We start from the raw sequence: 55,633 nt of genomic DNA, 5'->3' as shown, positions 1-55,633 counted from the left end.
CGCCATGCAGACCGATTCGCCATTTGTCAGACATAAGTTATAGCTTTACAGAACCAAATTTGTAACGGCCGTCACCATTTTGACGGTTCCTCCGAAGGGTTCTTGAACACTCATGTCCGACCAGACAACAACGGGGCAGCACACTGCCTCCAGCAGGGACGCCGAGCCCCACCTGTCACGCTCGCTCAGCAACCGCCACATCCAGCTCCTGGCCATCGGCGGTGCGATCGGCACCGGGCTGTTCATGGGCTCCGGCAAGACCATCTCCGTCGCCGGCCCCTCCGTGATCTTCGTTTACATGATCATCGGCTTCATGCTCTTTTTCGTCATGCGGGCCATGGGACAGCTCCTGTTGTCCAACTTGAATTACAAGTCCTTCAGCGACTTTGCCGGCGATCTCTTGGGGCCATGGGCTGGATTCTTCACCGGTTGGACCTACTGGTTCTGCTGGGTTGTTACGGGCGTTGCAGACGTCATCGCGATTGCCGGTTACGCGAACGAGCTCTGGCCCGGCATCCCCCTGATGATCCCCGGGTTCGCGACCATTGCCATCCTCCTGTTGCTGAACCTTCCCACCGTGAAGGCGTTCGGTGAGACCGAGTTCTGGTTCGCCCTGATCAAGATCGTGGCCATCGTGGCACTGATCGTGGTGGGCCTGGTGCTGATCTTCACCGGCTTCCAGTCCAACGCAGGCACGGCAAGCTTCACCAACCTGTGGAGCCACGGCGGCTTCTTCCCCAAGGAATTCATGGGCTTCGTTGCCGGCTTCCAGATTGCCGTCTTCGCGTTCGTGGGCATTGAACTGGTGGGCACAGCCGCAGCCGAGACCAAGAACCCCGAACACAACCTGCCCCGCGCCATCAACGCCATCCCGCTGCGCGTCATGCTCTTCTACGTCGGCGCACTCATCATCCTCATGTCCGTTACCCCCTGGACGGAGTTCAAGGCCGGGCACAGCCCGTTCATCGCCATGTTCTCCCTGGCGGGGCTCGGCATGGCTGCCACAGTGGTGAACCTGGTGGTTCTCACCTCCGCAATGTCCTCGGCCAACTCCGGCATCTACTCCACGTCCCGCATGGTCTTCGGCCTCGCGAACGACGGCGACGCCCCCAAGGTCTTCGGCCGGCTCTCCAGCCGCAAGGTACCCCAGAACGCGCTGTTCCTCTCCTGCGTCCTGCTGCTCTCCGGCGTAGCGCTCCTGTACTTGGGCAAGGACGTGGGAGCAGCCTTCGACATGGTTACTACTGTCTCGGCCGTGTGCTTCATGTTCGTGTGGTCCATCATCCTGGCCAGCTACCTCGTTTACCGCAAGCGCCGGCCGGAGCAGCATGCGGCCTCGCCGTTCAAGATGCCTGGCGGCGTGGTGATGGTCTGGGTGGTCTTCGCCTTCTTCGCTTTCCTGGTCTGGGCGCTGACCACCCAGCCGGACACGCTGACCGCCCTGCTGGTGACCCCCGTCTGGTTCGCGATCCTGGGTATTGCCTACGCCGCAGTCCGCCGCTCGCCCCTCCACCAAGCCCGCGTGGCCGAGTGGAAGGCAATGTCGCAGCGCGAAACCGCGGCAGCGCGCTAAGCCCACCACGCAGAAAAGCCCGACGCCGGCACTCATGTTGAGTGCCGGCGTCGGGCTTTCCTGAGGTTCGGTGAGAGAGGATCCCCCGGAACGGGAGGTTCGGTGAGAGAGCGTCCCGAAAAACGGGAGGTTCGGTGAGAGAGCGTCAGAGCTCGGCTTGGCGGTCCTCCACCAGTTTCTGGACTGCCGGGAACAGCGGGTGCGACGGCGTCAGTTCCGTCACCCGTTCGACGACGGCGGCCGCGTCCAGTTCCGCAAGGAGCTTGGCGAGCTCCACGGCCTCGTCATCGGACCCGTCGTCGAAACGGAGGGCCGCGGACATGGCCTCAAGCAGTGCCGAAGGAGTCACGCCCCGCTCGGCGAGCTCCGCAGCGGGACCGATGAAGCGCTCGTGCCGGCCCAGCTTCCGCAAAGGAGCACGGCCCACGCGAACCACCGTGTCCGGCAGGTGCGGGTTGGTGAAGCGGGACAGGATCTTCTGCACGTACGCTTCCTGCTCGGCCTCGACGAAGCCGTGCTTCGCCACCAGCAGTTCCTTGGTTTCTTGCAGGACAGCCCGGACCTTCGCGGCGACGGACGGATCAGCCATGGCATCGGAGATCTTCTCCAGCCCTGCCTGGTAGCCGAAGTACGCCGCGGAGGCGTGGCCCGTGTTAACCGTGAAGAGCTTGCGCTCGATGTACGGTCCCAGCTCATCAACGAACGTCGCGCCGGGGATAACGGGCGGGTTCGCGCCGAAGGGCGTCCGGTCGATGACCCATTCGTAGAAGGTCTCCACAGTGACGTCCAGGCCCTGGCCCGGAGCCTGGTTGGGAACGATCCTGTCCACTGCAGTGTTGGCGAAAACAGCCACGGAGTCCAAGTCCCCCGCGGAGTCGTCCCAGGCCGCCCGGACCTCCACGTGCAGGAGGTCCGTGGCATTGATGGCGTTCTCGCACGCCATGACCTGGAGGGGCGGCAGGTCCGCGGGCCGGGCGGCCAGCCCGCGGGCGATCACGGGGGCCACGAACTTCAGAATGTGCGGCCCCACCGCCGTGGTGACCACATCCGCCGTCGAGATTTCCTCCACAACGGCGGCTTCCTCGGTCCCGGAGTTGAGCGCACGGAAGCCGTCCACGGTCTTCACCGCGGCGTTCTCGCCAACCTCGTGTACCTCGTAACTGTCCGCCGAGGCCAGCTGGCTGATCAGCGCGTCCGCAACGTCCGCGAACACCACCTCGTATCCGGCCTCGTGCAGCAGAAGCCCCACAAATCCTCGTCCAATATTGCCCGCCCCAAAATGGACTGCCTTCACTATGCGTTGACCTTTCCGAACAGCTCCAGGACTTCCTCAACCGTGGTGGCCTCCTCCAACTGGGCAACCTGGGCCTTGTTGGTGAAGATCTTCGCGATGGAGGACAGGATGTGGAGGTGCTCATTGTTGAGGCCGGCAACACCGACCACGAACTTCACTTGCTTGCCGCCCCAGTCGATGCCTTCCGAGTAACGGACGATCGAAACGGCCGAGTGCTTGATGTGGTCCTTGGCATCGTTGGTGCCGTGCGGGATCGCCAGGAAGCTGCCCATGTACGTGGACACGGATTCCTCGCGTTCGTGCATGGCGTGGACGTAGCTGACATCCACGGCGCCACGGTCCAGCAGGAGCTGGCCGGCCTCGTCGATCGCGGAATCGCGGTCACGGGCAGTGCCGTTCAGGGTGACGCTTTCGGCCAACAGCACGCCCTTGCCTCCGACGGCGGCACCTGGCTCCGCGGCATGGGCACCGTGGCTCGGGGCTGCTTCCGTCTCAGCAGCACTGCTTGGGTGTGCGGCTGCGGGACCCTCGGTGTTGCTGGTCTTCACGAGCTCCACGATTTCGTCGTACTTGGGGCTGTTCATGAAGTTGTCCACGGAGTAGTGCACTGCGCTGGAGGTCTTCGGCTGGGCACGTTCGGTGAGGTCCTGGTGCGTGACCACAACGTCGTAGGTATCGCTCAGGTTGGCGATGGCCGAGTTGGTGACCTTGACGTCCGGGAAGCCCGCTGCCTTCATCTTGTTGCGCAGTACCGAGGCTCCCATGGCGCTGGAACCCATGCCGGCGTCGCAAGCGAACACGATGTTCTGGACCGGACGGGTGAGGACCGCTACGTCACTGCGGCCGCCGCTTTCGCCCACCAAAGCGGAGGAAACGGAGCTCTTCTTGCCCTTCATGGCTTCCATGCGGGACGTTGCGGCGGAGAGGTCGTCCTCGCCCTTGTTCTTGGAGGTACGCAGGATCAGCGAGGCGATCAGGAAGGACACTGTGGTGGCCAGCACCACCGCCAGGATCACGCCGAAGTAGCTGTCGCGGGCGGTCTGGGCAATGACGGCGATGATGGAACCCGGAGCGGCCGGAGCCACCAGGCCGGAGTTGGTCAGGGCCAGGGTTGCGATGCCGGTCATGCCGCCACCGATAGCGGCGAGGATGAGGATCGGCTTCATCAGGACGTACGGGAAGTAGATCTCGTGGATGCCGCCGAGGAAGTGGATGATCGCAGCACCCGGAGCCGAAGCACGGGCGGCACCGCGGCCGAAGAACATGTAGGCCAGCAGGATGCCCAAGCCAGGACCGGGGTTGGCTTCGAGCAGGAACAGGATGGACTTGCCCTGCTCCAGGGACTGCTGGACACCCAGCGGAGTCAGTACGCCGTGGTTGATGGCGTTGTTGAGGAACAGGACCTTGGCGGGCTCAATGAAGATGCTGGTCAGGGGCAGGAGGCCGTTGTCCACCAGGAACTGGACCACGTTGCCGGCGCCCTTGCTGAATCCGGAGACCAACGGGGAGATGCCATAGAACCCGAGCAGGGCCAGGGCCGCTCCCCAGATACCGGCGGAGAAGTTGTTGACCAGCATCTCGAAGCCCGGGCGGATCTTGCCGTCCCAGAGGCGGTCGAGTTGCTTGATGGTCCAGCCGCCCAGCGGCCCCATGATCATGGCGCCGATGAACATCGGGATGCCGGCACCGACGATCACACCCATGGTTCCTATGGCACCCACTACGCCACCACGGACGTCGTAGACCATCTTGCCGCCGGTGTAGGCGATCAGCAGCGGCAACAGGTAGGTGATCATCGGGCCAACCAGGCCCACATTGGCAACACCCTCGGCGTTGGTGCCGAAGCCACCGAGCTGGGGCACGGGGATGTAGCCCTTCTCAATGAACAGGGCCGTGATGAGGCCCCAGGCGATGAAGGCCCCAATGTTGGGCATGATCATGCCGGACAGGAAGGTTCCGAACTTTTGGACGCCAACGCGCAGGCTGGTGCGGGGCTTCGCAACGGTCTCTGTTGCCATGTGAATTCCTAACGTGTGTCCCGCGGCGGCGCGGGGTCAGTCGATATAGATCGAGAGAGGACAGCTTTAGGAGCTGCTGGAAATGCGGTGAAGCCACTCAAGGAAGAGCTTCAGTTCAGAGCTGGACAGTTGGTCTGAATGCGAGGCCTGCAGTGCCGCGTTCAGGGCGATTGCCGCAACAACCACGGAGGACTTACCGGAGTCCTCCGCTGCGGCGCCACGGGCTGTGTCCGTGGAGACGGCGAAAATCATGGAATCCCGGGTCATGGTTGAGAGCTCCAGGTTCCGGTCTTCCACCGGTTCGGCGATAAGCATGAGCGTGACGCCCACGTTGGCCGCGAGGATACTGCGTGCCGCCTCGCGGGGCGGCACATTGATCTGACCTGAGATGGCGGCCTTGTTCAGCATTTCCTCCAGGAGGGCCTCAGCATCGGCCACGATGGCTGGGCGGCTCTCCGGGCGGATGTTGCCGAACATCACCAGGTACAGGTGGGGCTGGGTGAGGCCGAACTGGACGTGGTTGTCCCACATCCTCCGCACGTCCTCCAAGGGTTCCCCGGACGGTGCAAAATCGCGCTCCCCTGCCACGTACTCTTCAAAGCCGGCCGAAACGACGGCGTCGAACAGACCTTCCTTGTCTCCGAAGTGGTGGTAGAGCGTGGGCGCCGTAACCCCCGCAAGCTTGGTGATCTGGCGCGTTGAGACCGCTGACCCCTCCGAATTCGCCAGCAATTCGGCAGCTGCGCGAAGCAACCGAATTTTCGGCGGAAGCTGGTCATCGAAACTCATAACCGCTACCCTAGCACCTATAGCGTTGCTATATGAAGTGGCTCACAGCAGAATTTTGTAGGCTATTTCCACAGGCCCAGGGTGCCGTTGCCGGTGGGTCCGATCCAACAAGCAGGGAACAGAGGATTCAGTGCAGAATTTCCAAGGAGTAGGGGTAAGCCCTGGACGCATCATCGGTTCCGTCCGTCAAATGCCCAAGCCGGTGAGCGAACCGCCGTCGGGCGAACGTCTCGCCGCGGACACCAGCCCGGAAGACGCCGTCGCGGGTTTGAAAGCCGCCGCGCAGTCCGTCCATGACGAGCTGAAGGGCCGCGCGGACATCGCCACCGGCGACGGCAAGGCAGTCCTCGAAGCCACAGCCCTCATGGCCAAGGACACTATGCTGCTGAAGTCGGCCACCAAGCTGATCAACGCCGGCTCGTCCGCCGAGCGTGCGATCTGGGAAGCCGGTGCGTCCGTCTCCGAGATGCTGCACAACCTGGGCGGCTACATGGCCGAGCGGGCCACCGACGTCCTGGACGTCCGCGCCCGCATCGTCGCTGAACTCCGCGGCGTGCCCGCCCCCGGCATCCCCTCCTCCGAAACTCCCTTCATCCTGGTGGCCGAGGACCTCGCCCCCGCCGATACCGCCACCCTGGACCCCGCCAAGGTGCTGGCCCTGGTCACCTCCGGCGGTGGCCCCCAGTCGCACACCGCGATCATCGCCCGCTCACTGGGCTTGCCTGCCGTGGTTGCCGCACACGGCGTCGACTCCGTGGCCGATGGCTCCGAAGTCTTCGTGGACGGCGCCGCCGGCTTCGTGGCAGTTGAACCATCCGAGGAGCAGCGCGCTGCCGCGACGGCATGGGCCGAAACGTCCGCAACGCTCGCCTCCTTCGACGGAAACGGCACGACGGCGGACGGTCACCTGGTGCCGCTCCTCGCCAACGTCGGAGGTGCCAAGGACGCAGTGGCCGCTGCCGGCCTGGGCGCCCAGGGCGTGGGCCTGTTCCGCACCGAATTCTGCTTCCTGGAACGCGATACCGAACCTTCCGTGGACGAGCAAGCCGCGGCTTACAAGGCCGTGTTCGATGCCTTCCCGGGCAAGAAAGTGGTCCTGCGCACCCTCGACGCCGGCGCCGACAAGCCCCTGCCCTTCCTCACGGATGCCACCGAGCCCAACCCTGCACTGGGCGTCCGCGGCTACCGCACCGACTTCACCACCCCGGGCGTGCTGGAACGCCAGCTCGAAGCGATCGCCCGCGCCGCCGCCGAATCCGAAGCCGACGTGTGGGTCATGGCACCCATGATCTCCACTGCAGCCGAAGCCGGCCGCTTCGCCTCACTCTGCGCGGCCGCCGGGCTCAAGACCCCCGGCGTCATGGTGGAAGTTCCCTCCGCCGCGTTGACCGCCGCCACGGTGCTTCGGGAAGTGGGCTTCGCCTCGCTCGGCACCAATGACCTCACCCAGTACGCCATGGCCGCCGACCGCCAGCTAGGACCCCTCGCCGAACTGAACACCCCTTGGCAGCCGGCCGTCCTGCGGCTCGTGCAACTGACCGTGGAAGGCTCCGTCCTTGAGGCGTCCGGCCGGGAGGGCGCCGGCAAACCCGTGGGCGTCTGTGGCGAGGCAGCCGCCGACCCGGCCCTCGCCGTCGTGCTTGCGGGCCTGGGCGTCACCACACTGTCCATGACCGCGCGGTCCCTGGCCGCCGTCGGAACCGTACTCAAGACGGTCACGCTGGAACAGGCGCAGGAACTCGCCCGACTGGCCCTCTCCGCACCCAGCGCAACCGAGGCCCGCGACTGGGTCCGTGCCAAGCTCCCCGTGCTCGAAGAGCTCGGCCTGTAAGTTCCGGAAGTTCCAACCGCAAGGAGAAACCCATGCCCGAACGCACTGCCACCATTGCCAGCAAGTCCGGACTGCACGCCCGCCCCGCGGCGCTTTTCGCCGAGGCCGCCGGAGAACAGTCGGTGGATGTCACCATCGCCATGCAGGGCGAACCGGCGGATGAAGCGCTCGACGCCGCCAGCATCCTCTCGCTCATGACGCTCGGCGCCGCGAAGGGCGACGTTGTTGTGCTGCGGGCCGAGGGCGAAGGTGCGGATGAGGCGCTGGACGCACTGGTAAAGCTGCTGGAGACGGACCTGGACGCGGTGTAGCTGTTCGGGCGTCGCCGAACCCTCCGATTCGATGGCTCGCTGCGCAGGGTGCCGTGCGCAGCGCATGCTGCGCAGCGAAGCCCCGTTTTGAATGGTCCCCCGGCACCGCTCCGCCCACGCTAGGCTTCTGCCATGGCATTGATAGCTCCCCGCGTCACGGCAGGCCTGCCCGCCGACGACGCCCGGAACCTGGCACGATCGCTCCAGGACAGCAACGACATCACGGTGTTCGTCGACGGCACGGTCCACCGCCTGCCCGACCAGGCGAGGGACGCCGTCGTAGACCTTCTGGCCCGGCTGGGCCGTGGCGAAGCGGTGACCGTCAGCAGCGTGGAAGAAATGCTGACCACGTCGCAGGCCGCCGAACTCGCGGGCATTTCGCACACCTATCTCCGCAACATGACCGACCGCGGCGAAATCCCTGTGGAATACCGGGGAACCCACCGCCGGATCCGCCAGGCGTCGATCATCGCGTGGCTGGAGACCCAGAAGCGGAAACAGGAAGAATCCGCGGCTGGAGACGGTACGGGGGCCGAGGCCGACGCCGGCTGAAATGCGTCCGGCAGATGTCGGAGTGATAAGGATCAAGCAACGATCCAAGCCAACGGGCCAGCACCCGCAAACACCGGGGTTACGCTTGTTTGGTGGGCAATTTCAAAGGGTGGCATATCGTGGCCGGGATGGCCGCAATGGCACTTGCCGCACCCTTGGGTTCCGCAATGGGATTGAACTTCGTAGCCACCTTCATGTTTGCTTGCGTTGTATTCGTGGCGGTTGCCATGTGGACCGAATCGCGGATTGCCCGACGCCGGGAGGCAGCGAACGCCGGCAGCGCACCTGACGCTTCGCGCCCCGCGGCAGACCCCGCCGAATCGGACGACGCCACGCGCGACTGACCCGCAGCGGCCAAGGCAAGGCGTCCAAACAGGGGAAAAAGCCTGCGCTTGCTGTTTGAATAGCCATATGGCTTCGAGGTCCCGCTCTGTGGTTTGGCCGGTGGTGCATGAGGAACGACGCGCCCTGATCAGGGACCTGGAGCCACTGCACGGTCCGCCCTGGAACGCTGAATCCTTATGTCCAGGCTGGAGCGTCCATGATGTGCTCGCCCACTTGATCGACTCCGCCAAGACCACTCGCCTGGGGTTCGTCCGGCGGATGATGGCCGTCCGCTTCGACTTCGACCAGGACAACGCCGTGGGAGTAGAGCGGGAACGGTCGTCCGATCCACGCCATACCCTGAAGTCCTTCCATGCCGTTGCCGGCAGGACCTCCGGACCGCCTGCTTCGCTGGCCACCCGGTTGGTGGAAGCGTTCGTGCATGGCGAGGACATCCGCCGCCCGCTGTCGATCAGCCACAGCTATCCTCCTGAGCACGTGGCCACGGCATTGGACTACCAACTGAAGACCACCACCAGGATGGGCGGCGGCAAGGAGATAGCAGCAGGATGGCGCCTCGTTGCCACGGATACCCGCTACGCGCGCGGCGAAGGTCCGGAAGTGCAGGGTCCGGCCATCTCACTGCTCCTCGCCGTCTCCGGGCGCGCCATTGCGGGCAATGAACTGACAGGCCCGGGCGCGGATGTCTTCCTGCAGCGGGCGCGGGGAACGGTCTGCTGACCGTTGCGCCGAGCTGCCCTTGTTGGACGCCAGGCCTGGGGCTAGGCTGGCAGAGCAGTGCAAATAATAAGGTTACTGAGGAAGAGGTTGGGCCATGACGAGCTATGACCCCGAAGACGACCCCCAGACGTTCGGCGTTTCCGGCGCCGCAGAACCGGACAGTATCCACGAGGATCCGGATATGCGGAAGGACGAAGACCAAGACCCCGCAGCATCGTCGAATCCGGATCCGGCCGACGGCAACGTCACCGGACTGGAGCCGGGCGGCGGAGTACCTCCGGGAGAAACCCCTCCCGGCGAAGGCAGCATGAGCGGCGACCAAGGCCATCAAGAGTAACTGCTCCACATCAGCCGACAAGCCGCTGTTCCCTTGTTGGCAACGACGGGACAGCGGCTTGGCGACGATTGGGCGCTATTTCAGCCGGAGGATCTCGCCCAGGTCATAGTCGGCTGGTTCCTCCAGCTGCGAGTAGGTGCAGCTGTCAGGAGTCCTGTCCGGCCGCCACCTACGGAACTGGGTGGTGTGCCTGAAGCGATCGCCCTCCATGTAGTCGTACGCCACCTCGATCACGAGCTCCGGGCGCAGCGGCACAAAGGAAAAGTCCTTACCGGCACTCCACCGGCTCTGGCCACCGGGCATCCTGGATCCCCCGGCGGACTCTTGGTTGGCCCGTTCACCCCACGGATGCTCGGCGAACTCCACCTGGTACGGCTCCAACTCGGCCACCAGGGCTTCCCGCTTGGCCATGGGGAACGACGCCACCACGCCCACGTGATGCAGACGGCCGGAATCGTCATGGAGCCCCAGCAACATGGACCCCACAACCTTCGCCGTTTTGTGCCAGCGGAATCCGGCCACCACGCAGTCTGCCGTCCGTTCATGCTTCGTCTTGAACATCACCCGCTTGTTCGGCTGGTAGGTGCCGTCGAGCGGTTTGGACAGCACGCCGTCGAGCCCTGCTCCTTCCAGCTGCACGAACCATTCCTTGGCGCGATCAAGGTCGGTGACCGCAGGCGTGACATAAACAGGCGGTTCGGCGTCGGCGAGCGCCTCTTCCAGGGCGGCCCTGCGCTCGGCGAAGGGCTGCGCTGTCAGGTCCTCATCCCCCAGGGCGAGCAGGTCGAACGCCACCAACGAGGACGGCGTCTTCTCCGCGAGCATCCGGACGCGGCTGTCCGCGGGGTGGATGCGCTGCTGCAGGCCCTCGAAGTCCAGACGGTTGCCGGAAATGAGGATAATCTCACCATCGATCACGCACTTCTCCGGAAGGTTCTTCTGGAGCGCGTCCACGAGTTCGGGGAAGTAGCGGGTCATGGGCTTCTCGTTGCGGCTGCCGAGGACGATCTCGTCCCCATCCTTGAAAACGATGGTCCGGAAGCCGTCCCACTTGGGTTCGTAGTGCCCCACATCGGGGATGGTGGGCACGGACTTGGCGAGCATGGGCGAAACGGGCGGCATCACAGGCAGGTCCATAGGATCATGTCTACCGGCCAGTACACGCCCAAAGCTAGTGTTGATCCATGGATTTGTTGGCCGTGTTGGCTGCCGTGCTCTGCGGACCCGCCCTCGTGGCGCTCCTTTGGATCTGGACCCGGCACCGGAGCAGTAAGCGCCCGGTGAAACGCGCAGCCTTGGCAGGCGTGCTCGGCATCGTGGACGAGATCTACCGCCCTGAAACCCACCAGGCGCACCAGGTACAAAAGGTCCAGCATGAATTGCCGTCTCCGGCTCCAGCGCCGAAGGGTAGGCGATAAGGTCACCTCGAATCCTCGGACGTTCCGTCCGTTACATTAATGTGACTTTACTTCCCTGCTCCTGTACGGTCGAAGGGCGACCCTGATCTCCGCTGGGCCGCTTCCGGGCTGACGCCGAGCTCTGCCGCATCCCGGAATCCGCCAGATCCGCGGCAGAGACGGGGGACCCAGAGTTCCCGGGCCTGAATTCCGCAGGCCCTTGGGGTGAAGCCGCCACGTGCGGCCGGACGGCCTCGTCCGAACCCGACAGCTAACCTCGCAGGCGTTGAGAGGCAATCACCCATGTCCCCAACCATGGATCAGCCGCGCCGTGCCCAGGAGGCCATCGAGCGCACCAAGCCATCCGGACGCCGTCGGGCCCAACCCAGCGGACAGTCCCCCACCAGCGTTGAAAGCACGACGGCGGCACCCGCCACTGCTGTCAATCCCACCCCGCCTTCGCCCACCGTGTCTGCGCTCACCGCGCCCGCGCCCATGACGCGCGCGGAGCGGCGCGCGGCCGAGCGCGAGGCAGCCGCCCAGGCTGTCATTGCGCCGGAAGCCCCCGCCTCCGACGATGCTGCGGCTCCTGCCTCAGTCCAGGAACCAAGCACGATCGCGGACGATGCTCCGCGGACCGCGTCGACCACGCCCGGGCCGCCGACGTCTGCGATCCCCGTCGTGAAGCCAGCCGAGCCTACTTCCGAGGCGGAGGCTGCTCCGGCGACGGCCGCCATCCCGGTGGTACAGGCTGCCGAGCCTGCTTCTGAAGCCGAAGCTGCTCCCGCAACGGCGGCTATTCCGGTGATACAGCCCGCCGAGCCTGCCTCTGAAGCCGAAGCTGCTCCCGCAACGGCGGCTATTCCGGTGATACAGCCCGCCGAGCCTGAACCAGCCACCGCATTCATTCCGACAGTCGCCGCCCCGGTGATCGGCGCATCCGAAGCCCAGCCTGAGTCCAGCGCCCAGCCGAAGACGCCTGCACAGATTGCCGCTGCCGCAACGGCCTCCGCGGGCTTGGCAAGCCGTCGGGCCGCCGCGGCCAGTGCAGCCGACGGCTCACCGCGCAAGGCAAGCACCTTCCCAGGCGCGGCCACATCAGCGAGCGCGGCCACGTCGGCCGGCGCAGGCAAGTCGGTCACGGCAAGCAAGTCGGCTACCGCGAGCAAGTCGGCCTTCGGTTCGTTTGGGGCGTCGCCCTTCACCCGGGAACCGCACGCGGTCCTGACCAAGGCCGCTTCCGTGAAAACGATGGGCCAGCGCATGGCCGTCGTGGCTGGAGCACTGGGCTTGGTCCTGACGGTGGGCACGGTCAGCCAAGCCCTGGACCTCCCCTTGTTCGGCCAGCAGAACCAATCCCAGGAAGCCAGTGGCTCCTCCAAGGACGGCGATGGCCGGGCAACGGGCACGGTATCCCCCAGCCCTACGCCGTCGTACACCACGGCCTCTTCCACGTCGGCCGCCTCCACCGACGCCGGCCAGCCCTCAGCCGACCCGGCACCACCGGCAGCAGAGGCACCTGCTGCCGCACCGGCGTCGTCGGCGGCTGCTCCGCAGGTTTCGCTGGCAGCCCCCAAGTGGGTCCCGTCCACGGCTCCATCAGCTGTTGCCCCGGTGCCCGGAGTAACTTCCCCGGTCCCGAGCCAGCCTGCAGCGCCGCCGTCGGACACCATCACGGCACCGACGCCGACCCCCACCACTACTCCGACACCCACCGTCACGCCGACGCCGACCCCCACGCCCACCCAGACGTCGAAGCCGAGGCCCAGCAACGACCCAAAAGCCAGCAGCGCCCCGGCAACCAGTGAGCCCACCCTGAGTGTGGATGGCTTGCTGGACCTTGCCAAGGAGGCCCTGAAATGAGCACCCGCATGCCTCGGACCACCACACACATCGGCTGGCACGGCCGTTACTGCAGCAGCAGCCGGACGGCGACCTTCCGCCGTCGGATGGGCCGCTGGAGTTGCCAGCGCTTGCGGCGATCGTAGGCCCCAGAGCAAGAAAATGAGGCAGTCACCCAGGCGGGTGGCTGCCTCCTTTGCGTCGCCGCCAAGTCACCCCAGTAACCAGGCGACAACCAGGAGCGCAGCGACGCAGAGCACGGTGGTGCACAGGATCACATCCCGGGCCACAACCGTGCCGCGGCCATAGGGAGAAGCAAAGAGGAACACGTTTTGCCCGGTGGGCAGGGCAGCCATGATGACGCTTGCCAGCAAGTGGTTGCCGTCCAAACCGAACACAAACCGCGCCAGCACCCACGCCACCACAGGCATGCCTGCGACTTTGAGGAGTGTGGCCACCAAGGTCTCCACCCTGCCATCCCCCTGCTGCAGCGGCGCTTTCCCTGCCAAGGACATGCCGAAAGCCAGAAGAACCATGGGCACGGCAGCCCCCGCCAGCATGTCAACGGGCTTCTGCACAAGCTCCGGCGCGTGCCAACCGGTCAGGGCCATTGCAACGCCAAGCCCGGATGCAATGATCATGGGGTTGCCCAGAGGCTGGAGGATGACGCGCTTCCAGTGGATCTTTTCGCCACCCGCCAGGCCAAGGATGGTCACATAGAAGGGTGCCAGGACCAGCAGTTGCACCAGGAGGACCGGGGCGACGTGCTGGGCCGTCCCTACGGCATAGAGGGAAACCGGGATGCCTATGTTGTTTGCGTTGGCGTAACTGCTGGCCATGGCACCGACCGCCGTTTCCGCGACAGGCCGGCGAAAGAACAGAAAACTCAGCAGGCAATACAGAAGCCCCACGATTACGGCGGAGAGCAGCGCGAGCGGGGCATCGATACCAAGCGCGGCACGGATATCGCTCCCGGCCACCACCGTGTACAGCAAGGCCGGGTTCGTGATGTAGAACGCCGTCTTGGTCAAGGCGCCCTGGACCTCGGGCGGCAGCACCTTCAATCGCACTGCCACGTATCCCACGGCGATGACCGCGGAAATGATGAGGATTCCGGAAACAACGCCGCCCACACTGATCCTTCCGAGAGGTGAGAAACCGTTTTCTCAGGGTAAGTGTACGGCGTCCCGGCTGTCCATTTGGTTCTGGCGTGCGGCTTGGGGCACGGCGGGCGGTTCAGATGCGCGGCGTGCTGCTCGACTGCGCAGTGGGGTCAGATCCGTGGCCGCCCGGCCCAGCGGCGCGCTTTCAACGCTGCATGCAGCTCCAGCCGGATGGCACCGCCCAGCGGATCCGCCCCGATGAGTTGGCGGATCTTGCCAAGCCGGTTGTAGATGCTGCTGCGGTGCAGGTGGAGTTTGGCGGCGACGTCCTGGACCGAGCCGTCGTTGTCGTACAGCAACTCGAGGACAGGAAGCAGTTCGCCGTTGCGGTCGTGGTCCTCCAGGGCGCGGAAGTGCACGGATCCGGCGTCGTCCCAGCCGCCAGGTGCCTGCAGCCGGTCGAACAATTGGTAGACCCCCACGGACTTGCTGTCCACGAGCTCGCCGAGTGGAAGATCAACAGCTGCAGCCTGCGCGGCTACCTTCGATTGGCGGTAAGCACCTGCGAGTTGCCGGATCACCTGGATCGGCTCGCTGATGCCCAGGATCACGCGATCCACTTTCCTACCCGCGCGCTTGGCCAGTTCCAGCTGGTAGTGGACCAAGACCTGCGCGTGATCGGCACGGCCGCCGGATTCGCGGAACAGCACCACGGAATGGGTCTCGGTCCCCGCGCTGAACAGGGCCGCATCAACGCCGATGGTTGACTGCAGCGCGGCGGAACGGTGGGTCAGCGTGGCCGCGAGAGGGTCGACGGCGGACCCGGCACCGTCGGCGTCCAGGATGGTCACTACTTGCCAGGGTCCGCGGCCTTGGATTTCCTTCCAACCGGCAACTGCGGCCACTGCGTTGGATTCTCCGCCGCAGGCCGCCAGGAACTCCTGTTCCCGGCGCCTCCGGAATTCCGACTCGGCCGTGTTCGAGTCGAGCAGGAGCCCTGCCAGCAGGTCCAACTCGTCACGGACCCCTGGCAGTTCGGCGAGTATCGCCGTCGCGCTTTGCTCCTCAAGGTCCTGCTGGACCCACAAGTAGCCCACGCGGAAACCGCGGACCAGCAAGGGGACGCACACCCGGCCCAGCATGCCGAGCTCGTCGTTCGCCGGCACCACAACAGGACGCACCGCCGTCGCAATTCCATGGGAGAGCTGCCATGCGCTGACGTCGCTTGGCACCTTCTTGCTGAGCAGGAAATTTACGCGGACGCGGTCGGCGTGCGACTGGTTGGAACTGTAGGCGAGGAGAACGCCGTCGAGGTCCTCCAGGGAGAGTCCGCGTCCCAGCTTCAACGCCACGCGTTCAACGATCTGCTCCACGTCTTGCTGCATCCGGAAAGCGTACCAACACCAGGCGACACTTGACGCTTGAGTGCTCGACAAATGTCGAGCCTGAAATCCAGAAAACCTTGAATTTCCGCGGTTTCTGCCAGCGCACTTCAGCAGCGTCCATGTCGCCTGCCTCACAGCCGGATCTATTCTGGAATCACAGCCCACAGCAACAAATCCGGCCTTAAGAGGCCGCTGACGATGGAGCCCCACATGATCATTGGCGTCCCCAAGGAAATCAAGAACAACGAGTTCCGCGTAGCCATCACGGCCGCCGGCGTCCACGAGTTCCGCACCCACGGACACACCGTCCTGGTGGAGCGCGGCGCGGGCCTGGGTTCGGGCATCACCGACGAAGAATACTCGATCGCCGGAGCCGAAATCGTTGCCGACGCTGACGACGTGTGGGGCCGGGCCGACATGGTCATGAAGGTCAAGGAACCCATCAAGGCCGAGTACCACCGCTTCCGCAAGGGCCTGATCCTCTTCACGTACCTGCACCTCGCTGCCGAGCCCGAACTCACCGCTGAGCTCATCAACTCCGGCGTCACGGCCATCGCCTACGAAACCGTGCAGGAAGGCCGCACCCTGCCGCTGCTCGCGCCGATGTCCGAGGTCGCAGGCCGCCTGTCCGTCGTGGTGGGCGCGTCCTCCCTCATGGCCCCTGCCGGCGGCAAGGGCATCCTGCTCGGCGGCGTACCGGGCGTACGCCCGGCCAAGGTTGTTGTCCTCGGCGCCGGCGTTGCGGGAACCAACGCCGCTGCCATGGCGCTGGGCCTCGGTGCTGATGTCACCATCATGGACATCAACATCAACCGGCTGCGCGAACTCGACGCCCTCTACCAGGGCCGCCTGAAGACCGTCGCCTCCAACGCCTACGAGATCGAGAAGTCAGTTGTCGACGCAGATCTCGTGATCGGCTCCGTCCTGATCCCGGGCGCCAAGGCTCCCAAGCTGGTCACCAACGAACTCGTGTCCCGGATGAAGCCGGGCTCGGTGCTGGTGGACATCGCCGTGGACCAGGGCGGTTGCTTCGAGGACACGCACCCCACCACCCACCAGGAACCGACGTACAAGGTCCACAACTCGATCTTCTACTGCGTTGCCAACATGCCCGGCGCCGTTCCGAACACCTCCACGTACGCACTGACCAACGTCACCCTGCGCTACGCCGTCGCCCTGGCAAACCTGGGCGTCAAGGCCGCCTTCGACCGCGACCCCGCACTGGCCGCCGGCCTCAACATCGCAGCAGGCCACGTGGCACACCACTCCGTCTCCGAGGCGCACAACCTGCCCCTCGTTGAGGACTGGCACAGCCTGGTCTCCGCTTAACGTCGGAGCCTCCTCAGGCGAACAACGACGGCGGGGTGCGGCTTCCATCGAAGCCGCACCCCGCCGTCGTATGGGTTAACGCGGGAAAGGATTTGTGGCCTCGCCGAGCCGTGGGGCGGGCGTGGTGACTGAAAGCTCCGGATGGTGGGCCTGAAGCTCAGTCTCAGTCCGGTTTACAGGTTCCCCCGTTTGGTTCATAGTCGAGGCATGAGAGCGGCCGGCCTTCTTCCTGAGGACGCCCCCGATCCCCGCGCCAAATGGGCCGAGAACCTGAAACTTATGCCCATTCCGGTGATGGGGCTTACGCCCCAACCTTCGCTGGAGGACACAGACTCCGTGGGTGTGACCAATGGCTGGGATGAGCATGGATACAGCGAAATGACCGCTAGCATCACTTACACGCTATGGCGAAACCCGGATAATCACGAAGATCCGGTAAACCTCGCAGACCTCGACGAGAAGACTCGCAGATCGATTGAGGAAGTTCCGCCTTGGCCGCGCCCCCGTGGCTGATCGAGCAGGTGGAACGGCTGCGCTACCCGCACCTATGGGACGCCGTGCGAACCACCTGGCACCGCGCTCCATCCGAGCACTCATCGGTTCATCGCCTTCTGGCTGATCACATCAACCACATCCTCATGAACCAGTACCGGCAAGAGCTCTGGCCGGGAAGCAACCCCTGGGACCACCACCCAACCCCGATAACTGGCCGGATGGTCAATAGCCACGTCAGGACCGTCATCAACGGCATCAGCGTGCCCGGTGCAGAGGTCGACACGGACCCGTTCGTGTACGGCATCGGAGCCCAACTGACAACCGGCGGCGTCGTGACGGCAGTCCTTCCGCGCGCTGAACTCAGGCACATCCAGGTCCAGTTCACGACCCGCGGAAACAAAGTCCGACGTCCGTAAGAGGATCCTTAACCGGACGGACGCTAAAGCCCGAAGCGCTTCCACCGCGGCTGTCAGTTCTCCGCCGGGATCAAGAACGATCTGGCCCTTGGCGGCCCACGGATTCGGAGGGTTGGAGTCCTCCAGCTCGAAGGAGACTCGCACGTGCCCATCATGCTTCTCAGAGAGCCGGAAGTCTCCCTCCAGAGCGTCGAACGTCTTGTAGCCGTCCCAGCCCCGCCAGTTGTGTTCGAGTTCCTCGAAATAGGAAAGTAGCGATGACCACCTGTCGAAGTCGTAGACTCGTTTGCTGGCTCGCAGTCCTTCGAGGCTGGCCGTGACTTCAAGGTAATCAGACGTACCGTCAGGATTGCGTTCTGTCGGTTCAGCACGGAAGTGAAGCTCGCCTTGACGACCGATGATCACTTGATTCATGACCTCATTATTGTGCAACCAGCCGATTCTTAGACTTGCGGCCGGAGCACCCTGAGGTAAGCAGGACGTAATGACGATCGCGTTCGAAAAAGGATCCTTCAGCGTGCAGCTGGCACCGATCCTTGTGGCGGGCTGGTATGGCAGCATGTGGTTATGAGCGCGCAGCTGGAAGTTCCAAGGCTTGAAGACCTGAGCGATATCGGGGTTGTGGTCGAGACGCCTGATCAGCCTGGGGTGGTCTCCCTGATGGCGTGGGCGAACGACGGCAACACCGTAACGCTTACCTGGGACGAGAACGCTGGGTCAGCGAGCATCCGCTGGCTCAACGGTGACGACGAGCGCCTTGTTCTTGAACGAGAGACCCCGGTGAAGATCAGTGTCCGAGACAAGCGCGGCGTCATTGAGTTCCACGTCTGGTCCCGCTGGGAAGGAATGGCAGGCGAATTGATCGTGCGGGTCGGCCAGCACGTTTCGGTCCACGACACACTCCTACGTACATAAAAGCCGTCTTGCGTTCGGTCGGGGGATCCTTACCGGACACCACCGAGTCCCTGCTCGGTTAGGTTGCAGCCAGGCCAACGCCTACGGCTGCGAAGAACACACCCATGAGCATGTACATGAACCCCATGCCCTTTATCGTCGGTACGTCAGCGAACGTGAAGCTTTCTGGGCTGATTTCACGGCTCTCTTTGTAGATCTTTGACCAGGTGCTGGCGGTTTCATTGCTGTCCCGGAACACCTGCAGCCCGAACAGAACCAAAAAGAAACCGGCTGCGCTTATGCCGAGGGCAAACCACTTTTGGTTGGTTATCACCAAGAGAAGGAAGGTTCCCAGGAAGAAGCCGAAGAAGCACCTCTGAAAGGTTCTGGCTGGTTGGGGTAGCTCGGTGAGTAGCCGTTTCGTCGCCCGTAGAGTTTTGATGGTGCTCCTTTCGCAGCTGGGTGCGCTTATATCGAGAGCTGTGATGAGAATATGTGGCGCGCTGAGTACCATGACTCTATCCTTGGATCCGTTGAACATCAGATATGGAGTCGTCACTTGGTAGAAACGAGATTCCCAGCGATCTGATCAGGGGACCAACTGCCTACGCAGTCACTCGGTGGAGACACCGCTCCACCGTCCCAGTGCAGGATCCTTCACCGGGCGCTGAGGAATTCACGGTGGTTCCAAGCAACAGAAAGGCCGCCAACCGGAGGGAGTTCCAGATGCGGATCCCCGGTTCTAACCAGACACATCATGCGATGGCCAAATAGCGCGGCATAAGTTGCCTGCCTCGCGAAGATGTCTAAGAGGTGATGGGCTGTTGACGCGTCCTTGCCCACGAAGGCTTCAAGCCTGTCAATCACGAGAACTAGCCCGGCATCGGCTGCCGTCCATCCATAAGCTTGAACGGCTACATCGCCAAGGCAATCGTTGAGAGCATCCAGGTTGGAGCCGTAGTAGTCAGGGAAATCTAGAGCCCGGCCAAGGTCTTGGTGGAGGTCAGCCTGAGATTGCCAGGCAGCGGCGTCAACCTTAGCGACCTTGTAGTGGTGGTTTCTCAGCCATGACGTTGTTTCGTCGAGGATCGCTTGCTGATGGAAAAGACTGATGAAGCCGTTTTGGATCAAGAGAAAGTCCAGCGGATGATTCAGCTCGGCAGCCAGGTCCCAAATTGCCATGAGTGAAACTGTATTGCTTTTCGGTTCTCTTCAGGCAGATGCCGGCCTGTGCTGTCTCCCGGCCGTGCGTTCGGTGTCGGTGACGGTCGAAAAAGTGCGCCATTGTGACGGCCCACGAAATGGCTCACTTTTTCGATTAGCGCTGACATTCGGAAGAGAACCGGACACGAAAGTGAGTCGATCCAGCTTCCTGGGCAGACTGGTCCATCGGCGGTGGCGAAAGAGCCACGGCTCATTCAAAGGGCGTGGCAGTTGTGGGAGCTCATAGGTGGCTTCGCGTCTGTTGGCTTGAGGTGCCAAGATCATCGGCATCTGGGAGGACGGACCGGCCGCCTGCGTGGTGTACGGACGTACCATCGACCCAACCACGATTCAGGGACACCGATTTGATTTGAGTTCACGTCCGACTCAGCGGATGGCACCGTCGAGGGCTACGCCCGGGATATAGCCATCACCCTCGGCGAACCGATCGGGGTCCTGGCTGCCACGACCCGGCAGGACGATCACGGCATCGTTTGAGTGGTCATCCCCGAAGACCCTTCCAACCCCGGAACCGCCTGCCAGGTTCCTGGAAAGACTTGCCGATCGATGAGTCGTGGGCTCAATTCACCACAGCAGTTCGAGGCTGACGACATCAACCGCCGATCTGGACTTCCGCCACTCATCCAAAGCTTGTTCCAGATCCGATTCGTGCCCCGCCAAGCCCAGAACGGTTGCATCCGCCGCCGGTGCCTCGTGGTTGTGTCCTTCCTGCAGCAAACCGTGAGAGCAGTCCGAACACATCATACGAATTCCTGACCACTCGTCCAGGCCGAGTCCCCGGCGCCCAAGCGTATCCGCCAGTACCTGAAGGTCATCCCGTCCTGCGCCGGTGATCTGAGCCTGCCAAGTGGGAATCTCGGACGCTTCGAGCCGCTCGAGCTCATTGAACACCGACACCTCGCGCCCCTCATTCAAACGGGTCCCTTGGGGTTCACCATCATGGAGGAGAATGTCCCTGAACCTGTGGCCCGATTCGGGCATCGGCACACTCGTGATCACAGCGTGGGCCGGGCTCCTCCGCCGACACCAAACCACCTCGGTCTCGCCGACAACGGGCAGAAGCTGGTGTGGAAGGCTTGCCCGGTCCGGATTGATCCGCACCGGCGTAACCCCATAGTTGTCGTCGATGGGGCCGGTCTCGTTGTCGAACCCTGCCAAACCGTACGCTGCCCACGCCGCCCTGGCCGTAGCCCAATCCCCCAAAGCGGTAGCGGCGATTCCCAGATTCCAGGCAGCCGGGCTGGCGCCACCGAACTCAGCTGCTTCCGTTTCGGTGAACAATGCCAGTGCACGCCGATTCCGTTCGGCGCTTTCGGCCCACTTCCGCCGGGCCTTCGACAACAAACCTGCCTCGAACCAACTGAAGAAGACTTCCGGAGCGACGTCGATAAGCTCAGAAGCGAACCTTTCGGCGCTCTCAGCATCGTTTGCCTCGTTGGCCGCCTGCCACTCGCTCCAGACCTGGCGGGGTGCTCGCTTCTTCTTGAATCCTGACAATATGCGTCCGCTCATCCGACAAGTATGCAGGTCAAACCGAGGCCATCTGAAACCGCGCCAAACTCAGAAATTCACCTATGGCACCAATCCTCAGCCGAATTTGGTTCAGACCCCGCATCGCTGGGAGATGAACCCTCGCCAGCGCGTATAGGCAATGGACCGTTGGGCGATCCTACGAGAGAACTTTAAGGACCTTCCCTGTGTGCGTCCGAGTGTATGGGCCATCCGTTCGCTCCACCCCACAGGCGGCAGGCTGAGGATTTGTCGTTTCAGAAGCTGACTCCATTGAATAGCAGAGGTCGACCTCTCGGTCGATTGTGTGCCGTGGAGGATTCTCTTACGGCACAGAAGCAGAAACCTCTAAGCGACTGGAGGAAGGCAGTGTTAAACCTCAATAGAGGTTCTCCCCGGCTATGATTCGCTCAACGTCGGAAGCTGCCAATCCCGAGTGCTCGCCAATCCATGAGTGCCCATATCCCGCAGCGGCCGCGGTACGTACCGACTCGGTAAGGTCATCGGCGGCCTGCTTGGCTGTCCGCGATGCTTGGGCGAACGCGTCAGCGGCAGCTTTGACCGGCGCTGCGACTTCCTCAGGCGGCTCTTTGAAGATCGCTTCCGGATCACCAATATTGAAAGACCAATTCATTGCTCGTGCATCCGATCATCGAGAACTACTCGCTTTGAAGCGACTCTAGCCTCTTTCCACACCCAAACCGGCCGTGCCGTTAGAGGATCCTTCTGCGTTCGTCTGGTTACTCTCAGTTGTATGGATGCTGTGTATCAACCGAAATCGACAGGCCTCGATGCCTTGGACGAACTCGACCACGTCGACTGGAGCCAACTGCAGCACGCGTACGGAAAAGGCATCGTTTCCCTGGATGGCTCCAACACGTCAATTAGCATTGCCGGCGACGTAGCACGATCATTGGCGTTGCTTCGAGTCGACCCTTCATTCGCAATCGGTGATGGGCTCTACTCCAACGTCTGCCACCAGGGCACGGTCTATGAAGCAACCGCCCATACAGTTCCCTTTATCGCAGCAGTTGCCGCTGGTGATGTCCCAGACTCGATCCGCGTACCCTTGCTGACCCTCTTGGGGGACATCTCTATCGGAGGAAGCTACGCGGCTCCTCACGGGTCTCACGCGGGTGCCTACGGAGATCAGGTAGGTGTCCTCGTCACTGAATCGCTCGCCACTTCGATGAGACGCTTCACAACGCTCCGAACGCACGAGCTCGTAGCCCTGGTCCACGCGATCCAGTCACTTCTTGAACACTCAACCGACGCACACCGCGAGGCGGTTGAGTCCGCAATCGACTCTGCATCGACACTCGTTCAGCAGTAGAAGCGGTGCCCGGTAAAGGGATCCTCCGACGGCACAATCGATAGAGAGGTCGACCTCGTTGGCGATTGCGTGCCGTCGGAGGATCGCTTAAGGGTCAAGAGTTGGGTCACTTCGAAATTCGGCTACTAGGTCCTGGAATTTGGATACATGCTTGGCTATTCGTGCCGCGTTCTGTTCGGAGTTCAGCCATGGCTTACGTTTCCCGATCAGAAGAACATCGAGGGACCTACCGTCGATGTCAAAGGGTTTCTCTAATGGGAGGAGGGCGTTCAGTGCTTCTGATTTCGTCGTTTCCGGAAGCCGGGCTCGGAGCCACGCGATCTGTTCTGTCGTGAACATGTTGAAGGGTATCCGTAGATTTGCAAGGTTGGTGAGCTTCCCGAGCGGCTGGATCCGTCCGTCGCCGATGCGTTTCGGAAGCAGGCTTAGTCTCCGCAATCCAGTCAACTCTGCTAAGGGCTCCAGCGTCTCAAAAGTGGTCTTGTCCCACACCGCGTCGCCAAGGATGAGTTCTTTCAGTTCATGCCCCGCCACAAGGTCGTCCAGCCGATGGAGACGGTTGAAATCCTCAACACGTAGCGCAGTCAGAAGCGGCGTGCGAGAAAGGTCCCATAGGTGAGTGCACCGCTGGTTCCAGTAGAACGAGACCATTCGGAGCTCTGACAAATCCTCGATAGGGGTGAGATCTTCAATCCGGGGGCACTTCCAAAATTCAATTGCTGTGAACTGGTTCCCGTAGCTGGAGACCAAACGCTCAAATGCGGGTTGGCTTAGCCCACTGATTCGAAGGGTAGTTGCATCAGGATGTGCATCGATTTGTGACAGATCTTCTGGACTAAATGTCCCGCCACCGACTTGAGGGGCAACTAGGTCAAGGAACCCAGAGGGCTTCGCGTCCCCCGCCCGTCTCAGCTCCAGCAGGTTCTGGGGACCTGGTTCCATGCGTGAGCACCATCTTTCGTCCTAGACCCATCAAGCATCTGGTCGCAAACCTACCAACAACGCAGGCAACGGGGCATAGTACGTGAAATCCTCCACTTGTGACGCGCCCGTAAGCCGGTCCCTAACCGGCTACCGTTGACGCTCAATCTCATTCAGTAAGACTCACGGAATTCCGCGGAGCCAGAATTCCCGTATACCCCGCCCGTAAAAGTGCCCGGTGAAGGTACCTCAAACGCTACACACTCGCGCAGACCTTAAAGCACCAGGCGCCACCCATCATTTCGTAGGGCCACCCGGCGCTTTGGGGACCTCCGGGATCAGGTGCGACGGCAACGTCTCCGGAAGGGTGGACGGCCCCAGGCTCGGGGGAAGCGACGGCTCCCCGAGGGACGGTGGGGAGACAGGCGGCGCTGGCAGCGGCACCTTGCCTGCGTTCTCCGGTTCCTTCGGCGGCTGCGACACCTCAGCGGCCGGGAGCTTGCCCGTCTGGGCAGGCGTTGATCCAGACTTGCCCGGCTTGCCCTGCTCCGTGGGGACGGCGCCCTCCGTCGATTGAGGGGCAGCCGGTGCCGGCTGGACTCCGGAGGTTGGCGGCACTGCCGGATGCTTTTGCACAGGGGCCGGGGCCGGCGTGAACTGCGAAACCATCGAGCCTACAGCCGCCCCGAGATGCTGGATGGTTGCCGGGATGCCGCCTTCTTGGGCCGCGGCCGCGGTTGCTCCACCGCCCAGCGCGACAGCCACCGCAAGTCCCGCGATGGCAGCCCGGCGCTTACGACGGCGGGCGGCCAGTTCGTCTTTCACTGGCAGCGCAGTGGCGGGTGCTTCAGCGGTGGTTGGTGCTGCGGCACTGGCAGGCGTTTCGTCGGCGGGCAGCCCGGGCGTGGAGCCGACCGTGGTGAGTACCGCCGTCGGCAGTTCTTTCACCGCGGAGGCGCCTTCCGCCGTCGTGATCCTGGCGGTGGGTGCGTCGCCAACCATCAGTGCCCGCACGGCATCCGAGGGCAGGGGCGAGGTGGCTGCGAGCGAGCGAAGCTCCAGGAGTTCGTCGCGGACATCGCTGCCGTGCGGGAACCCGGAGTCGGCCAGCAGGCGATCGACGGCGGATTCCGCCCGGCGCCGCGGGTTGTGTTCGCTCATGATGTGCCATTCCTTTGCAAAGCGCGCTTCCCCAAAGCCTTCTTTCGCAGAGCATTCAGTGCCCTGCGTTGCAACTGTTTGACGGCACCTTGGGATTTGCCCATGATGTCCGCTGTTTCTTCCACGGAGAGGTCCGCGACCACGCGCAGGGCCAGGACCTCGCGGTAATCGTCGGCCAGGTCCTCCATGAGTTCGGTGACCCCCAGGGCGCCAACAGCCTGGTCCTCGGCGGAAGGTGCGCTCCGGCTGTCCAGGTCCGCCTCATACGGAGTTGGCTCGGGGGTGCGTTCCCGTTTCCGGTAGTGGTCCACCATCCGCGCGTGGGCGATGGAGAACAACAGTGTCTTGGCCCCTTGCAGCCCTCCGTGCAGGGTGGCGAGCTTGGGGTAGAGGGCCAGGAAGACATCCTGAGTCACAGCTTCGGGATCATCCACGCCGCGTGCGCGGAGGTAGCCGAAGACCGGCCCGGAGAAGGCATTGTAGGCAGCCGTGAAGAGCAGGGCGGGATCGTCCTGATCCGCCTGCACATTCTCTTCAACCAAAGGGTTCAGCACCCGCGGATGCCTCCATCCAGCGCAGCGCAGCGACGTCCCGGGGCCCGTGGAACCGCCGACGCTGCCGTCCGTTTCGTAGCGAGGGCTCCTGGTACAAACCGAGGAGCCCCCGCTCTTAAACCGTAGCCGCCAGGTGCTTAGCGGACAGAATCGAGTGCTGCGCCGGGGGCTGCCGGCACGTGGGTGGGAACCTGCGCTGGCACGGCAGGAACGGCCGGAACAGCCGGGACATCAGGCGTCGCCGGGATGGCTGGCACAGCCGGAACCGCCGGGAGCTTGGCATCCGCGGCCCCACCTGCGTTTGCCGAAGCGTTGGCGCTGACGTCAGCCTTCAGGCCGGCAGCCTTGCCCGCGTCAACTACCGCTGCACAGTGCGCGTCAACCTTGGCTTCGCCGCCCGCGGCAACAACCAGGGACTGGTAACCGGGAACCTTGGAATCCGACTGCAGGCCGCCGTTGAGGAAGGCAGTGCACAGGCCGAATGCTTCGGGAGTCGCCTGGATGGCGTCACCGGCTACGGATTGTGCCTTGGCGACGGCGTCTTCAGCCTTGGCCTGGCCGGCGTCCTTCGCGTCTTCAGCCTTGGCCTTTGCGGTCTCGACGGCGGCAGTTACCTTGCCTGCCGCAGCGTCAGTTGCGTCCGTGGCCTGGGCAGCTGCCTTGTCCGCGACAGGGGCAGGAGCACCCACCAGGTTGTGGGCGGTCTGCTGGATATCGGTCGGAAGCGCACCAGTGGCGGCGGCAACACCGGTTCCACCGGCGGCTACGGCTCCGGCGGCCAGGACGCCGGCGGCGACTTTGCTGGTGGCGAGGACAGAGAACAAGGACATGAAACCCTCCGAAAAGTTTGGGGAGATTGCCCCGGCAGCGGACGGGCCGCGGCCGGATGATCAGCGTGCGGGACGTGGCCCGCACACCCCCTACATCGCTGTGGACCCCGGCGAGGTTACGCACTCCCGCAGATTTCTTTTTCGCACCACCCGCCGTCCGGGGAGATCTGCCCATCGCGGGCGGCCAGTGGCAGCGGCTAGGCTCAGGGCAAACCCGGCCTTGTCCTTCATCCAGGACGGGCTACACATATCGAAACGCAGGGGGATGCGGCTGTGGGAAATGGTTTGATTGGTGCCGACATTGGCGACCTCCGGCGTCTTTCGCAACAGATGGATGCCGACGCGGAGAAGATCACCAACCTCCAACGCCAACTCTCCTCCTTGGTCCAGGACGGCCATTATTGGCGCGGCAACGACGCCGACCGTTTCCGCAGCCAATGGAACAGCGACCTTGCCCGCCGGCTCGGTGCCGCTGCCACTTGTTTGCGGACCAGCGCCAAGGCACTGCGCCGTAACGCGGCCGAGCAGGAACTCGCTTCCCGCAGCGATGCCTTCGTTACCAGCAGCAGTTACTCCAACATCCGTGGTTTCTCCGTTGACCTCGGAACTTACGGGCCCGTCCATCTGGGCGCCGAGGGGTCCGTTGGTGTGGAGGGCAGGAGCGAGGCCCACAGTTCGATGGGTCCCAACGGACTCGAGTTCGGGGCCTCCGCCGACGGTTCAGCGGGCACCCGTTTTGTGGTCTCAAGCAACAGCAACCTTGGGCCGGTCTCGACAAGTACCACCAACGAGACATTCATCGGCGCGCGGGGTGACGGCAGTATCACCGGACGCGTTCCCTTTGGCTTCAATCCATTCGACCCCGCGTCCATTAAAGCCAACGGTGAAGTGTTCGTGGGTGCAGAAAACGTCACCACCACCAAGACCGACTTCCTGGACGGCTGGGTGAACAACACATCCACAGTCCGCGCGATGACCGGCGCCGAGGCCAGCGCCCACGCTGGGAATAGCTCGTTCCTCTTCGGCGGAGGAGCCGAGGCCTTCGCCGGACAAAAGGTCACGTTCGGGAATGAAACCGAGGTAGCAGGCGGACTGTTCGGCTTCGGACAAGGCCTGGAAGTCCGCGGCGGTGCGTGGGCCAGTGCAGGCGAGGCGGAGGTAGGCAAGAGCAAGGCCGACGGCGTCACAGGCTCGGCTGCGAGCGCGGGAGCGGGCGCCGAAGCTACCCAGTCGCAGTACGTGGAATTCCTGGGCCAGCGCCTCACCACGTCGGGAACAGTAGCCGCCGGCGTCGGCGAGGGTTACACAGTCAAGGCTTCCATGGACGAGGACGGACTCACCTTGGGCGTTGGCGCCAAGATCACCGCGGAACTCGGCCTTGGCGCAGGCGCAGAAGTGCGGATCAGCCCGTCCGGCTTTGCGGATTCCGTCTCCGGCTTTGTTGATTTCCTGAAGAAGTAGCCCCGAACACTCCAGCTTTCCCGCAACCCCAGAAGGATCCCATGCCATCGCACCAGATCTTCCCGTCCGCTGACTTCCCCGCTTACCCCACCATCAGCGTCGATCCGCCCGAAGGATGGCGTACACAGGTGGTTCCCGACGCCGTCGGAGCGCTCCTTGCCCCGGAAACACCCGGGGAGTACACGCCCAACATCGTCATCTCCGTGTCCCGCCGGGCTCCCGACTACCAGTTGCGTGACATCGCCGCCTCGGTGGACGGTTTCCTCACGTCACTCCCGGATGCCGTCCTGCTTGGCACCGAACCAGTGGTCATCAACGGACGGGACTGGCATGTGCGGGAAGCCCGCTACACGCATCCGGACGCGGGATCGCTGACCCAGTTCACCGCCGTGACCGTGGTTCACCAAGGCGTGGCTGCTGACGTGGTCCAGTTGACCGGCAGTTGCCGTTTCGTGGAGGGCAGCGACGACATCAAGGCCATCTACGCCGTAGTTGCCAGCGCCCAGATCGCCTAGACCGCGATCCTCCGTGCCTCCTCGATAAGCTTGAGCACGTCCACCGACCCGGCCGGATCCACAGGTACCGGAAGCGCGGAGGCCGTGCCGCCGTCGTCGATCTTTTCCGCAAGCAGGCGGTAGAACTCCGGGTAGGCCCCGCGCTCGGTGGGCACGGTGGTCCGTTCGCCGTTGACCTCGAGGGTGCCGTACTCCTCGGGACGTTCGACGCCGTACCCAGGGTCCGTGGGCAGCCCGCCGCCCAGGAGGAACGGCTCCTGCGGATCGGTGCCGAACTTCGCGTACGCGCCCTCGGTGCCGAGAACGCGGAATCGTGGACCGTGGAGGTGGCTGTTGAGGTTGAGGGTCAGGTGGCTCACCACGCCGGAATCGTGGCGGAGGGCAATGAAGATGTCGTCATCGGCACGTTCCTGGGCACGCCTGACCGTGATCTCGGCATACGTGACTTTCGCCGGCCCGAAGAACCGGAGCGCCAGGTCCAGGACGTGTGAGCCGAGGTCGAACAACACTCCGCCGCCCTCCTCCACCGTGGCCCCGGCTTTCCAGGCTTTGGCGATCGACGGCGCCCAGCGCTCCATGCCGGATTCGAACCGGGTCACCGTACCCAGCGTCCCGGCGTCGAGCAGTTTTTGGACAGTGAGCGAGTCGCCGTCCCAGCGGCGGTTTTGGTAAACGGTGAGGACGCGGCCCTCTTTGGCGGCGAGCTGGATGAGTTCCTCACCTTGCGCGCTGTGCACAACGAACGGTTTATCGACGACGACGTCGAGGCCGGCTTCCAGCGCAGCTTTCGCGAGCGGGAAATGGGTTGCGGGCGGTGTGCCGAGCACCATGAGGTCCAATTGATCCGCGAGCGCCAGGATGTCCTCCGGGGTGTTGACGATCCTTGCCTGCGGATACCGCTGGCGGGCCTTTGCCTGGCGCTCCGGGTCCGACGTAGCAATGACGCTGAGCACGTAGGCCGGGTTGGCCGCGATGAAAGGTGCGTGGAAAACACTGCCGGACAGGCCAAAGCCCGCAACGGCGGTACGGATCGGCGAGGAAGTCATGCCCCAAGGCTACCGATCCTCTCTCACCAAACCGCCCTTTCCCGGCATCCCTCTCTCATCGGGTGATGGAGCATCCGGCCTATGGGGGCGTTCGGTGAGAGAGGGATTGGCTTTAAGGGGTGTTCGGTGAGAGAGGGCTGGGAAGGGGAAGGCCGGGACCCTCCGCTGCTGCGGAAGATCCCGGCCTTCTACCGGTCGAGCTTCGGAAGGATTAGCCCTTCTTCTTGCCCTTTTCCCAGCCGATGGTGGTCCAGTCGGGAACGTTGGAGTTGCTCTTGAACAGGGACGGACCGTAGTTGGCCAGGCCCGTGTGCACGAACTGGATCTCCGGGCCGTTGAGCACAGTACCCATGGAGAAGTACTTCTCCATGTGCTTCTTCTCTACCTCCACAGCAGCCTTGTTCCGCTCGGTGTCATCGGCGATGGTTGCCAGGCGCTTGATTTCGGCGTCCAGTTCGGCATCACCCAGGCCGTTTTCGTTGGTGGTGGATTCGTAGAACTGCTTCACGGCGTCGGTAGCATCCGCGCCCACTGTGTAGCCGGAGATCGTGAGATCGAAGTCGCGGGTACCCAGGACCTTGCCGAAGTCGGCGTCACCACGCTGGTCGATGGTCACGTCCATGCCGGCAGCCTTGAGCTGGGCCATCAGTGTTTGCGAGGTGGCACCGGTGGTGGGGTCGTCGCCGAAGTTGGTGATCTTGAAGGCCACCGGGACACCGTCCTTGGCCATGATGCCCTTGTCATTGGCGGTGTAACCCGCGTCGGTCAGGACTTTCTTGGCGGCGTCAGCACCAGAGTCCTTCACAGGGTAGTTGTCCTGGTAGTACTCGGAGAACGGCATGAGCATCATGGAGCCCGAGCTCTCTTCGGACCAGTTCAGGCCGTTGAAGCGGACATCGCGGATGGCTTTGCGGTCGACGGCGGTGAAGATCGCCTTACGCACGGCGACGTCGGTCAGGGCCGGACGCTGCGCGTTGATGTTCAGGCCACCTGCGAAGAGGCGCTGGCCACGACGCACGTCGGCGTCCTTGGTGCCTTCGAGCTGCTTGTAGCGGTTCAGGGTACGGGCGTTCGTGGCGTCGATTTCGCCGTTCTTGAAGGCGGCGATGGTGGCGCTGGGTTCCATCTGGCGCCAGATGATCTTGTCCAGGACCGGCTTCTGGCCCCACCACTTCTCATTCGGGACCATGGTGACGGTCTTTGCCGTGGCATCGTACTTGTCCACCTTGAAGGGGCCGGCCATCCACTCAGGGTGCATTTCCCCGGCGAAACCCTTGTTGAAGATATCCGCGGTGTTGATGGCGGGGTGGATCAGGCCGAAGAACAGGCTTTCCAGCGGGTAGACCGGCTGGGTGGTGGTGACGATGACTTCCTTGTCGTTGGCACCTGCCTTGATTGAATCAACGAAGGCGTAGTTGCCCGCGGTGACGATGTCGATGGATTTGTCCTCGCCCTTGAGCATGTTCCACGTGTTTTGGAAGGTCTTGACGTCGATGGGCGTGCCATCGTTCCAGGTCGCCTTGTCATTGACCTTGATGGTGATGGTCTGCTTGCCATCCTTGACTTCGCTCTTGACGTCCTCGCAGAAGTCCTTGTTGGGCGTCGCCTTGCCGTCGTAGTCGAGCTTCCAGCAACCGCCGATGCCACCGCTGCTGATGGCGGCCGTGTTGACCGGCGTCAGCAGCGCGGAGCTGTCGGCGCTGTTGCCCACGTTGGAGTTGTTGTTGAAGTCGGGGCCAATGCTGCCCACTGCCAAGGTGACGGTGCCACCCTGGTCCAGGTCCTTGGTTTCCTTGGCGTTGACGCTGATCAGCTTGCTGATGTCACCGCCCGCTTCTTCGGCCTTCTGGGAGGCCGGACCCGACGGCGTTCCCCCGCCGCAGGCGGTCAGCATCAGCGCTGCTGCGAGTGCTACGCCGCCGATCGTCGTGTACTTCTTCATGGTTTGCCCTTCATGTTTTACGACTTGGATTGCGAGTTGAATACAGGGTTCAAATGAGTCATGTGTCGTCAGGCATGCACCACCAGCATGTCGGCATCTATTTCTCCGTCCGGGAAGAAGCACGCGAAGTCCTGTTGCCCTTCCGAAGCCAGGGGCGGCTCCAGATTAAGGCACTTCTCCTGTTTCGCGGCAGGCAGCGCGGCAAAGACCGGGCAACGAGTCGCGAAGTTACATCCCTTGGGCGCATCCAGCGGGCTGGGAAGGTCTCCCTGCAGGATGATGCGTTCACGGGTACGCTCCACCTCGGGATCCGGGACGGGGATCGCCGAGAGCAGGGCACGGGTGTAGGGATGGCGTGGATTGTCGAACACGTCATCCACGTCTCCGGTCTCCACGATCTTCCCGAGGTACATCACGGCCACCCGGTTGGAGATATGCCGGACGACGGAAAGATCGTGGGCCACCATGAGGTAGCTCAGCCCGAGTTCGGCTCTGAGCTTATCCAGCAGGTTGATCACTCCGGCCTGCACGGAAACGTCCAGCGCGGACACGGGCTCGTCCAGCACCACGAGTTTCGGGTTGACCGCGAGCGCCCGGGCAATGCCGATGCGCTGACGCTGCCCTCCGGAGAACTGGTTGGGGAAGCGGTTCACGTGGTCCGGCTGCAGCCCAACCAGGCGCATGAGTTCCATGATCCGCTTCTTGACCGCGGCCTTGGGCATGCCCAGGTTTTCCAGCGGCTCGGCCAGGACCTCGAAAACAGTGAAGCGCGGGTCCAGGGCTCCGGTGGGGTCCTGGAAGACCATCTGCATTTCCTTGCGCATGGCCATCTTGGTCTTATTGTCCGTGGCTGCCTTGTTGCTGACTCCGCCGATCACCACTTCACCCACCTGGTCCGGGTGGAATTCCATGATTTCCAGGAGCGTGGTGGTCTTGCCGCACCCCGATTCGCCGACGATCGAGACGCACTCACCCTCGCGGATATCGAAGCTCAGACCGTCCACGGCCTTCACCGTGCCGATCCGCCGCTTGATCAAGGCACCCTTGAGCAGCGGGAAGTGTTTCTTTACGTCCTTGAGTTCCAGTACCTTTTGGCGCTCAAGGCGGGGAACGCCGTCGAACTTTGAAACCGGCACCGGTGGCGCGTGGAAAATCTTGTGTGCGTCCGCGTCTCCAGACAGCTTGTCCGACTTGATGCAGGCCGCGCGATGGCCGTCCGAGCCCATTGCGTGGGAAGACGGCACCTTCCAGAGGTCCGGTTCACCTTCCAGGCAGGCATCGCTGGCGAGCGGGCAACGCGGCGCGAAGGAACAGCCGGTCACCGGCAGGGCCAGGTTGGGCGGCGTTCCCTCGATGGGAACCAGCGACTGCTTCTCGGACGAATCAACGCGGGGAACAGCGCCGAGGAGACCCAGCGTGTACGGCATCCGGGGGTTGTAGTAGATGTCCTCCACAGTCCCGGATTCCACGGGCTTGCCTGCGTACATGACCATGATGTCGTCCGCCATGCCGGCCACCACGCCAAGGTCGTGCGTGATCATGACGACGGCGGCACCGGTCTCCTCCTGCGCGGTGTGGAGGACTTCCAGCACCTGCGCCTGGATGGTGACGTCCAGCGCCGTCGTGGGTTCATCAGCGATGAGTACCCGCGGATCGTTGGCGATCGCAATGGCGATCATCACGCGCTGGCGCATGCCGCCGGAGAACTCGTGCGGGAAGGCCTTGAGCCGGTCCTTCGGGCTCGGGATGCCCACCATCCGCAAAAGTTCGACGGCGCGGGCTTCTTTGGCCTGTTTGCTCATGGTGGGGTTGTGCACCGTGAGCGCCTCGATGATCTGGTTGCCCACGGTGAAAACGGGGGTCAGCGAAGACAGCGGGTCCTGGAACACCATGGCAATGTCGTTGCCACGGTGCTTGCACATGGCCTTGTCGCTGAGGCCAAGTAGTTCCTTGCCCTTGAAGCGAACGGAGCCGGTGATGTCAGCGGTTTCCGGGAGCAGTCCCATGATGGCCATGGAAGTGACGGACTTGCCCGAGCCGGACTCGCCCACGATGCCCAGGGTTTTGCCTGGCATGAGGTCGAAGTCCACTCCACGGACCGCGTGGACCACGCCGTTTTCGGAGTTGAAGCGGACGTTGAGGTCACGGACGCTCAGCACGGCATCGCCCGGAGCGTACAGGCCGGCGTCACGGAGCCGTTCGGCTGGAGTGTGGGAAATGTTGGTGCTCATTTGCTGGCCCCCTTCACAGTCTTGGGTGTTTTCCGTTTCGCCCGTCCGATGGAGCTGGAGCTGGGGTCGAAGGCGTCGCGCAGGCCGTCGTTCATCATGGCGAGCGAACCCGTGAGGAGGAACATGACGATCAGCGGAACCCAGAACATCCAGGGGAAGGAAGACACCTGGCCTGTCGCCTGGCCGATCAGGACACCCAGGCTGACGTCCGGGTACTTGATGCCGATGCCGATGAAGGAGAAAGCAACTTCGGCCAGGACCGCGCCAGTGATGCCGCGGGTGAAGTCCAGGACCAAGAGCGAGCCGATGTTGGGCACCAGGTGGCGCCATACGATGCGGCGTGAAGGGACGCCCATGTACTTGGCAGCTTTCACGTAGTCACGCTGCATGAGGGACATGGACAGGGACCGGACCAGACGGGCGGTTCCCATCCAGCTGAAGAAGAGCAACACGATGATCAACAGGAGCCAGCTGGGCAGGTCCTTGAGCCCGCCACTGCCGCTGGTTGCCACGGCGACCACCAGGATGGCGGGCATCATGATGAGGGCTTCAAGGATAAACAGCATGGTCGCGTCCACCTTGCCGCCGAAGAACGCCATGGTGCAGCCGTAGACCGCGGAGATCAGGACAGACAGCCCACCGACGATCAGGCCGATGAAGATCGATGTCCTGGTTCCGTCCACGATGAGGGCCATCAGGTCGATGCCGGCCTGGGTGGTGCCGAAGAAGTGCTCCGGTGACGGGCCCATGCCGATGTTGAAGGGATCGATGGTGACCGTGTCCCACGGGGTCAGGAAACCGCCCAGCAAGGAGAACAAAAACAGGCCAAGGAAGATCAGCAAGCCTGCCACTGCGGTCTTGTTCCGCATGAAGCGCCGGAAGATGATGCGGGATTTCCCGATCACTACGTCGTGGTCGGAGACCCGTGACTCGTCGATTTCCGCGATCGGATCAATGATGTTGGTCATTACTGCACCCTCACTCGCGGATCGACCAGCGTGGTGGCGAAATCGGCAAGGATGGCGCCGATCGCGAAGATCACCGAACCGTAGGCCAAGGTGGCCGTTGCAACGTTGACGTCCTGGAGCCCGATGGACTGGATGCTCCACAGGCCAATGCCAGGCCACGCGAAGATTGCTTCGGCGAAGAAACCGCCGGTGAAGATGGCCGGGATGGTGAAGGCGATGCTCTGGGCTACCGGGATGAAGGAGACGCGGAGCGCGTGCTTCCGGATGGCCTGGTTGCGGGTGAGCCCTTTGGCCCGTGCAGTGCGGACGAAGTCGGCGTTGACGTTGTCCAGCAGGTATTGCCGTTGGGCGATCTGGTAGCCCGCCCAACCGAAGATGGTCATCGCGAAGGTGGGCACGGCGTAGTGGGCCACAAGGTCAACGAACGCCGGCCACCCAGGGTCGATTCCCGGCGTCGATATTCCCGTCACGAAGAAGATGCGCTGCCCCGCAGCCTCATTGAGGCTGATGGCACCCAACTGGACCAGGAAGTAGGCAATGGGTGCGGGGAGGATGTGGACCAGGTAGCTGTAGGACGTGATGACGCGGTCCTGGTACTTGTACTGCCGGGCCGCCGAATATACCCCGAGGGCCACGCCGATGATCAGCGTGAGGATGATGGAGGCGATGAACAGCCTGGTTGACACCAGCACGCGGTCCGCGAATTCGGCGTTCACGAAGGCGCCGTTCGGACTGCGGCCCCAGTCCCAGCGGGTGACGATGCCGCCGAGCCACTCGACGTAGCGCTCCCAGGGATTCGCGTTGGGATCCAGGCCGAGGCCCTTGAAGGAGGCAGCCACTTGCTCAGGGGTTGGCCGCGGAATTTTTTCCTGCTCAAGCAGGGCCGGCTTGAGCGTTGAGACTGCCAGGAAGTATCCCGCGCTCGTGGTCAGGAAGATCATGATCAGGTAGATTCCCGACCGCTTCAACAGATATTTCAGCATGTGGGGCAGCTGCCCTGGATCGTGGCAAAGCTCAAAGCTGGTCCTTCCGCGGTTCCCGGCTGTGGCCGGTGTCAGCTACGAATTGGCACAGGGGTGATGTACCCCCAAAGCCCCTTCAGTGAACGCCGGCCGTTGTATGGCATGGGTCACATTCAAGAGGAAACTACCACAATAACTGCTTCACATATCGCTTCACGAGGTCCAGTTTCGCCCCTGCGGCCAGATTGTTATGTACAGACTGCGTCACGAAACGGCAAGTTACGCCACTAGTGCGGATCACGGGAGGACGCGGGCGCGGATCATGGGTGAACGCGGGCGTGCGTCGCGGGTGAACGCTGGCGCTTTTCTTCGGTACGACCGCTGGTTCCGCGGCCCTAATGGGCGGTGACCAGGCGGCTGACCAGTTCGCCCCAGGAATCAGTGAGCCGTTTGGGCGAGATGCCATGGACGCGGACATCGTTGACGATGCGTTCTGGGTCCAGTGCGGAGATCAGGGCCATCGCCATCACCCAGGGGTCCGGCACGCCCGCCTCGCGCAACAGGACCTCGATATGTCGATGGGCAAGCACGGTGGCCGGAACGTCGAAGCGGTTCCTGGTCGAAGCGCCGGCAGCTTTCCATAGGTCCCCGTTTTCGAGGACAAAGTAGATGCGTCCTTCGCCGAAAGCAACGAGCCGATCCCTGGGCGGCGCGCCGGGCCCAAGGGGCGGCGGCCCGAACATGAAGCCGCGCTGGAACTCCGATTCAGAGTCGCTGAGGAGAGTCATCATGAGGCCGGACCGGCTGCCGAATCGCCGAAAGACCGTCCCTTTGCCCACCTTCGCCTTGCACGCGAGCGCATCCATGGTGAGCGCTTCCGCCCCGAATTCATCCACCAACTCGCGGGCAGCACAGAGCAGCCGCTCGCGATTCCGTGCGGCATCACTGCGCTCGTGGGGCGCCCCGAGGGGTACGTCGGGCCGCATTGGGATGAAGCTCACAAGAAACATTCTAGACCCGGGAATAGAAAGCGGACCGCGGTCCGTTTAGTATCGGTGAAGGCTCAAATACTCACCAAGGAGAACCCAATGTCCAAGAGCACTGTTCTTACCCTCGTCGGCAGCCTCCGCGCTGATTCGCACAACAAGAAGCTCGCCGAAGCCATCCAGCTGAACGCCCCGGAGGACGTCGATGTCCAGATCCACGGCTCGCTGGGCAGCATCCCGTTCTACAACGAAGACATCGACGTCGAAGGCCAGGTTCCCGCCGAAGCCGCCGCCCTGCGCGAAGCCGCGACCAAGGCCGACTCCATCCTCCTTGTCACTCCGGAGCACAACGGCACCGTGCCCGCTTCCCTCAAGAACGCCATCGACTGGCTGTCCCGCCCCTTCGGCGCCGGCGCCCTCGCCGGCAAGCCGACCGCCGTCGTCGGAACCGCTTTTGGCCAGTACGGCGGCGTCTGGGCGCAGGACGAAGCCCGCAAGGCTGTGGGCATCGCCGGCGCCAAGGTTTTGGAGGACGTCAAGCTGGCCGTTCCGGGCTCCATGATCCGCTTCGCCGAACTGCACCCGAAGGACGACGCCGAGGTTGTTGAGCAGATCAAGGGAATCTTCGAGCCCCTGACTGCCGTGCAGGAAGAAGAGGTCGCCGCCTAAGGCTCCCCCTTTCTTGCCCCCGTTCCGCCTGCTTGCCCCAGGCAGAACGGGGGCATTTCCATTCCCCGGCGTAACCAACTCTTGTCCGAACCGACACCGAAGAGGCATGTTCCTCGCCGCTAGGGCGGCCTAACGTTGGAGGACAGGTAAACGGACAGGAGCGTGGGGCTGTCATGCGTGCCGGGCGGGGACTGCAAAGTACGACGGCGATCGCGGCTGCCTGCCTCATGGCCAGTTTGTGGGTGGCTGGTTGCACGCCATCGCCCGAGGCTTCACCGGGCGGCGGCGTTTTGACTGGCACTGCTTCCCCGGCTGCCGCCGTACCGTCTCCGGGCCTCCCCTCCCCCTTGGATCCGATCGTTTCACCGACGCCAACAACCCCGACCGGCGGATCGTCAGTATCGCCGGCCAGCGGACAATCCGCACCCGCTTCCACCACTCCGTCCCCTGCATCCACGGCTTCCGGACCTGGCACAGGGACCACATCCAGCACCCCAACCAGCACGCCGACGCCGGGTGCCGCCGTCGGTCCATCAACATCCCCGGCCTCGTCCGCCCCGGCCGCTTCCACGCCAGCCACGTCCGCGCCGAGCACGTCGCAGGGCGCTGTGGCTCCAGCCGCGCGTGCGGCCGCCGCACAGCCTCCGGCGGACCTCGGCCCGGCCGTCTACTACGTAGCCATCAACGACGGCGGCTCCCGGGGAGTGCGGTTCGGGTGCAATGACAGCCTGGTTGCCGTGCGGAGCGCAGCGGCCCCCGGCGACCCGTTGACCGTGGCACTCGGCCGGCTGTTGGGTGCAGGCATGCCTTTGGATAACGACGCAGCGCTCTACGATGCCCTCGCTGCGTCCTCCCTGCAGTTCGTGTCCGGGTACGTCAGCGGATCCACGGTGGTGGTGAACCTGACCGGCTCCCTTCGACCAGGCGGCGTGTGCGACATTCCACGGATCGAAGCCCAGTTGACCCACACGGTGGTGTCGGCCAGCGGTGCGACGCGGGCGGAAATCTACATCAACGGGATGACGCTGGACGTTGCGCTGAGCCTGCGCTGAGCTTGGTGGGGGCGGGAACGCCGCAGGCCCAGGGCTGCTTCAGGCCGTGGCTATTGCCAGCACACGCCGGAGGGCCCAGGCAACGCGCAGCAAGGACAAGGCGGACGCGAATGCCAGCACGAAGACCAGGGCCTCGGGGATCCACAGGCCGGTAGGCGCATCGCCCTCCAGTACCAGGGTTGCCAGTGCAACGACCAGCAGCAGACCGAGACCGGGGATAGCGAAAAGGAACACCTCGCCAATCTGGCGCCGGTGCGTGGCCGTGAGCTTCTCCAACGGCAGCTCACGTTGTCCGGGCGCGGCCTTCTTGCCGAGGACGTTGATGAGCATGGAAACGCTGGTCAGTGTCAGCCCCGCTGTGGCACCGGCCAGGGTAGCCAGCGTCTGGAAGAGGGTTCGCCTGGCCCCGGGTCCAACGCTTTCAAGGATCAGTGGCTGACGGAAAACCAACGCTGCGGCGAGCCACAAGAGGACCGCCAGGGTGGCCCAGGCGTAGTCGGCACGTGGATGAAGCAGGAACCACCGCCACAGTGTCCGGCGTCGCCCAGTCCGCTCAACGTCAACCTCGTACAAGCTCATGGCCCGCACCGCCTTGCGCTTCCCGGGACTTGGGTTCTTGCTGGGACTCGGACTCTTCCCGGCTGGCCACCGCGGCGGCCATGGCCGCCCGGACTGCGACCATTCCACCAGCCACGAGGTCCGGCACCGCGCCGTTGTCGGGCACCCCCTTGGTGTCGGGGAGGGTTCGGGCGAAGAAGGCCTCATTATCCAGGGCTTGCTTGTTCAGGATGGCAACGGCCTCGGCCACTGACTTGGCGGGATCGTTGAACACGTCCGCATCAACGTCGATGTGCGAGATGAAGCGTTCCTTGAGCAGATCCACAACCTCGCGGTCTCCGGTCAGTGAGTCCTTGCCTTCGGCCACCACGTAATCGAAGTGCTCCACGGAACCGGCCCGCCGGAAAAGGTCGATGAGCTGCTGGATGCGGTCGCGGATCCGTTGCTTGTCCTCGGCCTTGCCGGACCGCCCGACACTCAATGAGATCCGGAACGTGCCTTCGGTCACGAGCCGGGACGCGCTGTCCAGGACGTCGGCCCATTCGCCTTCCATCAACTTCCCGGACAACCGTTCGGCCGGAAGGGCGAACTCGAAACGGCTCACCTCCAAGCGTGTCAGGATCTCCTCAATGTCCTCCCGGACCACAGGAACCAGCGCGGGCTCCAGTCCGAGCATCCCACCCAGGTACTCCCCCATGCGCGAAGCCCTGGGGCCGTTGCCGCTGGTGAGGACAGCGATGACATTCCTTTTCAGGAAGGCGAAATAAGTGGTTTCAAGAAGGTGGTCTCCGGGAGCCAACGGCAGGGGTTTACGACGACCAAGGGCATCGCCGACGCTGGGCAGGTTGGTATCCCGTACCCGGTCCAGCAATAACACGGGGTTCGGCGAGACTGCCGCCGTTTGGGCCAGCAGGACCGTGCCATCGGAACAGGTGAAGTGGCGGTCGGTGCCATCCTCGCGGGCTTTCCGGACGACGTCGGCAACGCGCCGGGCAGGGAACGGCCGGGTGAGGGCATCTCCGTTGAGCTGCTCAATGCGCCAAAACTGCACACTGCGTCTTGCCATTCGGCCCTCCTCTGCCCTTTCCCTTTACTCAACCCAAGCTATAGGTGGGGTCCGACATTATGGCGGGTGCCGCCGTCGTACATTTACTGGCTCCGCGGCCGTGTCACATGCTGTACTTGGGCCCCGGCGAGAACAGCGAATCCATCTCGTCATGGCTGCGCGTGCCGGCCAACCCCGCCCAGTTGCCGTCGCCGAGGATTTCCTTGGCCACCCGCGCAACCTTGGCGTAGGCGGCCTTGGCTGTGTTTCCGCCGATGCTGACGCGACGGACGCCGGCGTCGTGCAGTTCCAAAGGCGATGGCGCCCCGACGCCCGCCAGAGCATTGACGGGTGCTGGAATATGGCTGGAGAGCTCGTGAAGGACGTGCAGATCGACCACGCCGGGGACAAAAATCCCGTCAGCTCCCGCCGTGAGGTAGGCCTCGGCACGCGCAAGGGTTTCGTCGTACGCATTCCCGGTAAAGAGACCCGAGAGATAGGTATCGGTGCGGGCATTAATGAACAGCGGGACCCCGCGGTCGTCCGCCGTGGCGCGTATCAGGGCGATGCGCCGCGACTGCTCAGCGATGTCCGTCAAAGGCTCCTCGGCGGAATCCTCGATGTTGATGCCCACTGCTCCGGCATCCAGCACGGCGTTGATGGTGGCACGGAGTTCATCGTCAGTGCGGCCGTAACCCGTCTCGATGTCCGCTGTCACCGGCAGGCTGGTGGCGCCCACCACGCGACCCAGCGCCGCCATCGCAAGGCCCCACGGCACGTGGTCCCCGTCGCGGAACCCCAAACTCCAGGAGACGGCGGAACTTGACGTGGCGATCGCCGTTGCCCCCGCTTCCTGGACAACCCGTGCCGAGGCCGCATCCCAAACGTTGACCAGCACCAACGGAGTTGGCCCGGCATCGTGGAGTTTGTGGAAGTGTTCGGCCTTGGTCACGGATCCCCGGTTCGATGTCATGAGTACATTCCAGCCCTTGGCCGCGCCTCCGTAAAGCCGGTCTCCCGGATTCGGAAGAGATCTTGAAAACATATGTTGCCTCATTAGCAACCTTCGGGAGTATCCTGAACACTGTGACCCACGAAACATTGGATGCCGGCACCTCACTGCCCGCTGAAGCCATCGACGCCATCGAGCGTGCTGCAACAGCCGCTCACCCGCACGAGGGATTGTTCTCCGCGCGGGCCGCCAACATCAAGCAGTCCGCCGTGCGGGATGTCTTCGACATCTCCATGCAGCCTGGGCTGGTCTCCCTCGCGGGCGGGAATCCGTACCTACAGTCGCTGCCCTTGGAAAAGCTCGGTGAGACTGCCGCGCGGATCATCGCCGACGAGGGTATGACGGCGTTGCAGTACGGCGGCGGACAAGGTACCGAGGAGTTGCGCCGGCAGATCTGCGAGGTCATGGCCGCCGAGGGCATCACCGACGCGGCGCCGGAGAATGTGGTGGTTACCGCCGGGTCCCAGTCGGCCCAGGACGTGGCAACGAAGGTCTTCTGCAACCCGGGCGATGTTGTCCTGGTGGAAAACCCCACGTACGTGGGCGCTTTGAATACGTTCGAGGCGTACCAGGTGCAGGTGGAACCTGTGGAAATGGACGACGACGGCTTGGTGCCTGAGCTTCTCGAGGCCAGGATCGCGGCACTCCAGTCAGAGGGCAAGAACATCAAGTTCCTCTACACCATCCCCAACTTCAACAACCCCTCCGGCATCACACTGGCCCAAGAGCGCAGGCAGAGGATCGTAGATATATGCCGTAACGCGAATATTCTGGTCCTGGAAGACAACCCGTACGGCCTGCTGCGTTTCGACGGCCATCCAATCGCACCCATGCGCGCAGCCAACCCGGACGACGTGATCTACCTCGGCTCGTTCTCCAAGATCTTCGCGCCCGGCCTGCGGATTGGCTGGGCACTGGTTCCTGCGCACTTGCAGCGACGCTTTTACCTGGCCTCCGAATCTGTGACGCTGTGCCCACCGCCACTGAACCAAATGCTGATTTCGGCCTACCTCCGTGACTACGATTGGCGCGGCCAGATCGACACCTACCGCTCCCTCTACGCCGAACGCTGCCAGGCCCTGCTCTCCGCCCTGGACGAGCACATGCCCTCCGGGCTGACGTGGACCCGCCCCGATGGTGGCTTCTTTGTCTGGGTGACGCTGCCTGAGGGCGTGGACACCTACCCCTTGCTGGGCAAGGCCATCGACGCCGGCGTGGTGTTTATACCCGGAGCGGCATTCGTCCCTGCCGACGGGCCTTCCAACAAACTTCGCCTCGCGTTCAGCGCGGTACCTCCGGCTACGATTGCCGAAGGCGTACGTCGTCTGGCCCCTGTACTCGCAGAGGCCATCCAAGCCAGCAATGAAGGAGCATCGCTATGACCGGAGTTGTCATTGTAGGAGTCGACGGCAGCGAAACCGCGCTGCGGGCAGCCAAAGCCGCCCAGCAACTGGCCATCGGCCTGGGCGCCTCCCTTCGCGTGGTCAGCGCCTTCGACAGCAACAGGACCGAAGTGGTGGAGATCGGTACCGACCGCTGGATCGTCTCAGATGCCGCCGAAGCTGAAGCAGTGGCACGCGCCGTGGCCGAACAGCTGCATGACGAGCGGCTTGAAGTCACCTACTCCTCGGCGCGGGGCAAGCCCGGAGAAGCCTTGGTCAAGGAAGCCGAAGTCCTTGACGCCGCCTTGATCGTGGTGGGTAACCGACGCATGCAGGGCCTCGGCCGGGTGCTGGGGAGCGTGGCGAACACAGTGGCCCACAACGCCCCCTGCGACGTCTACATCGCCAAGACCGACGAACCTTAAGCGATCCGAATCACGCCGCCGGGTGGGCAGCCTCACCCGGCTTTTGGCGTCTTTTGGACAAGTTCGCACAAGCAACCGTTATAAAATTGAGATGCCCCCAATGGCGTGAGCCACCACCACTCTTTCGATTTCAGGGGATCTCTCTTTGCTTACTTTGCAGCCGCGTCAGCGCGTCGGACACGACATCCTGCTTGCCCGCCACGGCAACAACATCAGCACCATGCACTTCGACCGCAGCAACGACCGCATCATTGCGCTCCTCGACGACGGCTCCTGGGACAGCGCCCCCAACCTCATCGCTCCGCAGCTTGAAATGCCGGAAACCATCGGCAGCGTCTTCCGCAAGGACTGGCGCTTCCTCTCCGTAGCCTTGGTTGCCATGCTCACCGTTGCAGCCATTGCCATGGGCATCAGCGTGGAAATGGCCAACCACATGTCCACCTCGGAACTCCAAGCGTTGCTGGTCAACTACCCGGCCTTCTAAGCGCCGCTCCAACAGGACCAGCAAGAATGCCGCCGGGGATCCGGCGGCTTTGCTGTTTAAGGCGGCTTTGCTGTCTAAAGCGTCTTCCGGGTCAGAGCATCCACTCGCTGAGCAGCAGCCACAGGCCGGCGATGACGCCGCCGCCGAAAACAGAGCCCACAACGACTTGCGCCAACGTGTGGGCCCGCAGCACCACGCGGGACCAGCCCACAGCCGGGATCAGCAGCAACAACGGCATCCAGGCCGGTCCAAACATGAATACGGCGATGACAGCCGCCGATGAGATAGCCGAGGCATGCCCGCTCATCTTCCAAAAGGCGCTGACCACGGCCAAGACACCGATCCCGCCAATCAAGGCAATGATCATGACGGCGATGCTCACCGGCCCGTGCAGCCATTGGAGCACCAGGAGGCCGACCACCACCGAGGCCAGCGCAAGCAGCAGCAAGGGAGTGCGCTGGCGACGATCGCTGACATGATGGTCGGTGATCCTGCCCAGTTTCACCATCACCAGGACGTAGGCCAAGGGCAGGACACACACGAAGAAAGCGGCCAACAAGCCAAACCACATGGTTCCAGGGAAACCGGGTTCGATGGCCGGGCTGATCAGCAGGAGGACGCTCACCACCACCGGCGGCTGGAAGACCTCCGTCAACACCCGCGCCACAGTCCGCCACGTTCCCGTGACGAGCTGTGGCTCAGTAACTATCGAAACTGCAGTGGCCTTGCGGTCAGTCAAGCAGCAGCGCCGGTTCTTCCAGGATCGCGGCGACATCCGCCATGAAGCGCGCGGACAGGTCGCCATCCACCACGCGGTGGTCGAAGGAACCGCCCAGAGTGGTGATCCAGCGCGGAATCACCTCACCGTCAAGGACCCACGGTTTCTGCTTGATGGTGCCGAACGCGATGATCGCCACTTCACCCGGGTTGATGATGGGCGTTCCCGTGTCGATGCCCAGGGCACCGATATTGGTGATGGTCAGGCTGCCACCCTGCATTTCGGCGGGCTGCGTCTTTCCGGCACGCGCTTTTGTAGCCAGATCGTTGAGTGCCAAGGCGAGCTCCTTGAGGGAGAGATCCTGGGCATCCTTGATGTTGGGGACCATGAGGCCGCGCGGCGTGGCCGCGGCAATGCCAAGGTTCATGAAGTGCTTGATCTGGATTTCAGCGCCACCGTTACCGTCGGCGTTTTCCACCCACGTGGCGTTCACGCTGGGGTTCCGCGCTGCCGCCCAAATGACTGCCTTGGCCAGGATGAGCAGCGGTGAAACCTTGATGCCTTCGAAATCGCGCGAAGCCTTGAGGCGCTTCACGAATTCCATGGTCCGGCTCGCGTCGACGTCCACGAAAATGCTGACGTGCGGCGCCGTGAAAGCCGAATCCACCATGGCCTTAGCCGTCGCCTTGCGTACACCCTTCACTGGTACGCGCTCGATTCGCTGGTCCTGCGGCTTCTTGGAGGCGCCCCAGAACGAGTCTGCCTGGTCCAGTTCCGCGTCCCGCTGTGCCTGATAGCTGACCAGGTCTTCCCGGGTCACCTCACCACGCTGCCCGGTGGCTACGACGTCGGCGAGGTCGATTCCGAGGTCGCGGGCAAACTTCCGCACCGGCGGCTTGGCCAGCACCTTGTTCACCAATCCGCTGATGGTTCCGCTGATCGCAGCGCCGCGGGATGCCGGCTGCTGGGCTTCGGGCTGGCTCTGCGCCGCCGGTGCTGCTTGTGCCGGTGCGGTTTGAGTCGGCGCAGTTTGGGCCGCGGCAGTTTGGGCGGGGGCAGCAGGACGGACGACGGCGGGAGCCGGGTGCGGCCTGTGCGTCACCGACGAAACGGCTGCTTGGGCTTCAAGGACGGACTGGTGGTCCTGCACGGTGCCTTCGGCGTTCTCGTCCACCCGGACCGAGCCAGCCGAAGCAGCAGCCGGGCGTTTGCGCGGGCGGCGCTTGACGGCGTCGGCCTTTGGACCGGAACCTACCAGCGGACCGCCGGCGAGGGCGTCGCCGGAATCCGCGGGCAGTTTGCCGTACGTGGGCGTCACTGCCGGGTCCGCAGACAGCTTTCCGTGAATCGGGGTGAAGTCCTCCTCAGCCGAGGGCACCGGTGCCTGCGGAGCTGCGTCGCCCGACTGGTTGTCCGAGACAGCCACGATGGGCGTCCCCACCTCAACCGTGACGCCTTCCTCGACAAGAAGCTCCGTAACCGTGCCGGCGAAAGGCGAAGGCAGCTCTACCAGCGATTTAGCGGTCTCGATCTCGCACAGGACGTCGTTGATTGCAACGGTGTCGCCGGGCTTGACCTTCCAGGCCACGACCTCGGCTTCAGTGAGGCCTTCGCCAACGTCCGGCAGGTTGAATTTCTTTACAGTCACAGTGGTCCTCGGATTTTCCGTGCGCCCTGCAGTTGCGGGCTGGATCAGGGCGGTTTAGTAGGCCAGGGAGCGGTCGAGTGCTTCGAGGATCTTGTCGATGTCCGGCAAGTAATCCTCTTCGACCTTCGCCACCGGGTAGGGCATGTGGAAGCCGCCGACGCGGATCACGGGAGCCTCAAGGTGCAGGAAGGCCCGCTCGGTGATGCGCGCTGCGATCTCACCACCGATGCCGCCGAAAGTGGGTGCCTCGTGGGCAACGATCAGGCGGCCGGTTTTCTTGACCGATTCCTCGATGGTGTCGAAGTCCAGCGGGGAAATGGAGCGGAGGTCGATGACCTCGATGCTGCGGCCGTCCTCCGCCGCGGCATTGGCAGCAGCCAGCGCCACGGGTACCAGCGGACCGTAGGCCACAATGGTGGCATCCGTGCCCTCGCGGATCACATGTGCCTTGAACGGATCCTCGGAAAGGCCTGCGTTCTCAACGTCCACCTCACCCTTGAGCCAATACCGACGCTTGGGTTCGAAGAAGATCACGGGGTCCTGGCATTCGACGGCCTTCTGGATCATCCAGTAAGCGTCGTGGGGGTTGGACGGCGAGATGATGCGCAGGCCGGCCGTATGGGCAAAGAGTGCCTCAGGCGATTCAGAGTGGTGTTCCACCGAGCCGATACCGCCGCCGTAGGGGATCCGGATGACCACAGGTACGGTCAACTGGCCATGGCTCCGGGCATGGATCTTGGCAAGCTGGGTGGTGATCTGGTTGAACGACGGGAAGACGAACCCATCGAACTGGATCTCGCAGACCGGCGAATAGCCACGCAGCGCCAAGCCGATGGCCGTCCCGACGATGCCGGACTCGGCCAGCGGGCTGTCGACGACGCGGTCTTCGCCGAATTCCTTGATGAGGCCGTCGGTGACGCGGTAGACACCGCCGAGGTGGCCGATGTCCTCGCCCATCAACAGGGACTTGGGGTTGCTCTTGAGGGAAGCGCGCAGGCCCTCGTTGATGGCCTTGGCAATGGTCATGGTTGCCATCAGTTAGCTGCCTCCTCGTCGCTTTCGAAACCTGCCGAGTATTCCTCGAACCAGGCCAGTTCTTCCGCGATCAGCGGATGCTGCTCGGCGTACACGTTGGCAAAGGCGTCCCGGATGTTCGGTACTTCCAGCCCGTGGGTGGTTTCGCGGACGTACGTGGCGAGTTCGTCGCCGTCGGCCTTGACCTGCTCGAAGAAAGCGTCGTCGGCAAGTCCTTCGGAACGCAGGTACTTCTCCAGGCGATCCAGCGGGTCCTTCTCGCGCCAAGCGGCTTCCTCAGCCGACTCGCGGTACTTGGTGGGATCGTCAGCCGTGGTGTGGGCACCAAGCCGGTAGGTGTAGGCCTCGATCAGCACGGGACCGCGGCCCTCACGCGCATGCTCCAGCGCCCATTCGGTGACAGCGTGCACAGCGATGACGTCATTCCCGTCCACGCGGATGCCCGGAAAGCCGTAGCCCTTCGCCCGGTTGGCCAGCGGCACCTTGGTCTGGACTTCCGTGGGTACGGAGATGGCCCAGTGGTTGTTTTGGCAGAAGAAGACCACGGGAGCGTCGTACGAGGCCGCGAAAACCATGGACTCGTGGACGTCACCCTCGGAACTTGCGCCGTCACCGAAGTAGGCGATGACGGCGGCCTTGGGGTCGGTTGAATCCGCAGCCAACTTCTGGTCGCGCTGGATTCCCATGGCGTAGCCCACCGCGTGCAGCGTCTGTGCCGCGAGAACCAGGGTGTAGAGGTGGAAGTTGTTCTGGCGAGGATCCCAGCCGCCGTTGGAGATGCCACGGAACTGCCTCAGCAATTCCGCGAGGTCTACGTTCCGGACCAGCGCGACGCCGTGTTCGCGGTACGTCGGAAAGATGTAGTCCTGGGCCTGGCTCGCGTGGCCCGAGCCGATCTGGGCAGCTTCCTGCCCGGTCAACGGCACCCACAAGGCAAGCTCGCCTTGCCGCTGGAGCGCGGTGGCTTCTTGGTCGAAGCGCCGGATCTTGGCCATATCAGCGTAAAAAACCCGCAGCTTCTCGGGGTCGATCCGCTTGGCGTAGTCGGAGAAGACCGGATCGGCCCCCAGCTTTCCGTCGGGGCCGAGCAACTGGACCATCTCCACGGAATCGTTGGCGGCCACTGCCGCCGACGTTGCCGCCAGAGTTTCCTCGGCCCCAGGGGGCAGTTGTGTCGAGCCCATTCCGTCTCCTTGCTTGCTGCGGCCATTGACCGGGCAATGTCTGTCGCTGGGGATATATGCCTATTCAGGAATGCATTCCTGAATAGGCATATATTTTGGCTTTCGGTCCTTACTTTATAGGCAGTAAGTAGCGAAGGCGCATTTGTTAACCACTAGGAACCCAGCGGTGCCTTTGTATAACCTGCACAGAGGGCGAGGAACCGGGTGTTAGCTTCGACCTCTCCAATGCTGACCCTGACACCCTCGGTGCCGAAGGCCCGCACGGACAACGCCTGCTCGGCCGCAAGGGCCGCGAATTCGCCACTGTGCTCGCCGAAATTCAACCAAACGAAGTTTCCTTGCGCCTCGGGAACGAACCAACCGAGCTCCCTGAGGCCACTGGTGATGCGGTCCCGTTCATCCACCAGGCTTTGTACCCTTCCAACAACCTGGTCGAAATGCTGCAAGGAAGTGATTGCCGCACGTTCAGCAATTTGGGAAACCGCGAATGGCGTAGCAGTGACACGCAAGTGCTGGGTGAGCAGCGGACCGGAAACGCTGTAGCCGACGCGCAACCCGGCCAGTCCATGGGCTTTGGAAAACGTCCTGAGAACCACGACATTCGGATATTTCCGGTACAACTTGATGCCATCCACGGCCGCCGCATCACGCACGAATTCCTGGTAGGCCTCGTCGATGACGATGACCACGTTCGGCGGCACCGATTGGATGAAGCGCTCGGTTTGCTCGGCGGTGAGGATGGGGCCCGTTGGATTGTTCGGAGTGCACAGCAGGATCACTTTGGTCCGCACCGTGACCGCCGCCGCCATGGTGTCCAGGTCATGGCGGCCATCGTCGAGCAACGGGATCTGCACGCTCGCAGCGCCCGCGAGGCCAACACAGATGGGGTATGCCTCAAAAGAACGCCAGGCGTAGATCACCTCGTCTGCCTTGCCGTCATCATTCTGACCGGCGAATGTGGTGAGGATCTGGTTCAACGCTCCCAGGCTTCCCGCACCGGTGACGACGTCGTCTGCCGGGATGTCCAGGAAGTCGGCGAGCGCGTTCCGCAGCTTGCTTGCCAGGGGGTCGGGGTAGCGGTTGATGTCCGCCTGGTCCGCGATGGCCTGCAACACTGCAGGGATCGGGGGAAGCGGATTTTCGTTGGACGACAATTTGTAGCTGGTGAGGCCCTCAATGGGAGCCGGGGGTTTGCCCGCGGCGTACTTCGGAAGCCTGTCCACGACAGGGCGGGGGAGTACGCCCTCCGGCACGTTGTCAGTAGTAGTCATGGCTTCAAGCCTACTGGCACCCACCCCTCGATTGGGGCCCTCCAATGCCGGCACCAGACCGATCGTTCGGGTTCCCGCGCCAGCCACGAATCCGTGGAGTCCAGCCCGGACACAGCTGGATATGGAAGCATTGGGCGCATGGGTTCCTTCATCGTTCGCGTCATTATCAATGGACTTGCCTTGTGGGTGGCCAGTTGGCTCCTGACGGGCCTGGAAATCTCAACGACGGCCACGGAAAAGGCCGCCACGAATGCGGGACTGACTGATAACGCAGACACAGTGGGCATCGTCCTGGCATACCTCTTCATTGGGTTGATCTTCGGCATAGTCAACGCGTTCGTGAGGCCGCTGGTGAAGATCCTCTCGCTGCCCGTGACCATCTTGACCCTTGGACTGTTCACCATCGTGATCAATGCAGCCATGTTGTACCTGACAGCCTGGCTCAGCAGCTTCACGCCCGTGCACCTGACCATCGACTCGTTTTTCTGGACGGCCATCCTGGCTTCCATCATCATCAGCATCGTCAGCATGGTGGCCGGCCTCATCCCGGGTACCGGCAAGCGCTAGGGCCCGCAGGGGTGAAGAGAAGTCCACCCCTGTCCCCACGTTCCCTGGCTCGCCAACCGCTGCGTCATCAGTGGTTGCGCCCAGAGCCCGCTGTGCGGGGCTCACCTTGTACCGGCCTCGGATTTGCTCTGCCTCACGCTGGGTTTTGGATCGCTGTGCACCCTCTCAGGCATGGCATCGCGAACCAACCTGAACCTGGTGACCGTCGCAGCTCCGCCAGCGCCAACGGCCCCTGCGTACGCCCCCGCTGACGCCACAAGCGAGGGATCCTGGCTGCGGGCAATCTCCTCGGCTCCCACGGCGTACGTCTCCAACCGGTGCCCCGGACCAAGGCCAAACCCCTCCCCGGGCGGTGTGCGGGCGGGGTTGGTGAGGGTTACCGTGACACGATCCTTGGTGTCCGGATTCTTCTGACCGTCCGAGCCGGGGACCCAATCATCGGCGTGTTCCAGGTGCAAGGTGCTGATCCCCGGCTCAGCGACAACGCCCCCTACTGGAGCGCCGGCCGTCAGGACAAACCTGAGGTCGAACTCCGCGAGGAACGCCTTGTCCTGCGTGAGGTTCATTGCGTGCACTCCACCTTGGCTGTGGGACACCGCAACAACCTGGTCTCCTGCTTCCGCTCCTGCCTCGTGAAGCGCTTGGGTGATGGCAGGGATAACGTCTTTGGACCCGTAGCCCAAGGCCTCGACGATTCCGGCCTCATCGAGGGGATTGGCACCACCCATGTTGGCTTTTTCCGGTTCTGTCCCGGGGATCAACACCATCCAGGTGCTAGCGGAACCATTGTGAACTTCGATGATCTCGATCTCCCCCTTACCGCGGGCGTGGATCTCGTCGAGCCTTCTCAGGTTTGCCGCCATGGACGGATCCACGTTTTCCATTCCCTGTCCAATCTGTTCGGCCTTCACCGGACGCGGCCGAAACTTCTCTGTGCCTGGCAACGCCAGAACGTCACGCAAGGCGCTGCCGGCGTCCGATCGTCCGGGGATGACGCCCACAGCGAGTGCCGCTCCGGGCACCATGCCTTGGCCCACATTCATTGCCGCTGACAGAACCAAGGCGATGACGTTTTCCGTCGTGTCCCGCAAGCTGAACCCGCCCGTATTCTCCAGGCCCAGTGTTTTCCAGGGGTCCAGCCCTGTCCGGGCGAGCAGTGCGTTCTTGGCCTCGGCGAACTCGTAGGCCTGATTGCTGGCCCTGACGTCCCGGCTGACCTCCGCCAAGTCCGCACGGACGCCGGCAATCCCCTTCCTGCTTTCCGCCACGGCATCAATAGCGGCGCATCCAGAGGCATAGGACTCGTATAAGAAGGGCTCCAATGCATCCTGCACCCGCTGCGCCTCGACCTCGACGCTGCCAAGCCTCTGGGCCAGTTGGTCAAGCACCGCGGCACCTTGGAGGAGCTCGTCGAGCTGGAAGGACATTCCTCCCACACCACCTCGTATACGAAGGATCCCGTCCGGCACCGGCGGAGCAGGTTCGGGCGCGGATCCTGCACCGATGGGCGCTGCATCAGACATCAGTAGCCAGCCCTATCTGAGGCCCCTACGTTGCGGGAATGGCGAAGCACCGTGGCCGCGGCATCGTCCAGGGCCTCGCGTGCGCGCATGAGGGCGGAGGCATGAACTGCCACCGTGGTCCTGTATTGGTTTCCGGCCGGGGATTGCCAATCATCCAATTGCACCCGCCGCAGACTGGAAAGCACAGCGTCAACGTCATCCACGCATTTCTTGATGCGCCATGCCAGCCTTTGGACTTCGTGGCCACGTGAGGCGCACTCCAGGGGATCGAAGGTGGGCGGGGTGGCTGCAGGCATCAAGCCGACGCTCATGGTCCGTTTACTCCAAAGGTTGTGGTGTTGATCGATACTTCGAAGCTACGGAGGGGGCGGGCAACGCCATAAGGCGCCGGCTCGGCTATGTGGATAACGCAAGCCGTATCCACATAGCGCCGTCACCAACTCCGGCCCCAAGCTGGGAGCATGAAAGAATAGGAACCATGGCTGAATCCCCCCGCGTGTCCCTCGCTTCCGAACCCCTCGCCCTTGGTGCCCTTGACGGCCGCTACCGTGCCGCCGTCGCGCCCCTCGTTGACTACTTGTCCGAGGCCGCCCTCAACCGCGATCGCGTTCACGTTGAAGTCGAGTGGCTCATCCACCTGACCAGCCAGTCCGTGCTGCCGGGCGCAGGTCCGCTCTCCGATGACCAGGTGGCCAAGCTGCGCGCCATCGTGACCGGCTTCGACGCCGCCTCCGTCAACGAACTCGCCGAGATCGAGGCCGTTACAGTGCACGACGTCAAGGCCGTGGAGTACTACATCGGCCGTCGCCTCCCCGCCATCGGCATCGAAAACCTCACCGCTATGGTGCACTTCGGCTGCACGTCCGAGGACATCAACAACCTCTCCTATGCCGTGGGAATCAAGGGGGCCGTTGAGGACGTTTGGCTCCCGAACGCCACCGCGCTTGTCCAGCAGATCCAGGCAATGGCTGAAGCCAACCGGACCGTTCCCATGCTGTCGCGCACCCACGGCCAGCCCGCCACTCCCACCACCCTTGGCAAGGAACTGGCGGTCATCGCACACCGCCTGAACCGCCAGCTCGCCCGCATCGCGAAGACCGAGTACCTCGGCAAGATCAACGGAGCCACCGGCACGTACGCGGCTCACGTCGCTTCCGTGCCCAGCGCGGATTGGGAAGCCGTCGCCAAGTCCTTCGTGGAAGGCCTGGGCCTCACGTGGAACCCGCTGACCACGCAGATTGAAAGCCACGACTGGCAGGCCGAGCTGTACGCGGACATCGCCCGCTTCAACCGGATCCTCCACAATGTCTGCACGGACATCTGGAGCTACATCTCCATCGGATACTTCCGCCAGATTCCGGTTGCCGGGGCCACGGGTTCGTCCACCATGCCGCACAAGGTCAACCCGATCCGCTTCGAAAACGCCGAAGCCAACCTGGAGATCTCCAACGGCCTCCTGGACACCCTCGGCGCCACGCTGGTGACCTCGCGCTGGCAGCGCGACCTCACTGACTCCTCTTCGCAGCGCAACATTGGCGTTGCCTTCGGCCACTCGCTCCTGGCAATCTCCAACGTCGCCAAGGGCCTGAAGGCCCTCGACGTCGCCGAGGATGTTCTCGCCGGCGATCTCGACACCAACTGGGAAGTCCTGGGCGAGGCCATTCAGATGGTCATGCGTGCAGAGGCAATCGCTGGCGTCGACGGCATGGAGAACCCCTACGAGCGCCTCAAGGACCTCACTCGAGGCCAGCGCGTGGATGCAGCCCGCATGCAGGAATTCGTTCAGGGCCTGGGCCTCTCTGCCGACGCCGAAGCGCGTCTCCTTGCGCTCACGCCGGGTAAGTACACGGGCATTGCCGACAAGCTGGTGGATCACCTCCAGTAACTGGATTCGGACGGCTAAGAAGAATCGAACGACGGCGGCGGCCGGGCTGGTGCCCTGCCCGCCGCTGCGGCTTCAAGGCGCTCCGGGACGGCAGTCAGCACCGAAAATTGCAGTGAAATAGCTGCAACTTCCCGGGGTTGCCGGGAGATTTGCGAACCTCGGGGATCTGCTGAGTGGCACGGGGTGGTGGGCTGGGTGTCACAGCCGAAGGCTAGGCTGGACTCGGAATCGCGGGAACGCGAACCACGGTACGGCAACCCGGCTACTAGTGAGGAGCGGAGCAGCCATGAAGCTCCTGTTGATCAGGCACGGACAGACCCCCGGCAACGTCGCGGGTGAGCTGGATACGGCATTTCCCGGGCCAGGGCTCACCGAACTGGGCGAACGGCAGGCAGCAGCGTTGCCGGAGGCGCTCAAGGACGAGTCAATCGAGGCGTTGTACACGTCCACGCTGCTCCGCACGCAGCGCACTGTAATTCCCCTGGCCAAGGCGACTGGGCTGGAACCGGAGATCCTGGATGGTGTCCATGAGATCGAGGCCGGTGCGCTGGAGAAGAAGACCGATCATGAATCGCACAGGCGCTACATGGGCACGGTGTTCGCTTGGAGCAGCGGTGACCTCGATGTGCGGATGCCGGGGGCCTTCACAGGACATGATTTCTTCGCCAGGTTCGACGCGTCGGTGGAAAAGGTGGCCGCTGCAGGTCATGCGACGGCGGCAATCATCAGCCATGGCGCCGCCATCCGTTGCTGGGCCGGACGAAGGGCCGAAGACATAGATACGTTGTTCGCCGAAACCCATCAGCTGCCGAATACGGGAATCGTCGCTCTTGAGGGCGACCCGAAGAATGGCTGGCGTGTGCTGCATTGGGACCAGATCCCCGTGGGCGGACTGGCTTTGGCAGACCAGACCACAGAAGACCCCACCGGAGAAGCATTCTGACCCCCACACCGCGTTGCGGGGTCTGCTTTGCGTGCGAAGACCCTTCCATGGGGCGCAGTGCGGGCCCCACAACAACCGTGCGGGCTCTCGAAGGGGCTCAGGTGGCTCGCACGGTGTGTAGTGCGGGCACCACAACAACCGTGCGGCTCTGGAAGGGGCGTGGTGGCTCGCATGCGGCTTAGAGCGGGCCCCACAAGACGAGGTGGTAGCCGTCCACTGCAGTTCTCCCGAAGCTTACGCACAGGAAACACGGCGGTAACCGCTGCTTCCTAGGATTAAGTCGCATCAACACCTCAGCGGCACCAAAGCGAAGTGAGGCACACATGCAGACTAATCCCCGGCTCAACATCCGGCAGGTCACCTGGGCGAATCCGGTGGGCGCGGACCTCCGTGCGGCCCAGCAGGCAGAGCTGGATTCACGATTCGGAACCACGGATCACGAACCGGGTCCCCCGCCGTCCGAAGCAGATACGGCCGTGTTCGTGGTTGCCTACGAGAAATGCTCAGGCCAGCCACTCGGATGCGGCGGCCTTCGAATGCTCGATGAACGCACTGCCGAGATCAAGAGACTTTATGTGGTGCCATACGCCCGGGGGTCGAAGGTGGCCAGTTCCATCCTTGCGGCACTTGAGGCGCAGGCACACTCGCACGGATTCACGGTCATTGCGGCCGAAGCCGGATCTGCACAATCGGACGGACGCAGCTTCTACGAGAGCGCCGGCTTTGCGGAGGTACCCAATTTTGGGCCGTACATCGGGGTCAGCGACTCGTACTGCTATTCCAAACGAATCGACTCCCACAGCGCATCGCACACCGCCATGGCCTAGGACGCCCCATCTGAGTAGCACTTGAGGTCGTTCTCAGTGCTGGGAACGACCCCAACTGCGACTCAGTTGGGTGAGCATGTAGACGCAACATCCGGCGCACGTCCGCACACTTCGATAATCTCGGCATATGGAAAAAGCAGACATTACCTTCCGGACGCGCAAATGGGTGCGGCCCGAGGACCTCAACGCCAACGGCACGCTCTTTGGTGGCAGCCTGCTCAAGTGGATCGACGAAGAGGCCGCGATCTACGCCATCCTCCAGTTGGGCAACGGCCGTGCCGTGACCAAGTACATCTCGGAGATCAACTTCGTCAGCTCCGCCGTGCAGGGCGACCTGATCGAGATGGGCCTGACCGCCAAGAAGTTTGGCCGGACATCACTGACCATGCGGGCCGAAGTCCGGAACATGATCACGCGCCAGAGCATCCTGACCATCGAGGAAATCGTGTTTGTGAACCTCGGCGCTGACGGTCGTCCGCAGCCCCACGGTTACACCGAAATCACCTATGACCGGGACCGGATCCCCACGCACCACCTGACCCAAACGCCCGAAGCAGGCTGAACCACCCGCCGAGGTTTTTTGGCGGGCGGCATGGCAGCGCGCCTACTGCAGGTACCGGAACACGGTCCAAGCCCGGGCGTTCAGGCAGCAATCGGAGAGATGCCGCGCGCTGAACGTTGCTTTGCGGGTGTTTCCTGCGGAGCGGAAGATCGCCTTGCCTCCGCAGGCGAGGCACACGAATTGCTGCCGGCGGGGTTCCTGCCGGTTGTTATCCAGGTTGTCGAAATCCTCTGCGTCCCAGTCTTTGCGGTCAGCGAGGCACAGTGCCCTTCTCATGCTGTGACTTTCATTCAGCGCGGATGCGAGTTGACCCCGGAATGCGCGTCAAACCCGGTCTGCGGGTTGGCTCGGGGTGCTTATGCGGGTGGTAATACGGGTGCTGGCGGCCGCGTGGGACGCGGCCGCCAGCTTGTGTTTTCCGGTGACGGGAGTGTGTGCCACCGGAACCTGTGGGAGCGCTGCACTGGAAAGTGACAGCGCCGGAAAGGGTTCAGCGCCGGACGGGTTCAGCGCCGGACGGGTTCAGCGGCGGTCGAAGGTGAGTCCGCCGGGGACCTGGAAGGTGGGCA

57 protein-coding genes and 1 riboswitch (1 of these 58 cut by a window edge) are annotated in these 55,633 nt (G+C 63.4%); of the genes, 23 read left to right on the top strand and 34 right to left on the bottom strand.

Annotated elements, in window-relative coordinates; all coding sequences use genetic code 11:
- The first annotated feature begins 112 nt into the window (after window positions 1-112).
- Window positions 113-1,573 carry an amino acid permease gene (locus tag ACH488_RS12615; RefSeq protein WP_397324602.1) on the top strand — a complete coding sequence of 487 codons (1,461 nt, stop codon included), beginning with the start codon at window positions 113-115 and terminating at the stop codon, window positions 1,571-1,573.
- A gap of 145 nt (window positions 1,574-1,718) precedes the next feature.
- Here the strand turns inward: ACH488_RS12615 and ACH488_RS12610 are convergent, their stop codons facing one another.
- The 3 genes from ACH488_RS12610 to ACH488_RS12600 all read right to left on the bottom strand — a co-directional run bounded on the left by ACH488_RS12610 (window position 1,719) and on the right by ACH488_RS12600 (window position 5,674).
- Complete coding sequence (locus ACH488_RS12610; protein ID WP_397324601.1) at window positions 1,719-2,867, bottom strand: mannitol-1-phosphate 5-dehydrogenase; 1,149 nt, start codon at window positions 2,865-2,867, stop codon at window positions 1,719-1,721.
- Entirely contained in the window at window positions 2,867-4,885 is a 2,019-nt protein-coding gene (locus ACH488_RS12605) for a PTS mannitol transporter subunit IICBA (RefSeq protein ID WP_397324599.1), read from the bottom strand. The genes ACH488_RS12610 and ACH488_RS12605 overlap by 1 nt, the downstream gene beginning before the upstream one ends.
- A 66-nt stretch (window positions 4,886-4,951) precedes the next feature.
- Window positions 4,952-5,674, bottom strand: a complete 723-nt coding sequence (locus ACH488_RS12600) for a TetR/AcrR family transcriptional regulator (protein ID WP_397324597.1) — start codon at window positions 5,672-5,674, stop codon at window positions 4,952-4,954.
- 130 nt (window positions 5,675-5,804) lie between these two features.
- Between ACH488_RS12600 and ptsP the strand changes: the two genes are divergently transcribed.
- From ptsP to ACH488_RS12570, 6 genes are all read left to right on the top strand, one after another.
- Window positions 5,805-7,505, top strand: coding sequence for a phosphoenolpyruvate--protein phosphotransferase (gene ptsP, locus ACH488_RS12595; RefSeq protein WP_397324595.1), 1,701 nt, complete (start codon window positions 5,805-5,807; stop codon window positions 7,503-7,505).
- Between the two features lie 32 nt (window positions 7,506-7,537).
- The gene (locus ACH488_RS12590) at window positions 7,538-7,816 is read left to right on the top strand and encodes an HPr family phosphocarrier protein (protein ID WP_397324594.1); all 279 of its coding nucleotides are present in this window, start codon (window positions 7,538-7,540) and stop codon (window positions 7,814-7,816) included.
- 132 nt (window positions 7,817-7,948) lie between these two features.
- Window positions 7,949-8,368, top strand: a complete 420-nt coding sequence (locus tag ACH488_RS12585) for a helix-turn-helix domain-containing protein (RefSeq protein WP_397324592.1) — start codon at window positions 7,949-7,951, stop codon at window positions 8,366-8,368.
- A gap of 92 nt (window positions 8,369-8,460) precedes the next feature.
- On the top strand, window positions 8,461-8,712 hold the full coding sequence (locus tag ACH488_RS12580; RefSeq protein WP_397324591.1) for a hypothetical protein: 252 nt from the start codon (window positions 8,461-8,463) through the stop codon (window positions 8,710-8,712).
- A 67-nt stretch (window positions 8,713-8,779) separates the two neighbouring features.
- Window positions 8,780-9,433 (top strand): maleylpyruvate isomerase family mycothiol-dependent enzyme, encoded by a 654-nt coding sequence (locus tag ACH488_RS12575; protein WP_397324589.1) that lies wholly within the window; start codon window positions 8,780-8,782, stop codon window positions 9,431-9,433.
- 94 nt (window positions 9,434-9,527) lie between these two features.
- Entirely contained in the window at window positions 9,528-9,770 is a 243-nt protein-coding gene (locus ACH488_RS12570; protein WP_397324588.1) for a DUF6480 family protein, read from the top strand.
- A gap of 75 nt (window positions 9,771-9,845) precedes the next feature.
- Here ACH488_RS12570 and ACH488_RS12565 read toward each other — a convergent pair whose 3' ends face one another.
- Window positions 9,846-10,907 (bottom strand): ATP-dependent DNA ligase, encoded by a 1,062-nt coding sequence (locus ACH488_RS12565; RefSeq protein WP_397324587.1) that lies wholly within the window; start codon window positions 10,905-10,907, stop codon window positions 9,846-9,848.
- Window positions 10,908-10,954: 47 nt separating this feature from the next.
- Between ACH488_RS12565 and ACH488_RS12560 the strand changes: the two genes are divergently transcribed.
- Window positions 10,955-11,188, top strand: a complete 234-nt coding sequence (locus tag ACH488_RS12560) for a hypothetical protein (protein WP_397324585.1) — start codon at window positions 10,955-10,957, stop codon at window positions 11,186-11,188.
- A gap of 129 nt (window positions 11,189-11,317) precedes the next feature.
- Window positions 11,318-11,467: riboswitch (cyclic di-AMP (ydaO/yuaA leader) on the top strand.
- A gap of 20 nt (window positions 11,468-11,487) precedes the next feature.
- On the opposite strand, the gene ACH488_RS12555 is transcribed toward ACH488_RS12560, so the two are convergent.
- The 3 genes from ACH488_RS12555 to ACH488_RS12545 all read right to left on the bottom strand — a co-directional run bounded on the left by ACH488_RS12555 (window position 11,488) and on the right by ACH488_RS12545 (window position 15,497).
- The gene (locus ACH488_RS12555; RefSeq protein ID WP_397324583.1) at window positions 11,488-12,981 is read right to left on the bottom strand and encodes a hypothetical protein; all 1,494 of its coding nucleotides are present in this window, start codon (window positions 12,979-12,981) and stop codon (window positions 11,488-11,490) included.
- Window positions 12,982-13,221: 240 nt separating this feature from the next.
- Window positions 13,222-14,142 carry an AEC family transporter gene (locus ACH488_RS12550; RefSeq protein WP_397324582.1) on the bottom strand — a complete coding sequence of 307 codons (921 nt, stop codon included), beginning with the start codon at window positions 14,140-14,142 and terminating at the stop codon, window positions 13,222-13,224.
- Between the two features lie 140 nt (window positions 14,143-14,282).
- A complete protein-coding gene (locus ACH488_RS12545; protein WP_397324581.1) occupies window positions 14,283-15,497 on the bottom strand; it encodes a PucR family transcriptional regulator in 1,215 nt (404 codons plus the stop codon).
- A 210-nt stretch (window positions 15,498-15,707) separates the two neighbouring features.
- Here ACH488_RS12545 and ald point away from each other — a divergent pair, with 210 nt between their 5' ends.
- On the top strand, window positions 15,708-16,826 hold the full coding sequence (gene ald, locus ACH488_RS12540; protein ID WP_397324579.1) for an alanine dehydrogenase: 1,119 nt from the start codon (window positions 15,708-15,710) through the stop codon (window positions 16,824-16,826).
- A gap of 593 nt (window positions 16,827-17,419) precedes the next feature.
- On the opposite strand, the gene ACH488_RS12535 is transcribed toward ald, so the two are convergent.
- A complete protein-coding gene (locus ACH488_RS12535; RefSeq protein WP_397324578.1) occupies window positions 17,420-18,151 on the bottom strand; it encodes a DUF6228 family protein in 732 nt (243 codons plus the stop codon).
- A gap of 153 nt (window positions 18,152-18,304) precedes the next feature.
- Here ACH488_RS12535 and ACH488_RS12530 point away from each other — a divergent pair, with 153 nt between their 5' ends.
- A complete protein-coding gene (locus tag ACH488_RS12530; protein ID WP_397324577.1) occupies window positions 18,305-18,652 on the top strand; it encodes a hypothetical protein in 348 nt (115 codons plus the stop codon).
- 58 nt (window positions 18,653-18,710) lie between these two features.
- Here the strand turns inward: ACH488_RS12530 and ACH488_RS12525 are convergent, their stop codons facing one another.
- The 4 genes from ACH488_RS12525 to ACH488_RS12510 form a co-directional block, all read right to left on the bottom strand.
- Window positions 18,711-19,145 carry a hypothetical protein gene (locus ACH488_RS12525; protein ID WP_397324576.1) on the bottom strand — a complete coding sequence of 145 codons (435 nt, stop codon included), beginning with the start codon at window positions 19,143-19,145 and terminating at the stop codon, window positions 18,711-18,713.
- Window positions 19,146-19,288: 143 nt separating this feature from the next.
- A complete protein-coding gene (locus tag ACH488_RS12520) occupies window positions 19,289-19,813 on the bottom strand; it encodes a barstar family protein (RefSeq protein WP_397324575.1) in 525 nt (174 codons plus the stop codon).
- Between the two features lie 606 nt (window positions 19,814-20,419).
- Window positions 20,420-21,367 carry a tetratricopeptide repeat protein gene (locus ACH488_RS12515; RefSeq protein WP_397324574.1) on the bottom strand — a complete coding sequence of 316 codons (948 nt, stop codon included), beginning with the start codon at window positions 21,365-21,367 and terminating at the stop codon, window positions 20,420-20,422.
- A 376-nt stretch (window positions 21,368-21,743) separates the two neighbouring features.
- Entirely contained in the window at window positions 21,744-21,998 is a 255-nt protein-coding gene (locus ACH488_RS12510) for a hypothetical protein (protein WP_397324572.1), read from the bottom strand.
- Window positions 21,999-22,118: 120 nt separating this feature from the next.
- Between ACH488_RS12510 and ACH488_RS12505 the strand changes: the two genes are divergently transcribed.
- On the top strand, window positions 22,119-22,697 hold the full coding sequence (locus ACH488_RS12505) for a hypothetical protein (RefSeq protein WP_397324570.1): 579 nt from the start codon (window positions 22,119-22,121) through the stop codon (window positions 22,695-22,697).
- An 87-nt stretch (window positions 22,698-22,784) separates the two neighbouring features.
- On the opposite strand, the gene ACH488_RS12500 is transcribed toward ACH488_RS12505, so the two are convergent.
- The 4 genes from ACH488_RS12500 to ACH488_RS12485 form a co-directional block, all read right to left on the bottom strand.
- Entirely contained in the window at window positions 22,785-23,639 is an 855-nt protein-coding gene (locus ACH488_RS12500) for a hypothetical protein (RefSeq protein WP_397324569.1), read from the bottom strand.
- 276 nt (window positions 23,640-23,915) lie between these two features.
- The gene (locus ACH488_RS12495; RefSeq protein WP_397324568.1) at window positions 23,916-24,779 is read right to left on the bottom strand and encodes a hypothetical protein; all 864 of its coding nucleotides are present in this window, start codon (window positions 24,777-24,779) and stop codon (window positions 23,916-23,918) included.
- A complete protein-coding gene (locus ACH488_RS12490) occupies window positions 24,776-25,333 on the bottom strand; it encodes an RNA polymerase sigma factor (protein WP_397324567.1) in 558 nt (185 codons plus the stop codon). Before ACH488_RS12490 ends, ACH488_RS12495 begins: the two co-directional genes overlap by 4 nt.
- 137 nt (window positions 25,334-25,470) lie before the next feature.
- Complete coding sequence (locus ACH488_RS12485) at window positions 25,471-26,163, bottom strand: hypothetical protein (protein WP_397324566.1); 693 nt, start codon at window positions 26,161-26,163, stop codon at window positions 25,471-25,473.
- 273 nt (window positions 26,164-26,436) lie between these two features.
- On the opposite strand from ACH488_RS12485, the gene ACH488_RS12480 reads away from it, so the two are divergent.
- Together ACH488_RS12480 and ACH488_RS12475 are read left to right on the top strand one after the other, a co-directional pair.
- The gene (locus tag ACH488_RS12480; RefSeq protein ID WP_397324564.1) at window positions 26,437-27,624 is read left to right on the top strand and encodes a WXG100 family type VII secretion target; all 1,188 of its coding nucleotides are present in this window, start codon (window positions 26,437-26,439) and stop codon (window positions 27,622-27,624) included.
- 41 nt (window positions 27,625-27,665) lie between these two features.
- Entirely contained in the window at window positions 27,666-28,139 is a 474-nt protein-coding gene (locus tag ACH488_RS12475) for a hypothetical protein (protein ID WP_397324562.1), read from the top strand.
- Here the strand turns inward: ACH488_RS12475 and ACH488_RS12470 are convergent.
- The 6 genes from ACH488_RS12470 to ACH488_RS12445 all read right to left on the bottom strand — a co-directional run bounded on the left by ACH488_RS12470 (window position 28,136) and on the right by ACH488_RS12445 (window position 36,289).
- Window positions 28,136-29,185, bottom strand: coding sequence for a Gfo/Idh/MocA family oxidoreductase (locus tag ACH488_RS12470; RefSeq protein ID WP_397324561.1), 1,050 nt, complete (start codon window positions 29,183-29,185; stop codon window positions 28,136-28,138). The genes ACH488_RS12475 and ACH488_RS12470 overlap by 4 nt on opposite strands.
- A 211-nt stretch (window positions 29,186-29,396) precedes the next feature.
- Window positions 29,397-31,127, bottom strand: coding sequence for an ABC transporter family substrate-binding protein (locus ACH488_RS12465; protein WP_397324560.1), 1,731 nt, complete (start codon window positions 31,125-31,127; stop codon window positions 29,397-29,399).
- Between the two features lie 68 nt (window positions 31,128-31,195).
- A complete protein-coding gene (locus tag ACH488_RS12460) occupies window positions 31,196-33,358 on the bottom strand; it encodes a dipeptide ABC transporter ATP-binding protein (protein ID WP_397324558.1) in 2,163 nt (720 codons plus the stop codon).
- Window positions 33,355-34,326 (bottom strand): ABC transporter permease, encoded by a 972-nt coding sequence (locus ACH488_RS12455; protein WP_397324556.1) that lies wholly within the window; start codon window positions 34,324-34,326, stop codon window positions 33,355-33,357. Before ACH488_RS12455 ends, ACH488_RS12460 begins: the two co-directional genes overlap by 4 nt.
- The gene (locus ACH488_RS12450) at window positions 34,326-35,309 is read right to left on the bottom strand and encodes an ABC transporter permease (protein ID WP_397324555.1); all 984 of its coding nucleotides are present in this window, start codon (window positions 35,307-35,309) and stop codon (window positions 34,326-34,328) included. Before ACH488_RS12450 ends, ACH488_RS12455 begins: the two co-directional genes overlap by 1 nt.
- Before the next feature lie 374 nt (window positions 35,310-35,683).
- Window positions 35,684-36,289, bottom strand: a complete 606-nt coding sequence (locus tag ACH488_RS12445; protein WP_397324553.1) for a TetR/AcrR family transcriptional regulator — start codon at window positions 36,287-36,289, stop codon at window positions 35,684-35,686.
- An 87-nt stretch (window positions 36,290-36,376) separates the two neighbouring features.
- On the opposite strand from ACH488_RS12445, the gene ACH488_RS12440 reads away from it, so the two are divergent.
- Both ACH488_RS12440 and ACH488_RS12435 read left to right on the top strand, forming a co-directional pair.
- On the top strand, window positions 36,377-36,943 hold the full coding sequence (locus tag ACH488_RS12440; protein ID WP_397324552.1) for an NAD(P)H-dependent oxidoreductase: 567 nt from the start codon (window positions 36,377-36,379) through the stop codon (window positions 36,941-36,943).
- A 173-nt stretch (window positions 36,944-37,116) separates the two neighbouring features.
- Window positions 37,117-37,995 (top strand): hypothetical protein, encoded by an 879-nt coding sequence (locus tag ACH488_RS12435; protein ID WP_397324551.1) that lies wholly within the window; start codon window positions 37,117-37,119, stop codon window positions 37,993-37,995.
- A gap of 39 nt (window positions 37,996-38,034) precedes the next feature.
- On the opposite strand, the gene ACH488_RS12430 is transcribed toward ACH488_RS12435, so the two are convergent.
- From ACH488_RS12430 to ACH488_RS12420, 3 genes are all read right to left on the bottom strand, one after another.
- The gene (locus ACH488_RS12430) at window positions 38,035-38,574 is read right to left on the bottom strand and encodes a hypothetical protein (RefSeq protein ID WP_397324550.1); all 540 of its coding nucleotides are present in this window, start codon (window positions 38,572-38,574) and stop codon (window positions 38,035-38,037) included.
- Window positions 38,555-39,619 carry a hypothetical protein gene (locus ACH488_RS12425; RefSeq protein ID WP_397324549.1) on the bottom strand — a complete coding sequence of 355 codons (1,065 nt, stop codon included), beginning with the start codon at window positions 39,617-39,619 and terminating at the stop codon, window positions 38,555-38,557. The genes ACH488_RS12430 and ACH488_RS12425 overlap by 20 nt, the downstream gene beginning before the upstream one ends.
- 103 nt (window positions 39,620-39,722) lie before the next feature.
- Window positions 39,723-40,571: an isocitrate lyase/phosphoenolpyruvate mutase family protein gene (locus ACH488_RS12420; RefSeq protein ID WP_397324547.1), complete on the bottom strand. Its 849-nt coding sequence runs from the start codon at window positions 40,569-40,571 to the stop codon at window positions 39,723-39,725.
- A gap of 113 nt (window positions 40,572-40,684) precedes the next feature.
- Between ACH488_RS12420 and ACH488_RS12415 the strand changes: the two genes are divergently transcribed.
- From ACH488_RS12415 to ACH488_RS12405, 3 genes are all read left to right on the top strand, one after another.
- Window positions 40,685-41,992 carry a PLP-dependent aminotransferase family protein gene (locus tag ACH488_RS12415; RefSeq protein WP_397324546.1) on the top strand — a complete coding sequence of 436 codons (1,308 nt, stop codon included), beginning with the start codon at window positions 40,685-40,687 and terminating at the stop codon, window positions 41,990-41,992.
- A complete protein-coding gene (locus ACH488_RS12410; protein WP_397324544.1) occupies window positions 41,989-42,417 on the top strand; it encodes a universal stress protein in 429 nt (142 codons plus the stop codon). The genes ACH488_RS12415 and ACH488_RS12410 overlap by 4 nt, the downstream gene beginning before the upstream one ends.
- A gap of 145 nt (window positions 42,418-42,562) precedes the next feature.
- Window positions 42,563-42,901, top strand: a complete 339-nt coding sequence (locus ACH488_RS12405) for a hypothetical protein (RefSeq protein ID WP_397324543.1) — start codon at window positions 42,563-42,565, stop codon at window positions 42,899-42,901.
- A gap of 91 nt (window positions 42,902-42,992) precedes the next feature.
- On the opposite strand, the gene ACH488_RS12400 is transcribed toward ACH488_RS12405, so the two are convergent.
- The 5 genes from ACH488_RS12400 to ACH488_RS12380 all read right to left on the bottom strand — a co-directional run bounded on the left by ACH488_RS12400 (window position 42,993) and on the right by ACH488_RS12380 (window position 48,757).
- Window positions 42,993-43,610 (bottom strand): phosphatidic acid phosphatase, encoded by a 618-nt coding sequence (locus tag ACH488_RS12400; protein WP_397324635.1) that lies wholly within the window; start codon window positions 43,608-43,610, stop codon window positions 42,993-42,995.
- 22 nt (window positions 43,611-43,632) lie between these two features.
- Window positions 43,633-45,267, bottom strand: coding sequence for a dihydrolipoamide acetyltransferase family protein (locus ACH488_RS12395; RefSeq protein ID WP_397324541.1), 1,635 nt, complete (start codon window positions 45,265-45,267; stop codon window positions 43,633-43,635).
- A gap of 54 nt (window positions 45,268-45,321) precedes the next feature.
- Entirely contained in the window at window positions 45,322-46,302 is a 981-nt protein-coding gene (locus ACH488_RS12390; RefSeq protein ID WP_397324540.1) for an alpha-ketoacid dehydrogenase subunit beta, read from the bottom strand.
- Window positions 46,302-47,486 carry a pyruvate dehydrogenase (acetyl-transferring) E1 component subunit alpha gene (gene pdhA / locus ACH488_RS12385; protein ID WP_397324539.1) on the bottom strand — a complete coding sequence of 395 codons (1,185 nt, stop codon included), beginning with the start codon at window positions 47,484-47,486 and terminating at the stop codon, window positions 46,302-46,304. Before pdhA ends, ACH488_RS12390 begins: the two co-directional genes overlap by 1 nt.
- Before the next feature lie 152 nt (window positions 47,487-47,638).
- Window positions 47,639-48,757 (bottom strand): histidinol-phosphate transaminase, encoded by a 1,119-nt coding sequence (locus ACH488_RS12380; protein WP_397324537.1) that lies wholly within the window; start codon window positions 48,755-48,757, stop codon window positions 47,639-47,641.
- A gap of 138 nt (window positions 48,758-48,895) precedes the next feature.
- Here ACH488_RS12380 and ACH488_RS12375 point away from each other — a divergent pair, with 138 nt between their 5' ends.
- A complete protein-coding gene (locus ACH488_RS12375; RefSeq protein ID WP_397324536.1) occupies window positions 48,896-49,324 on the top strand; it encodes a phage holin family protein in 429 nt (142 codons plus the stop codon).
- Window positions 49,325-49,425: 101 nt separating this feature from the next.
- On the opposite strand, the gene ACH488_RS12370 is transcribed toward ACH488_RS12375, so the two are convergent.
- Together ACH488_RS12370 and ACH488_RS12365 are read right to left on the bottom strand one after the other, a co-directional pair.
- Complete coding sequence (locus ACH488_RS12370; protein ID WP_397324534.1) at window positions 49,426-50,847, bottom strand: hypothetical protein; 1,422 nt, start codon at window positions 50,845-50,847, stop codon at window positions 49,426-49,428.
- Complete coding sequence (locus tag ACH488_RS12365; RefSeq protein WP_397324533.1) at window positions 50,847-51,158, bottom strand: hypothetical protein; 312 nt, start codon at window positions 51,156-51,158, stop codon at window positions 50,847-50,849. Before ACH488_RS12365 ends, ACH488_RS12370 begins: the two co-directional genes overlap by 1 nt.
- A 167-nt stretch (window positions 51,159-51,325) precedes the next feature.
- Here ACH488_RS12365 and purB point away from each other — a divergent pair, with 167 nt between their 5' ends.
- The 4 genes from purB to ACH488_RS12345 all read left to right on the top strand — a co-directional run bounded on the left by purB (window position 51,326) and on the right by ACH488_RS12345 (window position 55,064).
- Window positions 51,326-52,732: an adenylosuccinate lyase gene (gene purB / locus ACH488_RS12360; protein ID WP_397324531.1), complete on the top strand. Its 1,407-nt coding sequence runs from the start codon at window positions 51,326-51,328 to the stop codon at window positions 52,730-52,732.
- A 286-nt stretch (window positions 52,733-53,018) separates the two neighbouring features.
- A complete protein-coding gene (locus tag ACH488_RS12355) occupies window positions 53,019-53,675 on the top strand; it encodes a histidine phosphatase family protein (protein ID WP_397324529.1) in 657 nt (218 codons plus the stop codon).
- A 323-nt stretch (window positions 53,676-53,998) separates the two neighbouring features.
- Window positions 53,999-54,502 carry a GNAT family N-acetyltransferase gene (locus tag ACH488_RS12350; protein WP_397324528.1) on the top strand — a complete coding sequence of 168 codons (504 nt, stop codon included), beginning with the start codon at window positions 53,999-54,001 and terminating at the stop codon, window positions 54,500-54,502.
- A gap of 127 nt (window positions 54,503-54,629) precedes the next feature.
- Complete coding sequence (locus ACH488_RS12345) at window positions 54,630-55,064, top strand: acyl-CoA thioesterase (protein WP_397324526.1); 435 nt, start codon at window positions 54,630-54,632, stop codon at window positions 55,062-55,064.
- A 42-nt stretch (window positions 55,065-55,106) separates the two neighbouring features.
- On the opposite strand, the gene ACH488_RS12340 is transcribed toward ACH488_RS12345, so the two are convergent.
- Both ACH488_RS12340 and ACH488_RS12335 read right to left on the bottom strand, forming a co-directional pair.
- On the bottom strand, window positions 55,107-55,340 hold the full coding sequence (locus ACH488_RS12340) for a hypothetical protein (protein WP_397324524.1): 234 nt from the start codon (window positions 55,338-55,340) through the stop codon (window positions 55,107-55,109).
- A 246-nt stretch (window positions 55,341-55,586) separates the two neighbouring features.
- Window positions 55,587-55,633 carry the final stretch of an SDR family oxidoreductase gene (locus ACH488_RS12335; RefSeq protein WP_397322557.1) on the bottom strand. 703 nt of this gene lie beyond the right edge of the window, so 47 of the gene's 750 nt are visible here — the last part of the coding sequence; its start codon lies off the right edge, out of view; it ends in the stop codon at window positions 55,587-55,589.

Origin of the sequence: Paenarthrobacter sp. NPDC018779 (assembly GCF_044391085.1) — a bacterium.
Taxonomy (GTDB): Bacteria; Actinomycetota; Actinomycetes; order Actinomycetales; family Micrococcaceae; genus Arthrobacter.
This window is presented reverse-complemented; position numbering and strand designations above follow the sequence as displayed.

Coding starts and splice junctions, on each gene's coding strand:
- ACH488_RS12500 (WP_397324569.1), bottom strand. CDS start 23,639: ATGGAACCAGGTCCCCAGAACCTGCTGGAGCTGAGACGGGCGGGGGAC.
- ACH488_RS12440 (WP_397324552.1), top strand. CDS start 36,377: ATGTCCAAGAGCACTGTTCTTACCCTCGTCGGCAGCCTCCGCGCTGAT.
- purB (WP_397324531.1), top strand. CDS start 51,326: ATGGCTGAATCCCCCCGCGTGTCCCTCGCTTCCGAACCCCTCGCCCTT.
- ACH488_RS12575 (WP_397324589.1), top strand. CDS start 8,780: ATGGCTTCGAGGTCCCGCTCTGTGGTTTGGCCGGTGGTGCATGAGGAA.
- ACH488_RS12455 (WP_397324556.1), bottom strand. CDS start 34,326: ATGACCAACATCATTGATCCGATCGCGGAAATCGACGAGTCACGGGTC.
- ACH488_RS12505 (WP_397324570.1), top strand. CDS start 22,119: ATGGATGCTGTGTATCAACCGAAATCGACAGGCCTCGATGCCTTGGAC.
- ACH488_RS12495 (WP_397324568.1), bottom strand. CDS start 24,779: ATGAGCGAACACAACCCGCGGCGCCGGGCGGAATCCGCCGTCGATCGC.
- ACH488_RS12560 (WP_397324585.1), top strand. CDS start 10,955: ATGGATTTGTTGGCCGTGTTGGCTGCCGTGCTCTGCGGACCCGCCCTC.
- ACH488_RS12390 (WP_397324540.1), bottom strand. CDS start 46,302: ATGGCAACCATGACCATTGCCAAGGCCATCAACGAGGGCCTGCGCGCT.
- ACH488_RS12450 (WP_397324555.1), bottom strand. CDS start 35,309: ATGCTGAAATATCTGTTGAAGCGGTCGGGAATCTACCTGATCATGATC.
- ACH488_RS12420 (WP_397324547.1), bottom strand. CDS start 40,571: ATGACATCGAACCGGGGATCCGTGACCAAGGCCGAACACTTCCACAAA.
- ACH488_RS12435 (WP_397324551.1), top strand. CDS start 37,117: ATGCGTGCCGGGCGGGGACTGCAAAGTACGACGGCGATCGCGGCTGCC.
- ACH488_RS12520 (WP_397324575.1), bottom strand. CDS start 19,813: ATGGCAATTTGGGACCTGGCTGCCGAGCTGAATCATCCGCTGGACTTT.
- ACH488_RS12530 (WP_397324577.1), top strand. CDS start 18,305: ATGAGCGCGCAGCTGGAAGTTCCAAGGCTTGAAGACCTGAGCGATATC.
- ACH488_RS12570 (WP_397324588.1), top strand. CDS start 9,528: ATGACGAGCTATGACCCCGAAGACGACCCCCAGACGTTCGGCGTTTCC.
- ACH488_RS12535 (WP_397324578.1), bottom strand. CDS start 18,151: ATGAATCAAGTGATCATCGGTCGTCAAGGCGAGCTTCACTTCCGTGCT.
- ACH488_RS12485 (WP_397324566.1), bottom strand. CDS start 26,163: ATGTCCTTGTTCTCTGTCCTCGCCACCAGCAAAGTCGCCGCCGGCGTC.
- ACH488_RS12585 (WP_397324592.1), top strand. CDS start 7,949: ATGGCATTGATAGCTCCCCGCGTCACGGCAGGCCTGCCCGCCGACGAC.
- ACH488_RS12600 (WP_397324597.1), bottom strand. CDS start 5,674: ATGAGTTTCGATGACCAGCTTCCGCCGAAAATTCGGTTGCTTCGCGCA.
- ACH488_RS12470 (WP_397324561.1), bottom strand. CDS start 29,185: ATGACTTCCTCGCCGATCCGTACCGCCGTTGCGGGCTTTGGCCTGTCC.
- ACH488_RS12430 (WP_397324550.1), bottom strand. CDS start 38,574: ATGAGCTTGTACGAGGTTGACGTTGAGCGGACTGGGCGACGCCGGACA.
- ACH488_RS12605 (WP_397324599.1), bottom strand. CDS start 4,885: ATGGCAACAGAGACCGTTGCGAAGCCCCGCACCAGCCTGCGCGTTGGC.
- ACH488_RS12565 (WP_397324587.1), bottom strand. CDS start 10,907: ATGGACCTGCCTGTGATGCCGCCCGTTTCGCCCATGCTCGCCAAGTCC.
- pdhA (WP_397324539.1), bottom strand. CDS start 47,486: ATGGGCTCGACACAACTGCCCCCTGGGGCCGAGGAAACTCTGGCGGCA.
- ACH488_RS12615 (WP_397324602.1), top strand. CDS start 113: ATGTCCGACCAGACAACAACGGGGCAGCACACTGCCTCCAGCAGGGAC.
- ACH488_RS12380 (WP_397324537.1), bottom strand. CDS start 48,757: ATGACTACTACTGACAACGTGCCGGAGGGCGTACTCCCCCGCCCTGTC.
- ACH488_RS12375 (WP_397324536.1), top strand. CDS start 48,896: ATGGGTTCCTTCATCGTTCGCGTCATTATCAATGGACTTGCCTTGTGG.
- ACH488_RS12460 (WP_397324558.1), bottom strand. CDS start 33,358: ATGAGCACCAACATTTCCCACACTCCAGCCGAACGGCTCCGTGACGCC.
- ACH488_RS12340 (WP_397324524.1), bottom strand. CDS start 55,340: ATGAGAAGGGCACTGTGCCTCGCTGACCGCAAAGACTGGGACGCAGAG.
- ACH488_RS12545 (WP_397324581.1), bottom strand. CDS start 15,497: ATGCAGCAAGACGTGGAGCAGATCGTTGAACGCGTGGCGTTGAAGCTG.
- ACH488_RS12590 (WP_397324594.1), top strand. CDS start 7,538: ATGCCCGAACGCACTGCCACCATTGCCAGCAAGTCCGGACTGCACGCC.
- ACH488_RS12365 (WP_397324533.1), bottom strand. CDS start 51,158: ATGAGCGTCGGCTTGATGCCTGCAGCCACCCCGCCCACCTTCGATCCC.
- ACH488_RS12475 (WP_397324562.1), top strand. CDS start 27,666: ATGCCATCGCACCAGATCTTCCCGTCCGCTGACTTCCCCGCTTACCCC.
- ACH488_RS12410 (WP_397324544.1), top strand. CDS start 41,989: ATGACCGGAGTTGTCATTGTAGGAGTCGACGGCAGCGAAACCGCGCTG.
- ACH488_RS12350 (WP_397324528.1), top strand. CDS start 53,999: ATGCAGACTAATCCCCGGCTCAACATCCGGCAGGTCACCTGGGCGAAT.
- ACH488_RS12355 (WP_397324529.1), top strand. CDS start 53,019: ATGAAGCTCCTGTTGATCAGGCACGGACAGACCCCCGGCAACGTCGCG.
- ACH488_RS12515 (WP_397324574.1), bottom strand. CDS start 21,367: ATGAGCGGACGCATATTGTCAGGATTCAAGAAGAAGCGAGCACCCCGC.
- ACH488_RS12510 (WP_397324572.1), bottom strand. CDS start 21,998: ATGAATTGGTCTTTCAATATTGGTGATCCGGAAGCGATCTTCAAAGAG.
- ACH488_RS12425 (WP_397324549.1), bottom strand. CDS start 39,619: ATGGCAAGACGCAGTGTGCAGTTTTGGCGCATTGAGCAGCTCAACGGA.
- ACH488_RS12345 (WP_397324526.1), top strand. CDS start 54,630: ATGGAAAAAGCAGACATTACCTTCCGGACGCGCAAATGGGTGCGGCCC.
- ald (WP_397324579.1), top strand. CDS start 15,708: ATGATCATTGGCGTCCCCAAGGAAATCAAGAACAACGAGTTCCGCGTA.
- ACH488_RS12370 (WP_397324534.1), bottom strand. CDS start 50,847: ATGTCTGATGCAGCGCCCATCGGTGCAGGATCCGCGCCCGAACCTGCT.
- ACH488_RS12465 (WP_397324560.1), bottom strand. CDS start 31,127: ATGAAGAAGTACACGACGATCGGCGGCGTAGCACTCGCAGCAGCGCTG.
- ACH488_RS12525 (WP_397324576.1), bottom strand. CDS start 19,145: ATGGTACTCAGCGCGCCACATATTCTCATCACAGCTCTCGATATAAGC.